Here is a 57,671-nt window from a genome sequence, read left to right on the forward strand (position 1 = left end):
TCATCAAGCACGGGTGAAGCTGCGCAAGGCTACAGAATATCGATTGGATTCAAAAGCCTAAAATGGGATTCCAGCGACTGTGAACCCGCCGCAAAAAGATCCACCAGGGTTGCGCAGTGCCAGTTGTGAAGAAACCTCGACAAAGGGTAGTATTGAGAATAATTACCATTAGCTCATCCAGGCACCGAACCTGATGACGGAGTGCGCTCGCGGCATGCCTCAATCTCCCGATCCTTCCAATGTCGGCTGGCTCTATCAAGAGCATCACGGCTGGGTGCGCGCCTGGCTGCACAAGAAACTGGGCAATAGCAGCGACGCTGCTGAGTTGGCCCATGATGTGTTCGTGCGGCTGTTGAGCAAACCCAAGGCGTTCAACAGCGAAGGCCATGCACGGGCCTATCTGAGTGCGATCTCACGGCATGTCTGCGTAGACTTCTGGCGGCGCCAGCGAGTCGAACGCGCCTGGCTGGAAGTACTGGCCAGTCGGCCCGAGCACTGCATGCCCTCGGAAGAACACCGGGCCATGGTGCTTGAAGCCCTGCAACAGGTGCAGGCCATGCTTGAACGCCTACCGCCCAACGTTGCCGAGGCCTTTATGCTCGCGCAACTGCAAGGCATGAGTTACCAGGCCATTGCCGCACACTTGGGCGTCAGCCCACGGACGGTCACCCATTACATGTCCAAGGCCATGTTTCAGTGCCTGCTGCTGGAAGCAGAACTGGACGAGGCGTTGAGTTGACAGATGCCTGCCCCGACACCTGACCACCAAACCCTGCAAGAGGCCGCCGACTGGTTTGCCCGCCTGAGCAGCGAGCCCCATGACCTCGCGCAACAACACGCCTGGCAACAGTGGCTGGCGCAAAGTGATAGCCATCGCCAGGCCTGGCGTTATGTGGAACGCGTCAGCCAGCGCTTTGCGCCGTTGCAGGGCGATATCGACACCGTCAGCCAAACCTTGCAGGCCCTGCATCACACCCCAAGCTCCCGACGCCAGGTATTGCGCACCTTGTCAGTCATCAGCGGTGGGTTGCTGCTGGGCGGGCTGGCCTGGCGCCACGATGCGCTGACCGAGCAACTGTTGGCCTGGCAGGCGGGTTATCGCACTGGCACCGGGGACATCCTCGAACGCACCCTGGCCGATGGCTCGCGGATCTGGCTCAACAGCGCCACGGCGCTGGACCTTGACCTTGGCCCCTCGCAACGCAGCCTGCGCCTGTACGCAGGTGAAGTGTTGATCGCCACCGGCCCCGACCCTCGCCCATTTGTAGTGCACACCGCCCAAGGCAACCTCACGCCGCTGGGGACTCGATTCAGCGTACGTGAACGGGCTGCACGCACCCAGCTCAATGTCTATGAGGGGGCGGTACAGGTTCGGTGCAGCGCCACCCACCACACCCGCGTGGCCAAGGCCGGCGAGCGCCTGTCCTTCGACCAGCAGAGCGTCAGTGCCTCTGAACCGGCACTGGCCGGACGTGAGGCGTGGAGCAAAGGCGTGTTGTTGGCCGAGGATATGAGCCTTTCCCAGTTTATCGAGGAGCTGGCCGCCTATCGCCGTGGGCATCTGGGGGTCGATCCTGAGGTTGCCCACCTGCGGGTCATGGGCACGTTCCCGCTGCGCGACACCGATCAGGCCCTGGCAATGCTCGCCGGCGTATTACCGATCCGTGTTGAACAGACCTTCCCCGGGTGGACCACGGTGAAACCGCGCTAGGTATTTTTTCGCCGGCCCTTCCTGATTTTCATTCTCATTCGATTTAGCTAGTGACCATGCCTCTCTAAAAGGATCCCCCGATGTCACTACGCGCCCTTGCGCCCTTGCCAGCATTTGCCTACTCGGTGGCAATCGCCCTGACCAGCCTCAGTCCTGCCGCCTGGGCCGAGGCGCAGCATTACCAGATCGCCGCCGGGCCACTGGCCAGCCAAATGAACCAGCTCTCGCTCCAGGCCGGGATTTCTCTTGCAGGCGACGCCGCACTGACCGCAGGTAAAATCAGCCAGGCCATCAACGGCACTTTTTCCGTCGACCAGGCGTTGCAGTTGCTGCTGAGCAATACCGGTTTGATCGCCGTACCCGTAGGTGAAGGGCGTTATCAGTTGCAGGCGGCACCGGCCTCCTCCACCGCCCTGGAGTTGAGTAGCACCACCATTTCCGGCAAGGCGCCGGGGTCCACCAGTGAAGGCAATGGCTCCTATACCGCCTATTCTTCCAGCAGTTCCACCCGGCTCAACCTGACCCAAAAAGAAACCCCGCAATCGGTCACGGTGATCACCCGCCAGCGCCTGGATGACCAGAAACTCAACAACCTCACCGATGTCCTGGAAGCCAGCCCCGGGATTGCCGTGACCCGCGCAGGCCTGGGCACTGAGAATGACAGCTACTGGTCCCGCGGTTTCCAGATCCAGAACTTCGAGATCGACGGCGTCCCCACCTCGACTCGCATGGATAACTACACCCAGAGCACGGCCATGTACGACCGTGTGGAAATCGTGCGCGGTGCCACCGGCCTGATCAGTGGCATGGGCAACCCTTCGGCGACGATCAACCTGATCCGCAAACGCCCCACGGCCGAGGCCCAGGCCAGCATCACTGCCGAAGCCGGTAGTTGGGACCGCTACGGCACCGGCGTTGACGTCTCGGGGCCGTTGACCGAGACCGGTAACATCCGCGGGCGCCTAGTGCTGGACTACAAGACCGAGCAGGCCTGGGTCGATCGCTTCAAGCAGGATTCGCAACTGATCTACGGCATTACCGAGTTCGACCTCAGCGACGCCACTCTGCTGACTGCCGGCTTCAGTTACCAGAAAACGCAAGTGGATGCGCCCCTGCGCGGCGGCTACCAGACGCTGTTCAGCGATGGTCAGAAAACCCACATGAAGCGCTCCCTCAACAGTGCGCCGAACTGGTCGTATAACGACCATGACCAGACCAACTACTTCACCTCCATCGAGCACCAGTTCGATAACGGCTGGAGCGGCAAGATCGAATACGGTCACACCGAGAACAAGTTCGACGAGTTCTTTTCGTTCACCATCGGCAGTCTCGACCAGGCCACCGGTTCCGGGGCCACACTGCTGCCGGTGCGCTGGTCAGGCACGCCGCGCCAGGACAGCCTCGACGCCTACTTCACCGGCCCGTTTTCCGCGTTCGGGCGTGAACATGAGTTGATCACCGGCATCACCGCCACCGATTACGAGGAGCACACGCCCAACTACAACGACTGGCTCTGGGATTATGGCTTCAAGGTGCCGAACTACCAGGCCTGGAACGGCGACGCACCCAAGCCCGCCACCCCGGTGGTCGGTAAAGGCAGCATCCGCGAGAAACAATACGCCGCCTACCTGACGTCGCGCCTGCATGTGACCGACGATTTGAGTGTGATCCTCGGCGGACGACTGACCGACTGGAAGCGCGATACCAACACCCTGCTGTATGGCGCTGGCACCAGTTCGGTCAAGGAACGGGAAACCGGCGTGTTCATCCCGTACACCGGGGTGGTCTATGACCTGGACCACAATTGGTCGCTGTACGCCAGCTACACCAAGATCTTCAACCCACAAGCCTCCTATGTGCGCGACGTCAACCGCGGCGCGCTGCCACCACTGGAAGGCAAGGGTTATGAAGTCGGGATCAAGGGCAGCTTCTACGATGAGCAACTGAACGCCAGCCTGGCCCTGTTCAGGCTTGAGCAGGACAACCTGGCGGTGTGGCAATCCGACACCCAGGCTTATCGCATCGAACAGAGCGCCAAGACCCAAGGCGTCGAACTGGAAATGAACGGCGAACTGGGTGAAGGCTGGCAGGCGTCTGCCGGGTATGCCTACAGCGTCACCACCGATGCCGATGACAAGCGCATCGTCACTGCGCTGCCGCGCCATATGCTCAAGACCTTCACCTCCTACCGCCTGCCAGGCATGCTCGACAAGGTCACCGTCGGCGGTGGCGTGAACTGGCAGACCAAGACCGGCGAGGACTTGCACTACTACCACCAGGGCAGCTACGCCATCGCCAACCTGATGGCCCGCTACGACATCTCGAAAAACCTCAGTGCGACGGTCAACCTCAACAACGTGTTTGACCGCGAGTACTATGCCCGGGTGTATTCGGAAGGGGTCTATGGCGCACCACGAAACTTCATGACCAGCCTCAAGTACAACTTCTGAACCAGGCCTGGCTAGTGGGAAGGAACGTTACCCATCTCGGTCGCCAGATCCAGCCAGGCTCGTGCTGCTGGCGGCAAGTGAGCATTACGCCGCCAGGTCAGGGCTATATGCCAGTCAGTCTGGGGCTCATCCAACGCAATCAACGCAATGCCGGCATGCAGGTGCTTGTAGGCCAGCATGCGCGGCAGGAAGGCAACACCCAGGCCCGCGCCGACCAGGTCGACGATAAAGTCGATCTGGGCGCTGCGCACCGAAACCTTCGGCGAGACGCCCCGGCGCTCGCAGGCGGAAAGAATGATGCGGTTCAGGGCAAACCCGGCCTCGAACAGTATGAAGGGTGAGTCGGACAAGTCGGAAAAATCCACACTCTTGCGTCCCGCCAATGGATGGCTGCTGGGCAGGACAACCATCAACGGCTCGACCCGCACGTCCTGATACTCAAACTCACCCTCCACCGGCACCAGCAGGGCAGCCACGTCCACCTCCCCCGCTTGCAGGCACTCGCCCAGCTTCTTGCTGCCATGCTCGATCAGCTCGATCTCGATCTGCGGGTAACGCTGGCGATACACCGCAAACATCGCGGCAAACAATTCACCACTGCCCACTGGCGGCAAGCCGATGCGCAACACGCCACGCTTGAGCCCCAGTAGGTCATTAATCTCGGCCACCAGGTCGTTGCGTTCGGCGAGCAACACCAAGGCGCGGCGGTAGGCAATCTCACCGGCGGCTGTCAGTTCGCTCTTATGGCCGATACGGCTGAACAACGGCGTGCCCAACTCCTCTTCCAGCGTCTTGACCGCTTTGCTGACACTCGATTGCGTGAGCGAAACCATCTCGGCCGCTTGTGAGAAACTGCCTTGGCGCACCACTTCGACAAAGGCTCGCAGCGTTCGCAGGTTCATGACTATTCCATTTGCGACTTGAATGAAGTTGTAAAAGTTGTTTTTACCATGAAAAGCCTTTGGCTATCCTCCACCCACCGTTTTCTTTATTCCGGGGCCTCACTGTTCATGATCATTTCGTCCGCATCGGATTACCGCGAAGCCGCACGCCGCAAACTGCCGCGCTTCCTGTTCGACTACATTGACGGTGGCGCGTACGCCGAGCACACCCTCAAGGCCAACAGTTCGGACCTGGCAGACATCAGCCTGCGCCAGCGTGTGCTGCGTAACGTCGAGAGCCTGAGCCTGGAAACCACCTTGTTCGACCAACCGCTGGCGATGCCGGTGGTCATGAGCCCGGTGGGCCTGACCGGCATGTTTGCCCGACGCGGGGAAGTCCAGGTGGCCAACGCGGCGACCAATAAAGGCATCCCTTTTTGCCTGTCGACCGTTTCCGTTTGCCCGATCGAGGAAGTGGCGTCGCAGACCGCGCAGTCGATCTGGTTTCAACTCTATGTGTTGAAAGACCGCGGCTTCATGAAAAACGCCCTGGAGCGCGCGCAAGCCGCCGGGGTGAAAACCCTGGTCTTCACCGTCGACATGCCAACCCCCGGCGCCCGCTACCGTGATGCTCACTCCGGGATGTCGGGCCCGTACGCCGCCCAGCGACGCATGTTGCAAGCCGTGACCAAACCGGCCTGGGCGTTTGATGTAGGGCTGATGGGCCGCCCTCATGACTTGGGCAACATCTCCAAATACCTGGGCAAACCGACCCACCTTGAAGATTACATTGGCTGGCTGGCCACCAACTTCGACCCCTCCATCAGCTGGAAAGACCTGGAATGGATCCGTGAGTTCTGGAAGGGCCCAATGATCATCAAGGGCATCCTCGACCCACAGGATGCCAAGGATGCCGTGAGCTTCGGCGCTGACGGCATCGTCGTGTCCAACCACGGCGGCCGCCAACTCGATGGCGTGCTGTCCACCGCCAAGGCGCTGCCTGAGATCGCCCAGGCGGTTGGCAGTGATCTCACGGTGCTGGTGGACTCGGGGGTTCGTTCCGGGTTGGACGTGGTGCGCATGCTCGCCCTCGGCGCCCGTGGGGTGTTACTGGGGCGCGCCCCCGCCTACGCCCTGGCCGCGGATGGGCAGCGTGGCGTGGAAAACCTGCTGGATATCTTTGCCAAGGAAATGCGCGTGGCCATGACCCTGACCGGGGTTACCTCGATTGCGCAGATCGATGAGTCAATCCTGGTGCGCGGGCAGATCTGACCCGCCAGCGTCAGGCTTCGCTGATCTTGCTGACACTGGTGATCTGCCCATTCCAGACCATCTCGTAATGAGAGGCCTGGACAATCGACGACACCGGCCTGGGTGTCAGCAACGCCCAACAGTGGTTGCCCTCTGCACGCACTGACAGATAACGAAGGCCCGGGCAGCCGGCCTTCTTCAGTGCGCTACCCAAACGATGGGAGTCGTTGTAGTCGTCGGGATCGTAGATCGGGTCGCTGATCGGCACCGACGTCGCATCCTTCATCGAATCACCGGCAAAGGTGCACGACAGCCCGCGAAAGACAAAACGCTCATAGTTCAGGCCATGGACCCCGGACCAATACTGGTTCTGGTGATGACGCACCTCTGCCAGTGCCGTTTCTATCGTCGCAGCCAGGTACAGGACGCCAAAATCACCAGCACTGAAACGCGAGCCGGCCGGATTGACGTGGGTGAACGGCGCAATTGCGTAGGAACATCCCACAATCCCGAACGGGATTTCCCTACGGGGTATCAGCTCGATCCGGCCGACCTCATTGCCCAGTCGCGGGTTGGTCAGAGCCTGGATCTGATAGAGCGCCTCAAACTCGTCGGCATCCGCCACATCATCAAACAATGCAATCGGCGGGAATTTTGAATTGACTAGGCGATAGGCCTGCAACTGGCCCCCCGGCAACTCACCCAACTGGTTCAGCGTCACCATTGCGCGCCACGCAGCACATCGATGCGGCGGAAGGTTTCGTACAGCGAAATCATATCGCCCTGAGCCATGATCTCCAGGGGCGAGCGCCCGTTGAAGAAGCTGTTGTCGTTGGCCATTGCGGGGAAGCCATACACGTTCTCGGGGTTATCGAACACCATGCGCAGCGTGGCGTGGATATTGAGCACGAAGCTGATGCGCTGCATCTGATCGAAGTCCAGGCTGACGGACCATGCAACATCACGCTGCCGGGCGCGGGTGTAGGTACTGCGCGAGATACGCAGGATGCGGCAGGCCTGGTCGCTGCTGGCCTGCCATTTCTCAAGGATGCTCACGGCCGCCCGTAGTCCGGCGACACATTGTTCCCGAGTGAAGGGTTGCGCTTGGAGGGCTAGGCTCATGGCTGCCACCTCATAATGAATCTACAGACTCAAATATAGACAAAGAAGATCCATAGATCAAACATAGGCAGAATCAACCGTCAGTCGTTACAACCAAATACTCCAGCGCCACGGTTTTTGTTATTTCGAATCGCACTTTAGCGCTTGATGGGTGAGAATGGTTCCCGTCTACATTTCCCCAGTCTATTTGTATACGAGCCCCCAAGAAATGGAATTCAACACGTCTTCTTCGTCCCGCTGGCTGCTGGCATTGCTCGGTGCAAGCCTGCTTTCACTGTCCGGCTGCCAGAGTCACACGCCCGAACAGGCAGCGGCCTTGGCGGCAGCACAAATGCAGCAAAAGGATGAAAAATTCGTCACCACTTTCCAAATGATACTGCGCAGCTATGCCCTGGCTGCCAATGAGCAAGAGCTGACAGGCGTGATGAATATGATCATGACCGTCGACGCGCAGAACCATGTAGTGGATTGCTCGACCAAACGCGGGACCCTGCTGCCCAACCAAGACCTGAACAACCTGCGCCAGGCCAAGCTGGGCAAACTGGTGACTGAACTGTGTTGGACCACCCTGTTTCCCGAGGTCTCACCCAAGGTCTTCGCCGATGCCAAGGACACTCAGGTGATTGTCGCGCCCATGGTATTCACCCCTCTGCTCGGCATGTCGGAGGAGGAGCAACAAAAGCATACGGCCCGTATCGATTTCTATAAGCAGATCCGCTTCTTCCGTGAGCAACTGTTTGCCGGACATGCCATCGACAGTATCGGCGTAGCCAGCTTCCACTTCATCGCCGATGCACAAGGCAAAGTCAGTGAGTGCATGGTCAACCTGAATCAAAGCCGGTATCGGCTACAAGGCTTCAAGGTGGATAGCGCGCTGCAGCAACGCCTCGTCACGCAGTGCAAACTGCTGGACCTGCGACAGATGCCGGGGTTTTCCAACTACCCCAAGGGTCTGCCCACGGGGTATGTACAGGTGGACTACAGCCCTTGGATGAATGGGCGCACGCAGCCTTGAAGCCAGGGTTGGTACAAGCCTGAGGGTTTACCGCTCCACCGTGGAAAAACATCCGGAAATCCTCACTTGCTTGGGGCTTCCGGGTATTCGCATCGTGGAAGTACCAACCACTAACCGTGAGTTCAACACTGACCAAACAACTCCAACCAACCTATAACATCATCCGATATCCCCCACGACCAATAGTCATAATAATTATAAAAAGCCTTCCACCCTCTCAAAATACCTGTCAACTATGACAGTAGACACAACAAAAAAAGCAAGCTCATAGTTCCACACGGGGGAAACGCACATCTAGAGGATGTCATAAAATGAGAAGCTCAATTATCAGTTTTCTTCTAGCACTTGCAGCCCTGCTTCAAATACAAGCAGTCCATGCTGAGGATATCAACACATGCAAAAATGCCTGGCAAAATAGCCCTGCCTATCAGTCCTGCAGTCAGAGAGACTCTGTGTCCGCAGGAATATCCGGAGTTATTCAAACGGTTCGCCTCAACGCTGAGGGCGCATGCTGGATCACCGCAAGCTGCAAAATGGCCAACGGCGGAGACTTCATTACCTCCTTCACTGGACCAGCCACGATTATAAAAATCATAAACAACTGCAATGGAACGCTAAAAGCATCATCGTGTTAGTTGTGCGGCGGCACGGTATTAACATGCGACATCCATACGGGTGTCGCACACCTGTGCGCGCAACTGAAAAACGTGCATCTTTCCCACCTGACATACTACTTATGCAATGCGTAGAGCAGGGTTTTTTCTTTATTAACTTCAGACTTTTCCCGCCCCCAAGGCATTAACTTTTCAAGTAAGGTCAGGCTGACAGTGCAAAGCTGCTACTTACTTGCCTTGGGTCTCCTTCGTAGTTACGGCAGGCATTGCAAGCGCAATAGCAAGCATTTACTCAACCACATCTTATAAAAAGTTGATTGACGAGGAGAGCATCATGCCGCCGGTACAAGACGAAGGCGATCCCGGTACCCAGCACAGCAATCATTCCCCACCGACACCGCTGATTATTCCCGAGATTCGGCTGCCCTTCTCCGGCCCACCCCCGCGTTCCGACAGTGATCAGTTGCGCGCGCATGCTCTCGCTTGGGCGCAGCAATACGGCTTGATCGGCCGCCGCGGTGCGCATCGGTTGAGTACCACTCCGCTGCTCGAGCTGGGGATGGCGTTGTGCGGGAAGGCTCCCATACACCGAGCCGAGACTCTGGTGTGCTGGTATCTGTGGGCGCTCACTCTCGATGACCGCATTGATGATGGCCCCTGGGCGGAAAACGGTGCGTTGGACCGTTTCATCATCGCGATGCAGGCTTTGACCGAGAGCGGCGGTGCTGATCCATCGGGTGAGATCAGTCGGTTTGATGACCCAATGCTGGTTGTTCTGGTCGATGATCTATGGCCTCGGACCCTGTGCTGGGGAGACGATAGTTGGCGGCATAGGCTCGTGCAGCATTTGCTCCAACATCTGCGTGCGCAGGCGACGTTGGTACGAGTGCGGGAAACCAATTCGGCGCTCACGCTGGCCGAGTATCTGCCGTTACGCAGGGACTCGTTCGGCGCCCTGTTCTTCTTTGACCTCATCGATGCGGCCGAAACTCTCGACCCGTACGAGCATTCAGCGCATGCCCGATGGTGGAACACGCTGCGTGAACACGGCGCCGATATCATGGCGTGGACGAACGATATCCATTCGATTGCCAAAGACGTGGTGTGTGGTGAGCGCTTCAACCTGGTCTCGATACTGGCGCAAAACAATGGCATCGACTGGCCTACCGCGATCGATGCCGCCCATCAGATGGTGAACACGGCTGTCGCGCAGTTCACAGCGGTCACTGCCCAGCGTGCAAATCACCGGCCGTCAGCCGCGACCGACCCAGACCGGCTGCGTCAGGTTATCCGGGCAGCGGGCGACTGGCACCGCAGCGTTTCCCGCTATCACCTGCACACCGCAGGCTCTACGACACAGGACAACCGGCAAGTAGACTTGGAACTTACCCCTCCAACCCTGAAATCCCGGCAGTTCGAAATCGACCCCTACCCTTTGTATGAGCGTTTACGTACCACTCTACCGATCGTTTACGACGAGCCTACAGATGTATGGCTGGTCAGTCGGTATGTGGATGTCAAAGCCGCATTGACCCATCCCGGGGCGAGCAACAATAACTACACTTGGCAGATTGGACCGCTGCTGGGACACACGATTGTTACTATGGATGGCTGTGAACATGCTCAGCACCGAGCATTGCTGAGCCCATCGTTCCGCAGCAAGGCCCTCGCAGCGCTCGAAGCATCCATCACCTCGGTGACCACCGACCTGCTGGCGCACATGCACAGCCGCCCCCAGGTAGACCTCATTGCTGATTTCACCGCAGCGCTGCCGGTTCGGGTGATGGCTCGTGTGCTGGGTCTCCCGGCTGAAACCACCAAAGAGGTGGAGCGACTAAAAAACTGGTGTGCCATCGGCTTCGCTTACATGGGCAACTATCGACAGGATCCGGCACTGTTGACCGGTGGGCTATCCAACCGTGACAGTTTCTACGACTTCATCCAGCCACACATCGACGCACGCCGCGCTGAACCCTCAGACGATTTGATCTCGCAGCTCCTGGCGGCACGGATTGACGGTCAGCCGTTGTCCGAAACGTTCGTGCGGTCCTACTGCGCGATCCTGATGACTGCCGGTAGCGAAACCAGTCACGGCGCCCTGGCGAATCTGATTGTCAATCTGCTGAGCGAGCCTGGCGTCAAAGAGGCGGTGATGGCTAATCCAGACTTGATGGACAATGCGCTCGCCGAAACCCTGCGACGCAACCCTCCCCTGCAACTGGTACTCAGGGAGGCCCGAGAATCACTGGAACTGCCGTCGGGAACGATTCCTGCTGGCGCAACCCTAGCTTGTCTTATCGGTTCGGCCAACCGTGATCCGGACCAATTCAGCGACCCTGACACCTTCAATATGTCGCGTACCGACCACACGACAACTCATTTCGCCTTCGGCGCGGGGCGTCACTTCTGCCTGGGATCGATGCTGGCACAGATGGAGATCACTATCAGCGCTCGCATGCTGCTACAGGCCTTTCCAAACGTGCGCTGGGCTCCGGGGTTCCAGCCCACCGAACGTGGATTCCTCAATCGCTGCCCTGATCGACTGGAGGTCGTACTGTGACCACTACTGACTCCACCGGAGAACCCGGCTATACCAGCAGCTATCTCGCTGATCAGCACGCGGGACAATTGGCACGGCTGCGCACCCTGGAGCGTGTATTTGACCCGTTGAGCCAAGCGGTTTTTGATCAATTGGATCTTGTGGGCAAATCGACCATCCTCGATCTCGGCGCTGGTGCCGGATCGCTCGCCGGCTGGCTGTCCAAGCGATATCCCGACGCGACAGTGGTCGCCACCGACATCGACACTCGATTCCTCACCGATATACACGGCATTCAGGTGATGACCCATGATGCCAAGACTGATGATTTTCCTGCGGCATCCTTTGACGTGGTGCACGTTCGAGCGCTTTTGTGTCACCTCTGCGAACGCGAAGACATACTCACGCGCGCCGTCACCTGGGTCCGCCCGGGTGGCTGGCTGGTAATCGAGGACGTGAGCCTACAACCGAGCTTGAGAACTGAGAACCCGCTGTTCCGCAAGGTAGCCCAAGCCGGAATCACTCTCCTGGAGCGCTCAATTGGGTCCGACATGCTCTGGGCCGATACTCTTCCCAGCCGGTTACACGATCGGGGGCTCTCCAACATTGGGCATCGCACCCTTGAAGGCCGAATCGGCGACAACAGCCCTGCCGACGCCTTCTGGGCTGCGACCACAGCACAGGCCGGGCCAGCGCTGCTGAAACTCGGGCTTCTCACGCAAAGCGACCTTGATGCCATGACCAACCTGCGTGCCGATCCGGGGTTCACTGACACCGCTTTGACATTAGTCAGCGCCTGGGGGCAAGTCCCCTACCTGGATAGAAAAGCGTAGCAGCGAAGAGAATACAGAATGACCAACAATGTAGTGTTAGTTGACGCACAAGATGTACCGATCGGTGTTTGTGACAAACGCGTCGCACACCTGGGAGAAGGACAGCTGCATCGCGCATTTTCCGTGCATCTGATCGACAGCCGCGGGCGCCATCTGCTGCAGCGTCGTGCTGCCGGTAAAATGCTTTGGCCAGGTTTCTGGTCGAATGCTTGCTGCAGTCATCCGGCACCTGGCGAGACTATTATGGATGCCGCGTCTCGTCGTCTGCGTGAAGAGCTGGGAGTTTCTGCCTCCTGCCGCTTCTTATACAGCTTTGAGTACCATGCGCGCTTTGGTTCGATCGGCGCGGAGCACGAACTGTGTCATGTATTGGTTGCTCAATCTGACGCGGTGGTCTCACCCGCTACTGAAGAAGTCAGCGAGATCATGTGGCAGACCCGGGCCGAGATTTCAGTCCAACTTTCAGAGTCTCCCGCGCAATTCACACCCTGGTTTCAAATGGAGTGGCATCACCTTCTATCGGAGCATCCTTCGTTCGATACGCCAACATTGCAGGAGTAAATAAACCACTCCGGTTCTATACGAAGGGCCAAGCCATCCTGTCCGTCAACCATCAGGGCCAAGGCGGCGCGGGCCATGTCCTGACGCTGGCGAACCTCGTCGACCACCGCGCTTCGACAAGCTCGCGAAAAATTATACAGCGATGGTCCCACTGGCTTGTGCCATCCGGTGTTTACGACACTACTTTCGTACAGGACCTAACTTCCCGGCACGCCCTTCAGAGTTGCTCAAAAACAACCACCCTGTTGTATTGATTGTACTGCCTCATGCACAACCTTGAAATTGAGACAGTTCCCATGGATGTCGTGTGTCACGCCCTAGAAAATTCATCTCCTATGTATACCTCTGAACTTAAGCGGGTATCTACCAAAAGGTCAGAGAGCTGATTAATGACATTGCAAAACGCTTTGATATGCCTGGCACTCAATATTTATCATGAAGCACGTGGCGAGTCACTTGAAGGCCAGGTTGCTGTTGCTATGGTCACGATGAACCGGGCCAATTGGCAGACCACTCGTGTTTGCCAAGTGGTGTATGAAAGGAATCAGTTTTCTTGGACCAACCGTGCCAAAAACTATTCACCACAAGAACCCGTCGCGTGGGCAAAGGCCAAACGTATAGCAAACCGAGTCATCAACGGCCATCATGAAGATATTACCCATGGTGCGACACACTTCCACACTCGTGCAGTACGCCCCGCCTGGCGAAACTCATTGAAGAAAACTGCAACGATTGGGCAACATGTTTTTTACGTACAATAGTCAATATCAGATGTCACATGACAGCTTTCTGAAAAACCGCCATAGATATTGATAGCACTCAAATAAAAAATAATCCGACCATAGGATTCAAGCACTATAACGTGACAACCGCCTAAACAAATCTATATCACTTTTCAACCCCAACTTACGGTAGGCTGACTGCTTCTGTGTGCTAACCGTCTTAAGGCTTCGCGAAGACATCTCAGCAATCCGAGTCACAGTAATGCCATTAATGCACAACCGCAGCACTTCCCTTTCTCGCTGGGATAACAAGGGGTGGGCAATTAATGCTTCTTCAGCCTCAACAGGCTCAACCAACACACTGCTCACGTCACTGACTGCACTACTCTCGCAAAGGTAGCGTCGCCCAACGGCCAGCAAACGAATAGCCCGCACGCACACCTCAAGCGGCTCGTACTTGCTAACAATGCCGTGCACACCCAAGTCAAGCAACAGGGCCATTGCCACAGGGCAAGGTGTCGCTATAAAAGCCAGTATTCGCAATTCAGGATGGCGATCCTTCAATGCTTTGATAAAGCACTGGCCATTAATATCCTGAAGAATATACCCCATCAATAAGAGATCAATTTCCCCCTGCTCTACTGCCCACAAGACACTGTCAGCCTGGCTGTACGCTCCGGAAACTACAATTCCTGGCTGTTCGGCCAGGTGCACGCAGAGACCATAACGTACCACCTCCTGCTCATCGAGCACCCCGACCCTGATCAAGCCCGACATCTACCACCTCTTCTTCTAGCAAAAAATCCATATCCTTAACGGGCAAGAATAGGCCGCTCTTCATCATGAAAGAAACGACTCGCCGCTTTTTAAGACAAGTCTCAAAAATAGGCGAAAAACCTGAACCAGAACTCGGAGTATCCGACGTAAAGGACTCAGGCATTGAATTCAATACACACTAAAAACAATACTGAACGCACTGCACTCAGTAACCTATAAGAACTGTCTTGTTGATGAGTCTCATCAAAAAAAAGCAGACATGCCAAACACAAGACACCCCTTACATCAATCACAAAACACTTTAGCCAACACGAAACAAAAAAACCGGCCCACCCGGACCAATAATCATAACGACAACAGCATTCAAGACATGGCTCAAAAAAATAACAAATTGCTAGTCCGTAGGTTTTTGATGAAACATTCACTCAAATTACTTTCCCCAATCGCTCCCATGAACAACCAGGTAATAATTGTCGATGACCATCCTGTCATCCGCATGAGTGTCCGCCTCTTATTGGAGAGTGAAGGCCACGCGGTGGTTGGTGAGTCGGGAAACGGGGCTGATGCGCTGGACCTCATCCAAGCACTGCAACCCGCGATGGTGGTACTCGACATCGGGCTACCGAAAATAGACGGCCTGACAATCATCAGTCGCCTGGTAGCACTGCGTATGCAGGTCAAAGTCATTGTATTGACCGCTCAAGAATCGAACCACATGGAAATACGCTGCATGGAGGCAGGTGCTTATGGTTTCGTCAATAAGTACGACGACCTGTGTGAGTTGATCAGCGCTCTTCAAGCCGTCAAGAGTGGACACCGCTATTTTCCCAGGCAGAAACGTTCTCTCACCGCCCTTGAAATGGGGGCGACTCAAGAGGATCTGCTAAGGACGCTTTCCATCCGGGAGCTGTGCGTATTGCAGTACTTGACTCAGGGGCTGAGCAATAAACAAATTGCCGAACGTATGTCACTGAGCGGCAAAACGATAAGCACCTATAAAACCCGCCTACTGTCCAAGCTCAATGCGAGCACACTGCTGGATCTCTACGAACTGGTAAAACGCAACGATCTGACAACGTTGTAGTGATTTACCCGCAACCGACCAATAGCTTCGCGGATTAGCGGATAAGGGCGCTTTATTTTCATGAAAAAAACCCATCATCTCGATCATGGCGCCCCCCTCAAGGCGATGACCTTCGCAAACAAAACAACCTGCAAAGACATGGCCCTCACAGGTTATGGCGTAAGTACTTCCTTAAGCCGGCAACCCCAAGCGAGGCTGCCGACGTCCAGTTGATATCAACTGACCTTAGGCCACGTAAGCCAACTCTGGCTCCAGGGTCAGACTCAAAACGCCTACCGAGACACTGACACCACCCTCAGTCTCAACAACGGCACCCAGATCCAGCAGGGGGTGCACGTCACTGACCAGAGGCAGCGCCACTTCATTGGTAAACAACTCGCCCGACACGTCCTGCAACAGGTCGGACAACGACAGGGTGAAGGGCGCCAGGTCAACGGCGGTCTCGGCTTGTACTGCCGTCATCAATGTCGACCCATCACTGCCAATGTGCAGGGTGAACGGGGCTGAGTCGTTTACACCATCGGACACTGTGAACACATTGTAGCCTGAGGCTACTGAGCGGTTGACATCAAGACCCACTTCCCACGTACCGTCCGGCTGCACCACACCGCTACCGACCAACACCCGCGCGCCTCCCGTGCTGACAAACAAGAACACCGGCGCATCCGGCTCACCATGGCCACGGAAGATCGGCTGATGCTCGTCAGTAGCACTACCGTCACCAATCACTCCAGTCACCGGACCCGTCTGGTCAATCGCCGACTCAATCACCAATATGGCCGCTTGCGGGGCGTTGCTCACCGTCAATACGAACGGCTCAGACACCACATCATCACCCCTCACGGTGAACACATGCTCGCCTGGTGTGAGGGCTCGCGGGGAGAGCAGGCTCCAGCTACCATCCTCCGCCACCACGGCACTCACCATATACCTGCCGTCTACGTACAACGAGACCGTGGTATTGGGCTCACCGCGACCATTGAGCGTCGGACGCGCGTCATCGGTGATAGCACCGTTGCCAATCAAACCAACGTCGACACCGATATTGTCCACTGCAGACTCGATCACCGGCTTGCCAAGCGTAGCCTCGGCCACGGTCAACACGAACGGTTCCGAGCGCTCGCCGTTATTGTCCACCAGCGTAAACACGTGATCACCTGGCGCCAACCAAACCTGTCCGCTGATGGTCCAACTGCCGTCCGCATCCACCACAGTGCTGGCCAGACGCGTATTGCCCTCAAAGAGGTAAATACGGATCCCCGGCTCGCCCCTGCCGCTGAAGGTCGGGGTGTTGTCATCCGTGCTACCGCCGCTGACGACCGAGCCAGTTTCCCCCACATCGTCGTAAACCGATTCGATCACTGGCTTGCCAGAAGGGGTTTCAGGAACCTCTGGAACTTCAGGAACCTCAGGAACCTCAGGAACCTCAGGAACCTCAGGAACTTCAGAAGTTTCGCTCACGCTTAACGCAAACGGCTCCGAACGCTCGCCGTTATTGTCCATCAGCGTAAACACGTGATCACCTGGCGCCAACCAAACCTGCCCGCTGATGGTCCAACTGCCGTCCGCATCCACCACAGCGCTGGCCAGACGCGTATTGCCCTCAAAGAGGTAAATACGGATCCCCGGCTCGCCCCTGCCGCTGAAGGTTGGGGTGTTGTCGTCCGTGCTACCGCCGCTGACAACCGAACCAGTTTCTCCCACATCGTCGTAAATCGATTCGATCAACGGTTTGTTGGAGGGGATGTCAGGAGCCCCTGTCACGTTCAGTACAAACGGCTCCGAATGCTCACCGCCGTGAGCCCTCACCGTGAACACATGCTGACCCGGCGACAACTCACCTGAATCGATTGTCCAATTGCCATCTGCCCCTACCAGAGTCCTGGAGGCAACTTTGTTGTCCTGGTACAGATAAATGTAGGTGCCTGGCTCACCCTGGCCGGAGAAGGTCGGGGTGCTGTCATCCGTGCTCCCGCCGCTGATGACCGTGCCTGTTTCACCCACATTATCGTACACCGAGGTGACTACGGGCTGGGCAACGTCCGCCGCGGTTACCGTCACATGGAACGGCTCAGAAGCATCGCCTGCTTCATTGACCACGGTAAAAACATGTTCACCTGGCTCAATCGGGGTGTCGAAAAATACCTGCAGGCTCCAACTGCCCGTTTTGTCGACCAACGTCTGTCCCAGTACCTGGCCATTATCGTAGACCGTCACGACTGAGCCTGGCTCACCGCTGCCGCGCAATTGCGGAGTGGGATCGTCCATGCTGCCGCCGTTATCGACAATCTGCGTAGCACCGTGTGTATCCAGCACGGCGGTGATTGACGGTGCCGACAATGAGCCACCGCCCGACCCCGTCGGGTGGTCGTTGTTCAACGTCTCGACCAACACCCCCACTGCTCCCGCCTCAGTGACCCGCTGCGCTGCGCTGCTACTCTTATCATTCGAGTTCATCTGAAATCCTTGATCGCTGGTAATAGGACTTAATTATTCTCCGGCGGTATGCCTCCACCGAGTAGTCGCTCAAAGAGGACGCTTGCAGTCGCACAAGACACCGCCATGAGTCACAACTCTAGAGCGCACTAAACTAGGAACGTTACAGTTCCCCTACGGGAAAGTTTCAGATTAAGAAATAGCTTGTAGGTATCCGGAAAGTACGGGAGGCAAGTTCCGAAACAGGGTGTTGGCGGGCATGATGATTGAATATAATTTGCAGAGAGCCACAAAATTTTATCGTGACCGTAGAAAAACTCGACTAAAAGAGAAGGTAAAAATTAATGAGGGCAGCACACACCTAAGACACTTCCGACACTTCATTCAAATATCTTTAAGGTCCAGGTGCAACTTGAACAGCTCTGTGTCCGTGCGCACATTCAATTTACGCAGTGCAGCCTGTTTCTGTCCGCTGATGGTTTTACGGCTGCGCAAAAACTTGATAGCAATTTGCGAAACCGACATCCCCTCCAGGCAACAGCGCAGCACTTCACGCTCTTTGGGAGATAGCGCAGGATAGCTGACTAGCGGATCGCCGTTATCCATGACCTCCTCCGCGCCTGACGCAGCTGCCGACATCTTGGGTATCGAGTCCAGCTCTGCCGCCATACTGGGCGATAGGTACAAACGATCCAATGCAACGGTTCTGACTGCAAACAGCAATTCATCAGTTTCCTGGGACTTGCCAAAAAAACCGTTAGCACCCGCTCGAATGGCCATATTGACCGTAGCCGGACGCTCCACTGAAGAGAAAACCAGGATGCGCAACTGTGGGTAATGGCTACGCAGTAGCTGAATCAGCCGCAAGCCATCAAGCTCCCCATCACTCAGTTGGTAGTCGAGAATCAGCAGATCGACAGCCGTACTACGTAGCGCCTCAAGTAAAGCAGGGCTCCCCGAATACACACCGACCACCTTTAAATCCGACTCTGTGGAGAGTCGGACTTTCAGTGCCTCCCTGATCAACGCGTGATCATCGAGCAAAGCAATCTGCAGAGGCGAAACAATCGACCACTTCATCTTCAGGACTCCATAACTCTGACAGCCGACTAGGAACAATCCTACAATTTTGTCTTGTAAGCAGCACGGTATCCTAAATGTGAAATGAAAGAAAACAACAAACAGTTTTAGCTATCCCCCCCATTAGGACAAATGAGTCGACTTGACATAACCGGCGATGACAATCCTATTTTTTTCATAACGTTACCAAGAAACTTGCGCTCGTAAACGAGCGCTTGACCCGTGCTCGGCATCGTCATCCACCGCTCAACTCAAAACGCACATTCCTGGCTTCCTCCTCCCAGCTTTTGGGACAAGTCTCGTTCACACCCGCCCACTCAATGATCAGAATTATCCCAATCGCCGGGAGACGCGTCATCACTCATCAGCATGCCGCTTCATCCAGGTGTCTCCCTACACAACCATCCCGATAAGTTCGCCACCAGGCGAGCCCAGCCCAGGACCGAATCTGATGGCTATTCACAGCGCGCCCGTTGACCAAGACGTGGACGTACAGGCGATGCCTGCGCCTCAAACACAGATCCAGGACACTCTCCTGCAGAGCGTGTCCTGGATCTGTGATCACTACAACCTGGGTAAATCACCGCAGGCCCTGACTGCCGGGCTTCCTAAAGTCGGCCTGCTGACGCCCTCACTGGCAATGCGCAGCCTGACCAATGCCGGACTGACCGCCGGGATGATCGAGCGTCCTGTCCGGGCCCTGCCCAAGCAATTGATGCCGATCATTATGCTGCGCAAGGATCGCGGTGGCTGCATTCTGCTTGGATATCGCCTGGACACCGAAGCCGAAGACAAACGCGCCTGCCGTTACCAAGTGATCCTGCCGGAGATCAGCCTTGACCCGGTAGAAATCGATCAGGCCACGATGGACGGGATGTACACCGGCTTCGCCATTCTCATGAAGCCTCAAGCCAAGATCGATGCACGTGCCGGCGACGAGACACCGCAAGCCGCAGGCCATTGGCTGTTCTCCACACTATGGCGTTATCGGCGCTATTACCGCAGCGCTGCAATCGGTGCCGTGCTGATTAACGTACTGGCCCTGGCCAGCATTTTTTTTACCATGAACGTTTACGACCGTGTTGTGCCCAACCAGGCATTTATCACGCTCTGGTCGCTGGCGATTGGTGTGGTCGTGGCCATGGTGTTTGAGGCCATTGCCCGTTACGTACGGGCTCACTTGCTTGACCTGGCGGGAAAAAAAGCTGACTTGGTGCTGGGCACGATGTTGTTTCGCCAAGCCTTGTCGATCCAGATGGAGCACAAGCCCGCCTCTTCCGGCTCGTTTGCCAACCAGTTGCGTGAGTTCGAGTCCGTTCGCGACTTCGCCACCTCCGCCACCCTGGCCACTATTTCCGACCTGCCCTTTGTGCTGTTGTTCGTTGGGGTGATTTTTGCCGTGGGCGGCCCGCTAGGATGGGTACCCCTGCTGTTGATTCCATTGATTCTGATTATCAGCGTGGCAATCCAGTGGCCGCTGGCGCGCACCATGAAGGAAAACCTGCGCGAGTCTTCCCTCAAGCAAGGGGTGTTGATCGAGTCCGTGGAGGGCCTGGAAACGCTCAAGGCCATTGGTGGTGAAGCCTATATGCAGCGCCGCTGGGAGACATTCAGCGCCCTGGCGGCCAACACCTCCATGAAGTCTCGCGAACTGTCCAGCATGGCTTCCGGCAGTGTGGCCTTTCTCCAGCAGATCCAGACCGTAGCACTGATCGTCATCGGCGTTTACCTGATTGACGCCGGCGACCTGACCATGGGCGCACTGATCGCGACCGTGATGCTTGCCGGTCGCGCGACCGCCCCCCTTAGTCAGGTCGTCGGCCTGGCGTTGCGCTTCCAACAAGCCAAGGCGGCCATGAGCTCGCTCAGCGGCCTGATGGCCATGCCCGTGGACCGCGATGTCACTCGCGAATACATGGCCAAACCCGTCATCAGCGGCCAGATCAGCCTCAAAAATGTCGGTTTCTCGTATCCGGCCCCACCGATGCAGCCCAATCCTGCGGTGCTGCAAGGCATCAACCTGTCGATCGCCCCCGGTGAACGCGTAGCAATCCTGGGACGCATCGGCAGCGGTAAATCGACCCTGCTGCGCGTCATGGCGCGCCTTTACTTGCCGGTTAACGGTCAAATATTTGCCGATGGCCTGGATGTCAATCAGATCGACCCTGCCGACTGGCGCAAAGCGGTTGGTTATGTCGGCCAGGATGCGCGCCTGTTCTACGGCACCCTGCGAGAAAACGTCATGATCGGTCGCCCGGAAGCCACTGCCGAGGAGTTCCTGCGGGTCATTCGCCTGACAGGGCTGGACCATATTGCGGCGCGCCATCCCAAGGGCATCAATCTGCCTATTGGCGAGATGGGGGAAGGTTTGTCAGGCGGCCAACGCCAGTTGGTTTCTCTGGCGCGCAGCCTGCTGGCACGCCCCAGCCTGCTGTTGCTGGATGAACCCACCAGTGCAATGGACGGCCAGACCGAGGTGCAGTTTCTTGAACACCTCAAGCGCGCTACCGAGGGCCAGACCCTGGTAGTGGTAACCCATCGCCCCTCTCTGCTCGCGCTGGTGGAGCGAATCATTATTGTCGACGACGGCAAGGTCAGCGCCGACGGGCCCAAAGACAAAATCCTCGAAGCCTTGAATGGCAACGCCGCCAAGGCCCCGGCAAAGACTGGCGCGCCAGTCAAACCGTCCGCCAACGTAAACGTCGGCCCCGCGCGCCCGGTGCCTCCTCAACGCGTCGCAGTACCCGACTCCAGCAGCGGGAACGACGCCCCGGCAACGCCTGCCATAACCCCGGAACAACCTGCGGTGACTGCATAATGTTCAAGAAACTATTTGGCCGAGGCGAAGCCGCCAGCCCCCTGATGCCTGGCGATGCCGCCTTTATGAATGATGTCCAGGAGTCACTCCTGGCGCAAACCACCCCAGGCTCGCGTTTGATTCTCCAGCTCATTGCCGCCGTATTGATCGGCGGCCTGGTCTGGGCCTACTTCGCTCGGGTCGAAGAGATCACCCTCGGGGAGGCAAAAATCATTTCCAAGAGCCGCGAGCAGATCATTCAAAGCCTGGAGGGCGGGATTCTGGCCGAAATGAATGTGCGCGAAGGCGACATCGTGGAAAAGGACCAGATCCTGCTCAAGATCGATCCGACCCGGGCCCAGGCCAGCTATCGCGAATCCTTGTCCAAGGTCATCGGCCTGAAGGCAAGCATTACCCGTCTACGGGCAGAGGCTTACCAGCAGCCGCTGGAGTTCGACGAACTGGTCATGACCGACCCGGCAGTCGTTCAACAGGAACAACAGGCCTACAAGGCTCGCAAAAATGCGCTGGACGAAAGCATCAATGGACTGCAGCGCAGCTACGCGTTGTCGGCCCGCGAGATTCAACTGGCCGAGCCTCTGGCCGCCAAGGGCTTGATGTCCGAAGTCGAAATCCTGCGCATGCGCCGTTCGGCCAACGAAATCAAATCGCAGATTGTCGAGCGTATCAACCGTTACCAGGCCGAAGCCAACTCGGAGCTGGCCAAGTTCGAACTGGAGTTGTCGCAGACCAGCGAGAACCTGGTGGGACGCGCAGACGTGGTCGAACGTACCACCATCAACGCACCGGTGCGCGGCACGGTGAAGAATGTAAGGGTCAACACCCGCGGCGGGGTTATCCAGCCCGGCGAACCTATTCTGGAAATTGTCCCTCTGGAGGATCAATTGCTGGTCGAGGGCAAAATTCGCCCCGCCGATGTGGCTTTTCTTCGGCCCGGCTTGCCCGCGACAGTAAAAATCACGGCCTATGACTACGCCATTTACGGTGGCCTCAAGGGGCATGTCGAGCACATCAGTCCCGACACCCTGAAAGACGATCAGAAAGCCGCGGCCGGCCGGCCCGACGACACTTACTACCGAGTTCTGGTCCTGACAGAAAGCAGCAACCTGGAGGCGGGTGGCCGATCCTTGCCGATCATTCCCGGGATGGTGGCCTCGGTGGAAGTGCGCACCGGCGAGAAAACCATTCTCGACTACCTGCTCAAGCCCGTGCTCAAGGCACGTGAAGCCTTTCGAGAGCGCTAATGACTCTCTCAACGAACCGCAAATTCCGCCTGACCCCGGCCGCCTGGCTAGTTTCCTGCTGCCTGTTCGGCGGCCTCGGCACGCCATTGGCCCTCGCCGAGGGTCTGCCGATTTTTACCCCGGTTGCACCACAAAAACCGGTTGCGGCAACAACAACTAAACCAGCGAGCACTCCAGTGGCGACACCGCGAGGCAGCGACTTGATTTCATTCCAGCCGCCTGCGCGCGCCGTCGCGAGCGCAGCACCTGAATTCAAACCGGTTGCAACGCCCGTAAGCCCGGCACGCCCACCCACCGTAACGGTTCCCGTAACGCGCAAAAACAACGACTTGCTCACCTTTGAGCCGACCTCGGCGAGTACTGTCGCTCGCCCGACAGCCCCGGTGCGCGTCGCCCCGCCTCCCACGGCCAGCGCAGCAACACCTGTCGAGAGCGCCGCGCCCCCGAGCTTCGCCCCAACGTCGAGGGCGGTCCGTGAGGCGCAACAGCAAGTCCACAGTGTCTCAGCCCTGTCCCTGGCTGCATTGCCACCGCGACTGGCGGCACGCCGTGGGGAAGGCAGCACCCTCCACGGGCCCAGCGAAACCGAGCTGCGCCACGTATTCAATCGCGCCGTGGAGGCAGCCATCGACCGTGCCCCGGCCATTTTCCGGGCCAAAGCCGAGCAGCAAGCCGCCGAGGACGACATCGCCGAAGCCGAAGGGCAACGCTGGCCGCAAGTCGACATCGGTACACAAACCTCACCCGTCAATTTCGGTAAAGGCTCCGATGTCGACTCAGGCAGCGGCGGCGTCAACCTGGCCGTCACCACCCCAGTGTACGATTGGGGCCGTATCCGTAACTCGATCGACAGTCGTAAACACCTGTCGCAGGCGGCCAACGAAAACTTTGAAGTAGAAAAGGAAACCCTGGGCTACGAAGTGGTCACGACGATGATCGAACTGGGTAAACAGCGCATCATTGTCGACCTGAGCCAACAGTTCGCTGACCGCATGAGTGAATTGGTCAAGATGCTCGCCGGTATCGTCGCCGTCGATAAAGGACGCGCCAGTGAATTGACTCAGGCCAAGGCCCGCCTGCTCCAGGCCCAAGCGCTGCGTGACGCGGCCAATGCAAAGGCCCGTGACGCCGAAATCACGCTGCACAAATTGGTCGGTGAACGCCCGGTGCCTATTCCGCGCACGCCAGAATGGAACATTCGCCTGGCCAACCTCGACCTGCTGCTTAACGATGCCAAGGAGCACCCGACCATCCGCAAGGCCACCGCCGAAACGGAGTCCGCCGAGCTGCAAGCCAAGGCAGTGCGGGCAGGCGGCCTGCCACAATTGAATTGGGTCATCAGCAAAAGCACTGCCGAAGACTCACTCGGTCGTGAACAGCCATGGCAAACCAACTTCTCCATGACTTGGGGTGCCTTTCGCGGTGGCTCCACCCGCGCCGCCGAACGCGCAGCCCTGCAACGCGCCGATGCCAGTCGCTATGAAACCGATCAACAGCGTCGCGACCTGGAGTTCCGTATCCGCACCGCCGATCACGACGCACGCACCATGCTGGAGCGATCAGAGCTTTACCGCGAGCTGGCGAAAGAGTCGGGGCGTATTCGCGAAGACTTTTTCCTGCAATGGCACCATTTGGGCAAGCGAACATTGCTCGATGTGTTGAGCTCCGAAAACGAGCACTATGGCAATCAGGTCAGCGAAATCAACAACCGCTTCGACGGCTACCAGGCCATTGTGCGCCAGTACGCAGGCGCCGGTACGTTGGCCCGTTGGTTGCGTACCGGCAGTTGAGCACCCGCTGAAAAACCATCTTGTCCGGCGCCCCCACCCACGGGCGCCATGGCCACCGCGACAACAGCAATTAACTCCGGGACAAGAACCCACAAGGTTGCTAGATTCAACCCCGTGGTCTCCTTGGCACCTTTCTTTCAGGTCTGTCCTTATCGGCCCCAATCGTCAGCACTGTCATTGGAGCGCAATACTTTGAAAAACCCTGTTTGCTCATTCGCCCGTTTGCTGGGGCTGGTGCTGTTGCTGTCAGCGCCGAACCTGCTGGCGCAAACACCCAAGCCGGTTGAGTTGCTGGTCAGTGCCCCGATTACTGCCCCGCCTGTCACGTTCGATGTACAAACCCGAGCGTGGCTCGCCACACAGCCCCAAGTGAACGTGGCCATCTGGACCGGTGCATTGCCACCCTTGCACATGGGGTTCGAGCAAGACCAGTTCGAAGGCGTCGCAGCGGATTACCTGGGGGTGATCCGTGAGACCACCGGCGTGCGCATGAACATCTGGCGTTTCGCAACCCGTGCCAAGGCCAGGGAAGCGCTGGAGCAAGGCCAGGTTGATATGCTTGCACTGCATGATGTAAGCGAAGGCCAGGACGGGGCCATTACGCAGTCCCGCCCCTACTTGCTGAACCGCAAAGTCATTGTCCGCCGTATTGGCGAGACCCTGTTGCCCTCCAGGGATTTGCGCGATCAGCGCCTGGCTTACGTCGGTGACGACAGTGTCGGTGCCTTTCTGCACAAGCAATACCCGCACGCCACCCTGATCCAGCACACCAACGATTTAAACAGCCTGACCTCGCTGGTCTTTGACCAGGCCGATGCCCTCTGGACAGATGCCATCACCGCCGAATTCCTGATCCGACTGCTGTACAGCAACGACGTTTATATCGCGGACGATGCACTCCACACCTCCGCCGACATCAACTTCGCCGTCAGTGACCGCAAGCCGCAGTTATTAGCGGCGGTCAACAGCACCCTGGATGCGATTCCGCCCATCGACATGATGCGAATCACTACGCGCTGGGGCCTGAGTAATAATTTTGTGGTCGAACAACCCCCCTTGAACCTGGACGCAGACGAGACCGCCTGGCTGGCGGCCCATCGCAAGATCAAGGTCCTCGTCGCGGGATCCTATGCACCGCTGACATTTTTCGATGACCATGACCGCCTTCAGGGCCTGAGTGCCGACCTACTGAAAATCATTCGGCAACGTACGGGCCTGGAGCTTGAAATCATTCGCAGCAACAGTGTTCCCGACATGCTCAAGCAACTCCAGGAGAAGCAGGCAGATGTCATCCTGGCCTTGAGTATCGGCGACCTGCGCCTGTCGGCGGAACAATACACACGGCCGTACCTCATCAGCCCGTTTGTCGTTGTGACGCGACGCTCAGAGGCAACGATCCAGCGCCTTGAACTCCTTAACGGAAAACGCCTGGCCATCCCGGTCGGTAATCCACTGTCCCAGTGGCTATCGCGCAACTACCCCGAGATCATCCAGGTTCCGGTTGCAACCGCGGTGCGGGGTATTGAAATGCTCTCCGACAATGAAGTGGATGCCAGCGTGCATACCCGATTTGGCGCCGACTATTTCATCAAGCACCATTTCCGGCAGGACCTGAAGATTGCAGCAGTCATCGGCCCCAACCCCGGGCGTATCGCCATGGCAGTGGCCAGCGACGACATGCCGCTCAAAAATATTATCAACCAGGTGCTGCTGGGCATTCCCCCCGAAGAACTCAAGACCCTGAGCGATCGCTGGCGCAATCATGCAGCCCCCGCGGTTTCGAGCTCCTGGAGCACCTATAAGGACAGCGTCTATACCGTCATTGCTGTAGCCCTTGCCTTCATCCTGGCGTTTCTGATCTGGAACTATTACCTGCAAATCCAGATCAAGAAACGGCGCAGTGCCGAGCGCGCCCTCAGTGACCAGTTGGCCTTCAGCAAAACCCTGATCGATGGCTCGCCCATCGCCCTGTATGTGCGTGACAAGGCTGGCCGGCTGGCGCACTGCAATCGGGCCTACCTGGAGTTTCTACACACCACCCAGGAAGAGGTCATCGGCAAGACATTGCTCGATGCCGGCGTCATCTCGCCACAACTGAGCCGCCAGTACCAACAGATCTACCAGCAGACCGAGCACCATGGAGAAGCGACCTTCGCCGACCTGGAGATCGAAGTGCAAGGCCGCCAGCACCAGATCTATCACTGGACCCTGCCTTTCCAGGACAGCAGGGGCGAGTTTTCCGGGGTGATCGGTGGCTGGCTGGACATCAGCGAGCGCGAACAGCTGATGGAGCAACTGCAGCAAGCCAAGGAGGCCGCCGACGAAGCCAACGACTCCAAATCCATTTTCCTGGCGAGCATGAGCCATGAGATCCGCACCCCGATCAGCGCACTGATCGGCCTGATCGAGATGCTCCGGGTACGTGGCGGCAGTCCCCAACAGATTGATGAAAACCTGACGGTGGCACACCAGTCCGCACAGTCTTTACTGTCCTTGATCGGCGATATCCTTGACCTCTCGAAGATCGAGGCCGGGGCCATGGTTCCGTTGCTGCGCCCGACTCATCTTGGCGAGCTGCTCAAGTCCATTTACAAGCTGTTCGAGATCAATGCGCAAAACAAACACCTGAAGTTCGATCTGCGGGTCGAAGCCCATGACCTGCAAGTACTTATCGACGCGCTGATGCTTAACCAGATCGTCGCGAACCTGATCAGCAACGCCATCAAATTCACTCAGCAAGGCTTTGTCGAATTGGTCTTGACGCAACTGCCCGATGACCCCGACACAGGCTTTGGCTGCTTCTTGATTGAAGTTCGCGATTCTGGGTGCGGCTTGAATGAACAACAGAAAAAAGCCGTCTTCGAGCCGTTCGTCCAGGTAGCGCCCAACGCCAGCGTCGGACGCAGCACGGGCTTGGGCTTGAGCATCTGCACCCGCCTGGCAACGCTGATCGATGCACAACTGAGTGTCGACAGCCAGCCCGCCAAAGGCTCGTGCTTCCAACTGCGGTTCAGTGCCGAACGGACCTCCCAGGCCCCGGCCCTCGTACCGGCCCTGGCGCCGAGTCACACCGGCCACAGCCTGAACATTCTGGTGGTCGAGGACCACGCGCCCAACCGCCTGTTGCTCTGTCAGCAAATCGAATACCTGGGCCACCGGGCTGTCGCCTGTGATAACGGAGAAATCGCATTGGCCGAGTGGAAACACGCCGCTCCGCCCTTCGACCTGACCATCACCGATTGCAACATGCCAGGCATGGATGGCTATGAGTTGACCCGGCAAATGCGCAACATCGAACACTCCCGCGCCCTGGGTGCTCACCCGATATTAGGCCTCACCGCCCACGCCCAGTCGCAGATCATCCAGGACTGCCTCGATGCCGGTATGACCCAGTGCCTGTTCAAGCCCCTGGGCATCGAAGCCCTGGCCCAACATATCGGCACCGTCTCGGCGCAGGTCGAACGCAGGGCAAAGGCTACCAGCACCACGGGTGGCGAACTGGGTAAGCTCAAGGTACTGGCACCCGAGGCTTATGGTGCCCTGGTCGATGAGTTCATCAAGACCAACCGCGAGGACAGCGCCCTGCTGGAGAAGCTGCTGCTCGACAACAACCTGGAGAAAATGCCCAGCCTGGCACACAAGATCAAGGGCGGCGCGCAAATGGCCGGTGCACAGGAAATCATCGAGGCTTGTGGACAGTTGGAGATATTGGCGATCCAAGGCGATGCCACCGCCTGTGCCGAGAAAGTTAAAACGCTCTTGAGCCGCCTACTGTCACTGGAGCACCAACTGTTGGACCGCCTGTAAGGCTAGTTAAGCGAACGTAATGCTCAAAGCAGGGAAGCCCCCCTGTGGGAGCCTATAGGGCTGTTCAAATCCCGGGCAAAAAAAACCGTCGCACCCGCGGTCCAGGTACGACGGAAAAGCCGAGAAGCACTGCTTCTCGAGAGGGGATCGATACATCAGGGTTGGGGGCGATCAAGCTCCACACGAATAGCTACGCGGCGGTTCGGCGCATAACAATTGATCTGTTCGAGCCGTGGCCCGTAGCACGTATGCACCACCGGCTCACGGCTGCCTGCACTCTGTGTGCTGAGGATCGATTCGCCAATACCACCGTCCACCAGCATCTGAAGCACGGTGTTGGCCCGTCGTTCACCCAACAGCTGGTTATCGGAAGCGCTGCCAAACGGATCGGTATGCCCTGTGACCTGAACGTGCTTGATCTGCGCTTCATCACTGCGTAATTCGTCGAGCAACTGACTGATAGCGGAACGCCCGGCGGTACTGATATCGCGATAGTCCGACTTGCCAGAAGCAAACAGCACATCACTGGCCAAGGTGTAGTGCTTGAAGCGCTCATCGTCCTTCAAGTACTCGTAGTAACGGCACGTCTCGACACCCGTGGCACGGGACAACGCATGCATCTGCAAGCGAGTGCCCTGCAATTGGCGCTCAGCGGGTTCACGCTCGACCGGCATCGGGAACGTATTACCGTCCTCGCGTACTTTCAGGTAATAGGTGCGCCCGCCTTCCAGTTTGGTCTGATACAAGTCAGTGCTCTTGCCGGTGTAGGTGGGCGCATCGTTCAGATAAGCGCCCAATGTGTGGCTGCCAGGGGCGAGGCAGAAACTGGTGAACCCGCCGGGCAGCAGGCCCGTATGGAATTCCCGGTCAATGTAGACATGGGCTGCGCCTTTGCGCTGCACGCCCTCTTGGGGGCGGTAATACACCACCTGCGCCTGGTCCACGGCTACGGGTGGCAGCCCGACATACGCCGCATAGAATACCCGCCCCGCCACCTGCCCAGCCTTGGGTTCCTGCGCCGTTGCGGGGTAGCTGGCCAGCAGGCTTGCAGCGGCCAGCAGCACCGCTCGATTCGTGTTTCGCATGAGAGTCATCTTGGTTCCATCGCCAGCGTCGACCATCGCAGGTACCTGGAGAAACAAACGGAATGGAGCTGGCGCTCATGGCCAACCTTCGAGCCAGAATTATCCGAAAGGCCGCCTTGTGCCGATATAAGAACCGTCTCAGAAATCCTCCCGATGGCAGCACCCGCACTCGACAAGCACTTTTCAACAAGCAAAAAAAACCCGGTGCAATCCTTGCACCGGGTAAACCGCAGAGCAGACAAGGCTCTGCGTAGAGTGGCTGTTAGCGCTGGGTGTCGACCCGCACCACAACGCGACGATCTGCTGCATGGCAAGCGATCTTCTCGGCGCGAGAGCCGTAGCAGCTACTGGTCACAGGCTCATCGGCACCGGCACTGCTGGCACTGACCGCCGAAGCTGGCAGGCCGCCTTCGAGCAGCACGCGCCGCACGGTTTGTGCACGCTTGAGGCCCAGCAAGTGGTTGCTGGCCGCCGAACCGATCGGGTCGGTGTGACCCACGACTTCGACACGGTCCAGGTTGGCGTTTTCCTGCTTGAGGCGGGTGACCAACTGACGGATCGCTTCGCGGCCCTGGAAGGTAATGTCCTGGTAGCCCGACTTGCCGAAAGCAAACAGCACGTCACCGGACAAGGCATAGTCCTTGAACTGTGGCGCCGCCATCGGCTGGTAATCACAGGCCTGCACGGTCGAGGCACGGGACAGTGCCTGGACCTGCTGACGCATGCCGGCCAGCTCACGCTCGGCCTCCACGCGAGCTACCGCTTGAGGGGCGCCATAACCGTCTTCGCGAACCCGCAGGAAGTAAGTCTTGCCGCCATCCAGGGCGGCCGAGAACACATCGGTGGTTTTGCCCTTGTACTGCGGCGCGTCTTTCACATAAGCCCCGAGGCTGTGAGTGCCCGGCGCGACGCAAAAAGCGCTGTAGCCGCCCGGCAACAGGCCCGCATGAAACTCGCGGTCCACGTACACGTGGGCAGCGCCCTGCTGGGAGCCCATGCCATTGGCACGGTAATACACCACTTGCACCTGACGCTCGGCGACCGGGGCCACTGGCGCGTACTGCAGGCCGAAGACCTTGTTCGACACACTGCCGGGCTTGAACTCCTCGGCCGTGGCGAACTGGGCGCCGGCCAAGGCCAGGCTCAGTACGGCAACGTTAAAGACAGTAATACGTTTAAACATGATCATGACTCCACTATGGACACCCGCAGGTACCCGTAGCTATTGAATGGGTTGAGGCTGGACGGACCAACCTTTTGGTACCGCAAGCCGTGCGCAGGCAAAAACCTGCGCACGGTGTTCGCGCTTACACCAGGTTGGTAGTCACCCCGTCCTGCACCAGCAGTTGGGCATCGAGTGAGGAGTGTTGGAAGACGTTGTATGTCACACCCTCGACCGTGACCTGCCCCATGCCCGCCCAGTCACCCGGATCGGTGCCGTCGGCCAACAAGTCATCCAGGTTGACGACGTCGCCGGCGTTGCCTTTGATCATCATCTGGACGGCATCGTCTGCGGTGAATAGCGAGGCTTCGCCCTGCTCCAGAACATCGCCCAGGGAGAGGTTCAGGGTGTTGTTGCCGGTGCCGGTGATGTCGATGATTTCAATCGATTCAAGTTTTCCCGCGATAGCTCCGAGATCAAGAACCTGGTTAGCCCCTATCAAGGCCAGGCTATCGATACCTCCGCCACCATTGACGATGCTATTGGCATTATTGAGTAAGCCAACGTTATCTATATAGAAAACATTATTCCCTTCACCACCAAAGTACTCTACGCCGCTTTGAGTAATCCCTTGAGCCGCCTCTGGCGCCACCGGAAGTGCGCCGGGGGTGTATTCATTGCGCCCCAACTGAATGTTATCAATCCAAAACGCGCCGTCGCTTGCTCCCGTCGCCTGCAAACTGACAGATGAGAAGGATGACCCATAAGGTAGCTCGGCAGTGATACTAGTAAGCAAACCGGCGCTCCCTGGGACTAAACTCTCCCGATAAACTTCAACGCCATTCTGATCATAGAAAATCGCCGTAATCCCTTCGCTGTTGTTGAAGTCCCCCACATCCATAGATATGAAAGTGTACTCCTGCGCCGCCCCACTCAACTCCAACTGAACTTGCGATCCAGTGTTGAGCAACAGCGCCATGCTGGTCGATGGCAAAGCCCAATTTGGTTGACCTACACTAAAACCAAGTCTACCATAACTAAAGTCTGCACCTACAGCAAGAACTCGCAAATCAAAGTTATCAAGTGCTATAACTTGCCCCAGAGTAAATATGCTGGCTGGTTGAGTGTTGAAACTTTCAGAGAACAACATTGAATCACTTTTGATGAATTCTCTATAAGAAGAGATATTCCCAGCCTGATCAGCCAATGCGACACTGATGTTATCAGCGTTACCATTACTATCAGACGACCATGGCAAGTCCGCTGTTCCTGCGTCAATGTCTGCTTGCGTTAACGGGTATTCAACCACCACCCCATCGATCAGCAAATGCAGTTTGTCACCGACCTCCAGCCCGACCCCATCGAAGTCAACTTGGATAGTCGTACCATCCCAGCTAACCGAGGTCGGTGTATTGACTGTGGTATCAAGCGTCACCGCCTGGCTTACGGTATTGGCATTACCCGCCGCATCGATTACACGGGTTTGAATAGTCCAATCACCGGTGTATGCACTCGAATCAAGGAAACTCCAGGTTCCATCAGCATTCAGCAAGACATCAAGCCAGGTAGCACCGCCATCAGTGGAAATCTGCACTTTCTCACCTGCTGCCAACGCCGCAGTCAACGATCCCTGAATCAAACGCCCGGCACTGCCGTCGTTGGTCACGAAGTCACCGCTGTCGGCACCGCTGTCCTTACCCATGCTCTCGACAACTGCCGAAGCAATTGGAACCTCAGTATCGATAATGATGGTCCACGAAGCAGACGGTGCACTCTCGTTACCCGCCGGGTCCACCGCAATCACATCGAACTGATTGGTCGAACCATTATTCAGTGGTGGGTTCGGTGTAAAGCTCCAACTGCCATCGGCACCAACAAGTTCACGACCGATTTCAACACCATTGTTGCGGATAATGACCGTATCGCCCGCTACACCACTGCCCACCAGGGTCGGCGTGGTGTCGTCTGTGGTGGCACCATCAACCAATGGGTCCTGAATCGAACCGACGTCATCACGGATTTCGTCAATGGTCGGAGCCGCCGAAGGCGTCAGGTCGATTTCCAGATTGAAATCAGCGGTTGGGGCGCTTTCGCCGCCGCCCAACGTCACCACGGTTGCGGTAAAGGCATAACTACCTTCTGGCAACGCTGGGGCCACGGTGTACTCCCAACGACCCAGCCCATTGACCGGAACACCGGCCTGCAGCAATACGCCGTCCAGGTAGATGTTGACGGTTGAGCCCGGTGTCGCCTGACCATTCAGGGTCGGTGTTGCATCATCGGTCACGCTGCCACTGGCCAACGGGTCCTGAATCGAACCGACGTTATCCTGTGCCTGCTCGATGCTGATAGCCACGGCACTGGTGTCGACCGTGAAGTCGACAGGCGTGCTCTCTGGGCTGCGATTGCCTGCGGCATCCACCACGATGGAGCTGAAGCTGTGTAGCCCGTCAACCAACGCCGGGGCCGGAGTGAAGCTCCAGTTGCCCGCGCCGTCTACCGGTACGCGACCGATCTCGACACCGTTGTCGAAGATGATCAGGGTCGTGTTTGGCTCAGCGGTGCCGCTGAAGGTCGGGGTGTTGTCATCGGTGGTATCGCCGCTGGCGATCGGGCCGACAATTGCACCCACGTTGTCTTCCAGCTCACTGGCATCCGCCGCGACTGGTGCCGTGGTGTCCACCGTGATCGGGTAGTCGCCGGTCGGCGCGCTTTCGTTGCCGGCCGCGTTGGTCGCGGTGGCGCTGAGGTTGTTCAAGCCCTGCGCCAATGCCGGGTTCGGGGTGATGCTCCAGTTGCCCAATGCATCGGCGACAACGGAACCGACGGCGACGCCGTTGGCGAACAGGGTGACCGTGGAGAACGGCTCAGCGGTACCGCTGACTTCTGGCTCGGTATCGTTGGTGCTTTGGCCCGGCATGATGTTGCCGACGTTATCGGCGACGTCATCCAGTACGCCGGTAATGCTTGGCGCTGGCGGTGTACCACCGGCAATCAGTTCGAAGTCGACACTGTTGGACGGATCGCTGGTGTTGCCGGCGGCATCTTCAGCCTTGGCGCTCAGGTCATGCGGACCGTTGGCCAGCGGTGGTACAGGAGTGTAGGTCCAGCGACCATCGGGACCCGCTGGGGCACGGCCGATTTCCACGCCATTGTCGTAGATGATAACGGTGGTGCCTGGCTCGGCGGTACCGCTGATGTCCGGTTGGGCATCGTCGGTGATATCGCCTGGGTTGATGTTGCCGGTGGAAGTACCCTGGTCGTCGAACACAGCGTCGATGGTCGGCGCAATCGGCGCCGTGGTATCGACGATGATGATGTAAGGATCGGATGGTTCGCTTTCGTTGCCGGCAGGATCGGTAACGATGACGGTGATCGGGTGTGGGCCGTCGATCAGCGCAGGGTCAGGAGTGAACTCCCAGCGACCGTCTTCGCCAACGACGACTTTGCCGATCTCCACGCCATCGTCGATGATGGTCACGGTGTCGCCTGGCTCCAGGCCGCCGCCGCCGAAGGTCGGGGTACCGTCATCGGTGGTACCGCCATTGCCGATATCGCCGATGATCGGGCCAACGTTGTCGATGGCGTCTTCAATGCCACCGGTACCCGCACCTGGTTTGCCGGGTGCTGTGGTGTCGACGATCACGATGTACGGATCAGACGGCTCGCTTTCGTTGCCGGCAGGATCGGTGACAATCACGGTGATCGGGTGTGGGCCTTCAATCAGCGCAGGGTCCGGAGTGAACTCCCAGCGACCGTCTTCGCCAACGACGACTTTGCCGATTTCCACGCCATCGTCGATGATGGTCACGGTGTCGCCTGGCTCCAGGCCACCGCCGCCGAAGGTCGGGGTGCCATCGTCCGTCACGCCGCCATTGCCGATATCGCCAATGATCGGGCCAACGTTGTCGATGGCCTCTTCGATGCCACCGGTACCGGCACCTGGTTTGCCAGGTGCTGTGGTGTCGACGATCACGATGTACGGATCAGACGGCTCGCTTTCGTTGCCGGCAGGATCGGTGACAATCACGGTGATCGGGTGTGGGCCTTCAATCAGCGCAGGGTCCGGAGTGAACTCCCAGCGGCCGTCTTCGCCAACGACGACTTTGCCGATTTCCACGCCATCGTCGATGATGGTCACGGTGTCGCCTGGCTCCAGGCCACCGCCGCCGAAGGTCGGGGTGCCATCGTCCGTCACGCCGCCATTACCGATATCGCCAATGATCGGGCCAACGTTGTCGATGGCCTCTTCGATGCCACCGGTACCGGCACCTGGTTTGCCAGGTGCAGTGGTGTCGATGGTCACGATGTAGGGATCTGACGGCAGGCCAGCATTGCCCGCAGCGTCAATGGCAACGGTGGTGAAGCTGTATTCGCCGTCCGCCAGGGCTGGCGATGGCGTGAAGGTCCAGGTGCCGTCTGGCTCAACAAGGGTTTCGCCAATTTTTTCGCCATTGGCGAAAACTTCCAGAGTCGATCCGGCCTCGGCCGTACCGCTGAGCGTCGGGGTATTGTCGTCAGTCAGGCCATTTGGCGAAATCACGCCGGTCTGATTACCGAAATCGTCGGTGATCGCATCGATGGCAGATTTGCCCGGTGCCGTGATGTCGATGATGAAGTCGAATTCATCGGACGGATTGCTGACATTGCCATCCTTGTCTTTCTCGACAACGATGATCGAGTGTTCGCCTTCTGGCAGCGGTTTATCCGGGGTGAATTCCCACTTGCCGTCTTCGCCGACGATCACTTCACCGATCGGTGTGCCATTGTCTTCGATAATGATCGTGTTGCCTGGGGTGCCGCCGCCGGTAAAGGTCGGGGTCCGGTCATCGGTGGAGTCGCCCTTCTCGATCGGGCCTTGTACTGCACCAACGTTGTCGCTGGCACCGCCAATGGAAGGCGTACCTGGAATGTTTGCTCCCGGGTCAACATCGTTGTGTTTTTTATCGTCGTCGCGAGTCAGCTGATAGGCCGCGCCCAACAGACCGAGAGCGCCCAAGCCCAGCAGCGCTGGCCAGAGCCAGCCAATACCCGTGCCGGCAACCAGACCGTTACCAAAACCAACCAGTTCTTCGGAACCCAGTACTTGGGGTGAAGAGACGCCATCGGCAAGGAATGCCGCCGCGTGATCGTCTTCCGCGTCGGAGGAAATGTACTCGTAGTAGGCGCCGTCTTCAGCCACACCGACCAATTGACCGTGGCTTTCGTAGAAGCCCTCAATGATCAGTTGTGGCTGGTCGGGATCAGTCCCTTCAGTGGCTACATGCAGGTCATTGCCCACACGCTTGATGGTCAGGTTCTCGGGAGCCACTGGTTTATCAGTGCCTTCGGCGAGGATGTATTTACCATCCTTGACCGCCTTGATGCGAACCGGGTCGCCTTGTTTGGTGGTGCGAAGCTCCACCGATTCGGTAATCGTTTTGCCGTCCACTACGGCGACGTTCACTGCGTTTGTGTTCACTGTGATGCCTTCATTCGTCAGATTGGTCACCGCGCCGGAGAGCCGGCACGTCCTAATTATCCAAGGCCCGTTTACTTGAAAGTACGGAACCCGGGGATAGGCTGAATGTTGAACTTCAGTGACCACTGTCGATATGAGATATGTCCCAAAACCCAGAATAATCCTACGAGCATAAAAGTAATTGCCGCACTCAAATACACCCACCCTTCATCAGCGAAAGTCTTAGTTCGACACTAACGCTTGCCCCCACATTGATCGCGGAACAATACCCCCGACTATCCGAATTTGAGACAAGTCCTACATTTGCGGTACGTGGTTCTGAGTGAGCCTAAAAAGGTAACGCTCGCCTCAAGTAACGCGTCCAGCCCCTCGTCCCGGTAAACCTATCGCGCGGATGGCCGCTTTCTTATAAACAGCCAGGAACTCCCAATGAAGGTCCCCTTTCGACTTAACGTATTCACCCCTCGACAGTTGGCGTGCATATTCGCCACCAGCGCATTGTCATTCTCGGCCCAGGCTGCGGAGCTAACCCGAGACAATGGCGCTGCAGTCGGAGATAACCAGAATTCACAAACCGCCGGGGCCAATGGCCCGGTGTTGCTGCAAGACGTGCACCTGATCCAGAAGCTTCAACGCTTCGATCGCGAACGCATCCCCGAGCGCGTAGTACATGCCCGTGGCACCGGTGCCCACGGGGTGTTTACCGCCACCGACAGCCTCGGATTACTCACCGAGGCCAAGCTGTTTACCACAGGTACAGTCACGCCGGTATTCGTGCGGTTCTCATCCGTGGTCCACGGGAACCATTCCCCGGAAACCCTGCGTGACCCTCGCGGTTTTGCCACCAAGTTCTACACTGCCGACGGTAACTGGGATTTGGTCGGCAATAATTTCCCGACTTTTTTCATCCGCGATGCGATCAAGTTTCCCGACATGGTCCATGCGTTCAAACCCGACCCGCGCACCAACCTTGACGATGACTCCCGTCGTTTCGACTTCTTCTCCCATGTACCTGAAGCCACCCGGACATTGACCGAACTGTATTCCAACGCCGGCATCCCGGCCAGTTACCGGGAAATGAATGGTAATGGCGTGCATGCCTACAAGTTCGTCAATAACAAGGATGAAGTGCACTACGTCAAGTTCCACTGGAAGAGCCTGCAGGGCACCCGCAATTTCTCGCCCAAAGATGTCGCTCGGGTGCAAGGGGCCGACTACAGCCATATGACCCAGGACTTGGTCAGCCATATCAGCAAGGGCGACTTCCCAAAGTGGGATTTGTATATTCAGGTACTCAAGCCGCAAGAACTGGGTAACTTCGACTTTGATCCCCTTGACGCCACCAAGGTCTGGCCGGACGTAGCCCTTCGCAAAGTGGGGCAAATGGTCCTGAACCGCAACCCTGCCAACGTGTTCCAGGAAACCGAGCAGGTCGCGATGGCCCCCTCCAATCTGATTCCGGGCATCGAGCCATCGGAAGATCGCCTTCTACAGGGCCGGCTGTTTTCCTACGCCGATGCCCAGATGTATCGCCTGGGTGCCAATGCACTGTTATTGCCAATCAACACTCCGAAAAATGTCATCAACAACGGCAACCAAGACGGTGCGATGAACGTAGCCAGCACCACGACAGGTATCAACTACCAACCAAGTCGATTGCTGGCGCGTGAAGAGTCTACCCCGGCTCGTTACAGCATGCTGCCTCTGTCGGGCAGCACTCAGCAGGTCAAAATCCAGCGAGAGCAAAACTTCAAGCAAGCTGGCGAGCTGTATCGCTCATTCAGCCACAAAGAGCGTCAGGACCTGATCGAAAGCTTCGGCAGTTCACTGGCCAGTGCCGACGACAAAAGTAAGCACCATATTCTGTCGTTCCTGTACAAGGCAGACCCGGAGTACGGCACTGGCGTCACGAAGGTCGTGAGCGGCGATCTGTTTCGTGTTCAGTCACTGGCCTCGAAATTGACCGATTGAATAACTGTTCCGCTGCCCGTAACGGGCAGCGATGACAGCATCGAATAAGGTAATCGCTGTGCCCAATAAACAACTGAGAATACTCGTCGCAGACTCCAGTTTGCCGAGACTGATCCAGGTTGAGAAGTGCTTGAACCTGCTTGGTTATTACAGGGTTCTCGCCTTGCAAAGCTCCGAAGACCTTCGGCTAATGAGCCATAGCCTCATCGACTATTTTGATGCCGTGATTGCAAATAAGGCGCTGGCATCGAATATTAAAACCACCTCTGCGCCACAGCACCAACTCCCCCCCTGCAAAAAACCTACGCTGTTGTATGACGGTCTGAGTTTCCCCCCAGACATTGAGCGTATAGAACAATTCATGGCTGAAATCGATCCACCCTCTCCGTGGGCGTGCTTGAAAGATCTGCCGTGGGTAAAAGGCCCGCACAAGGTAACAGGCAAATGACCTCCGGCAGACCGTGTCATGAATAAGTACTCCTGCCTGTCATTTATCAGCGTATGTGCTTTGAGTCTTGCTGGATGTACCCAGTCAACGACACATCCCGATCTCATAGAAGCACGTGAGCTTTTTACACAACTACAGAACAAACCCGAGTCGTTCACCGTCGCCGTCAGCGAGGTCAAGGCAGCCTTTGCAGTTCTTATCCAAGCCGACTTGTTATCCAATACCGATATCGACTCACCTGATGTCAGCCGGTTATCACAACTGGCCATACACAAAATAGCGCTTGCCGAGCAGGTAATAGCAGCGCGTAACCCTGAGTACCTCACTCAATGGAAGCAACAGCAACCAACAAAGAAAATACTGATGCAAAAAAAGCTCGCAGGCGAGCTTTTTAGAGAGTTGACTAACCACTCAAGTCAATAGAAGTACTTTCAGCAAGCCTTACCCAGGCATTGTCATAGCTCAATAAAAACGTTTTGCAGAAAAATAACTTTTATTCCAATAGCTATTACTCAATGAGTCGATACGAACGCTTTTGCCTTTTCTAGGCGAATGAATAAATCGATCACCACCGATATAAATCCCCACGTGCCTCATTCGGCTACCGCCATTATGCTGAAAGAAAATAGCATCCCCGGACTTCAAATCATCACGAAAAATCGTTGTCGCCGTAGAATTGAGCATCGAGGATGTTGTTCGGGGGATGTTAATACCCACCTCACTGCGGAACAGATAAAAAAGTAATCCGCTACAGTCAAACCCCTTACTCTCTGAAGTACCACCCCACTGATAAGGCGTTCCAATTAACTCATGAGCACGCCTTACAATATTTTCTATGTAACCTGAAGAATCACTATCAACACCGTGAGTATGACTACCGCCAGCGGATTCAATAGAGCGACTTTGTTTTGTGGAGGCGAACAGATAATCCGAAAACAAATAGCTGAGAACTATGACAACAGTAAACTTTGACACTTTACACACCGTAAAAATTGAGCACGTATTGGCTGGGGGGTGCAATAGTATTTAAGAGTTAGAAACCATCAAATAAGATTTGTCTCAGTCATACATAAGGACAGATCTTAGTCGACGAACGGGGTTCCACTTTATTTTCAGGGGCGCATCTGGCCACACTGTGCATTGGGAACAGAAGGCACCAAATTTCAGGCAAAAAAAAACCCGGAAATCCTCACTTGCGTGGGCCTTCCGGATTTTCTAAACCGCCAAAAATGGTGGGTCGTGTGGGATTCGAACCTACGACCAATTGGTTAAAAGCCAACTGCTCTACCAACTGAGCTAACGACCCGCTGTGTGGTGGCGCGTATAATACTGATTTCTAAGGATTATTCAACACCTTATTTTAAATAAATCAGAAATAACGCGTTGGGTCAGTAATTCCGGCCGCTTGGAAGCCTTCTGCACGCAGGCGGCAGCTGTCACATTTCCTACAAGCACGACCGTCATTGTCTGCCTGGTAGCAGGAAACAGTCAGCGAGTAATCGACACCAAGCCTTACACCAGCCTTGACGATATCGGCCTTGCTCAGGTTTTGCAGCGGTGCCTGGATACGGAAGCCGTGCCCTTCTACGCCGGCCTTGGTCGCCAGGTTGGCCATGCGCTCAAACGACTCGACGAACTCTGGGCGACAGTCCGGGTAGCCGGAGTAGTCCACGGCGTTGACACCGATAAAGATGTCGCGGGCGTTGAGCACCTCTGCCCAGCCCAGAGCCAGCGAGAGGAACACGGTGTTACGGGCCGGCACATAAGTGACCGGGATGCCCTCAGTCGGCGCCTCAGGCACGTCGATGGAGCTATCGGTCAAGGCCGAGCCGCCAATGCCATTGAGGTTCAGGCCAATCACCTTGTGCTCCACCACGCCGAGGTCGCGGGCAACACGGGCGGCCGCGTCCAGCTCGGCATGGGAGCGCTGGCCGTAATCGAAGCTCATGGTGTAGCAGCTGTAACCCTCGGCGCGGGCCATAGCGACCACGGTGGCGGAGTCGAGGCCGCCAGACAGGAGGATTACGGCACGTTTTTGATCAGTGGTTTGTTCAGTCATTTCAGCGTCCTGGCTCGTCGTTCCAAAGGTATTTATGCAGCTGCAATTGCAGGCGCACCGGCAGGTTGTCGGCGACCACCCAATCAGCGAGGTCGCGAGCGTTCAAGTCATGGTGGCTGGGGGAAAACAGCACCTCGCCGGCGCGCCGATCCAGGCCGTACTGGATCAGCTTGGAGTTGGCCCAGTCATAGTCGTCCCGCGAACAGATGACGAACTTGACCTGGTCGTTGGCGGTGAGCAGCTCGATATTTTCATAGCGATTGCGATGCGCTTCCTTGGAGTCCGGGGTCTTCAGGTCAACCACTCGGCTGACGCGAGGGTCGACCGCTGAAATGTCCAGGGCACCACTGGTTTCCAGCGACACCTCGTAACCGGCATCACACAGCTGCTTGAGCAAAGGAATGGCATTGGGCTGGGCCAGGGGCTCGCCGCCCGTCACACAGACGTAGCGCGGCCGAAAGCCTGCAACCTGCGCCAGGATGTCGTCGAGGGTGCGGATGGTGCCGCCACTGAAGGCGTAGGCGCTGTCACAGTACTGGCAGCGCAACGGGCAGCCGGTGAGGCGCACAAATACTGTGGGCAGGCCGGCAGTGCGCGTTTCACCCTGTAGCGAGTAAAAAACTTCGGTGATGCGTAATGTGTCTTGCATAGTCGCCACGGGCGTAACAGCTAAACAGGCTGTCCGCCTCCGTCAGGCACTTCATGGGATCCCGGCAAAGCGTGAACCCCAAGAAGCGTATTTCATAAAAGGGCGTGGATTCTAACGAAAAAACCCGCGACAGGCGCGGGTTTCTTCCAAGCGGGGCAGCAGTGCTTACAAACGCTGCAAATCGCGCTGGGCCAACTGGGCGGCAGATGTACCCGGATATTGGGCCACGACCTGCTGCAGAATGCCTTTGACCTTGTCGGTATGACCCAGGCGGCGCTCTACATCAGCCAGTTTATACAGCGAATCAGGCACTTTGGCATGCTTGGGGTAAAGTTGGCTGACCTTGGCAAATGCCTGGCCTGCACCTTGCACATCACCCTTGGCCAGGTTGACCTCACCCAGCCAGTACTGGGCATTCCCAGCGTACTGGCTGTTTGGATAACGACCCAGGAAAGCGGTGAACGCCTTGCTGGCCTTGTCGAAATCCTTGGCCTTGATCAGGTCGAAGGCTGCATCGTAATACAGCTTTTCCTTCGCCGGATCACCCGGTTCGCTGCTGGCTGCCGGAGCAGCGGCTGCACCACCGGCGGCGCTTGCAGCGCCACCGGTAGAAGAATTATCAGGAGTAGCGGCAGGTGTAACACCGGCTCCTATACGTCGGTCAAGATCCTGGTAACGTTCCAGGCCTTCTTGCTTGAGCTGACGCACCTCATTCTGCAGAACTTCAATGGTGCCTTGTTGCTGCGCCAATTGATCCTGCATGCGTTGCAGTTGGTTGAACAGTTCGCCCTGTGCCGAAGGAGCGGCCGTGGCCGCTCCTCCCGCATAGGCGCCGTTCGTGCCATAACCTGCAGGTGGATAGCTGCTCCCACTATTGTTATAGCCAGAGTTGCTATCTTCCACGGGAACCGCAGCCCACACCGCAAGCGGTGCGAGGCTGAGAGCCAATACGGTTACAACACGACGGCACGTTCGCATGACGAATTACTTACGCAGTTCGACGCGACGGTTTTGAGCCCAGGATTGCTCGTCGTTGCCGGTAGCAACTGGACGCTCTTCACCGTAGGAAACCAGTTCCAGCTGAGCTGGGGAAACACCTTGCAGTACCAGGTAGCGCTGAACGGCTTTCGCACGACGCTCGCCCAGTGCCATGTTGTACTCACGAGTACCACGTTCGTCGGTGTTGCCTTCCAGTACAACGCGAGCGCCGTTACCTTTCAGGTCTTTCGCGTGAACGTCCAGAGCGCGCATGGCTTCTGGCTTCAGGTCCGAACTGTCGTATTCGAAGTAGAAAGTGGTGATCGCGCGCAGAGCAGCTTCTTCGCTCAGGGAGCCGTCAACTGCACCAGTGTTGGCGCCGTAACCAGCGTTTGGATCAACAGCTGCGCCTTCACCGGCATTGTCGCCGCCTTTAGACGAGCAACCAACGGCTACGGACAGAGCCAGAGCCAGAGCAGCAAACTTACCAAACTTCAGCATTTCCATCGTGAAACTCCTAATGAACCCCAGTGTGTTAAGTACTTCTTTTTGTAGCGCCGCGTCAGTTCAGGTAAGGGGACCAGGACGGTTCTCTGACTTCGCCTTGTGCGGTAGGAAGCGGGAGCCTTACGCGTCCATTAATGGACACGAGCATCAAGACTCCCCGGCCCTGCTGGCGGGTGGCGTAGATTACCATGGTGCCGTTGGGCGCAACAGTAGGCGACTCATCAAGAGTGCTATCTGTGAGGATTTTTACGCTTCCGCGCTGCAAATCCTGGGCCGCCACCTTGAAATTAGTGAAACCATCCTGACGATGGATCATTACCAGGGTCTTTTCATCGGCCGAAAGCTTCGGATTGGCGTTGTAGTTGCCAATAAAGGTCACACGTTCCGCACCACCACCGCCAACACTGCTCTTATAGATCTGCGGTTTGCCGCCACGGTCTGACGTGAAGTAGATGGTCGAACCATCCTTGCCCCAGAACGGTTCGGTGTTGATGCCAGGGCCGGAAGTGACACGGGTGATCTGGCGCGAACCGAGGTTCATCACGTAGATATCCGGGTTACCGTCCTTGGACAGTACAAATGCCAGGCGATTGCCATCCGGCGACCAGGCTGGCGCGCCGTTCAGGCCTTCGAAGTTGGTGATCTGCTCACGGCGACCGGTGTCGATGTGCTGAACGAAGATGCGCGGGCGCTTCTGTTCAAACGACACGTAGGCGATACGCTTGCCATCGGGCGCAAAACGCGGCGACAGGATCGGCTCGCGCGACTGCAACAGGGTCACCGCACGAGCACCGTCGTAGTCCGAACGTTGCAGGGTGTAGCGCGTGTTGTTCACCGAGAACCGCTCAGCCGTCACGTACAACATGCGGGTAGAGAACGCACCTTTGATACCCACCAGTTTTTCGAACGACTGGTCGGCGATGTAGTGCGCCATGTCTCGCAGTTGGTCGACGCTGCCCGACACGCTGCCGGTCAGCACTTGCTGCTCGGTGGCCACGTTGAACAAGGCGTATTGCACCTGCAGGCGACCGCCCGCTGGCACGATGCTGCCTACCATCAGGTACTGGGCGCCGAGGGCTTTCCAGTCACGGTAGATCACTTCGCTGCCGGTGGTCGGCTGGCTGATCATGTTCTGTTTCGGGATTGGCGCGTAGTAACCCGAGTTGCGCAGGTCATTACCAATGATTTCCGCCATATCGTCCGGCAGCACGCTACCGCCCTGCCAGCCAAACGGTACTACTGCAATCGGGGTGGCCCGATCGCTACCGCTGGTTACCAGGATGTTCTTTTCATCCGCCGCCGCTATGCCTGCCATACAGCAAATAACGACAAGCATTCCTCGAAGAAGGTTTCTCACAAGGCTAGATCCTCAGGTGTGAATGTCATCTTGAATGAACGATAGGGAGCGAAGTCGCTTGGTTTCATTCCCTGCATCTCGGTTAACCGGCCAATATTCTTGACCGCTGCAACCGCTGAACTGTCGAACGAAGCGTCGCCACTGGCCTTGGCCACGCTGACCGACGTCACCGTACCGTCCGGCAACATGCCGATCTGCAACACGACTGTCATGCCTTTGCGTGCCGAAGGTGGACGAGTCCAGCCTTCTGCTGCGCGCGCGCGAATCAGATCATCGAAACTGCCCGCGACTTCGTCACCACGTTCATCGGCCAGGGCCTGCTGACGTTGCGGCGTGTCGGAAAGCAAATCTGCCAGGGCCTGGGCCTTTTTCTCTTCGGCGGATTTGCGCGCTGCTTCCTGGGCCTTTTTCTTCGAGGCATCGGCAGCAGCTTTCTTCTTCGCGTCATCGGCGACTTTTTTCTTCGCCTCGTCTGCTTCGGATTTTTTCTTGGCGTCTTCGGCGGCTTTCTTCTTCGCGTCTTCGACTATCTTTTTCTTGGCTTCTTCAGCGGCCTTTTTCTTGGCCTCTTCTTCAGCAGCTTTCTTGGCTTCTTCTTCAGACTTCTTCTTGGCTATATCAGCCAATTGTTTCTCTTCGGCTTTTTTCGCCTCGGCAGCTTTCTCGGCTTTCTTGGCTTCATCAGCCTTTTTCGCCTCGTCAGCCTTCTTGGTTTCGTCAGCCTTTTTCGATTCCTCGGCCTTTTGAGCCGCCTCTTCTTTCTTTTGTTCCGCAGCAGCCTTCACCGCTTCCTGCTCGACCTTCTTCTGTTCCATCTGCTCGACTTCAGTCTGGCGCGCAGCCGACTTCTGGGCCTCACCCGCAATCTTCTGATTGGTCTGGGTGGTGGCCTGACTCTTCGATTTCAGCTGATACAGGGTCGCCTGCACGATCGGCTTGGCTGGCGGTAGTTCCGGGGTCATGGCAAAGCTGACAAACAGCATGCCAAACACCAGAACGTGCAGGGCAATTGCCCAGACGCTAGGCCAGAAGTAGCTTTCCGAGGCGGACGGCTCTCGCTGTTGCTGCATCAGGGCGCCTCGGTAATCAAGCCAACATTACCGACCCCGGCCTTCTGCAGCCCGCCCATGGCACCCATGACGGATCCGTAATCGACAACCTTGTCGCCACGAATGAACACCTGGGTGTGCTTGCCGCCTTCGTTGCCGGCGCGGATGATCTTGGTCACGGCGTCAGTCATCTGCGGCAAGGTCATGGCCTTGTCCTGTTGCTTCTGGGTGTCGACTTCGCTGCCAAGGTTCCAGTAGTAGGTCTTGTCAGCCTTGATCGAAATGGTCAGGACCTGGGTGTTGTTGTCCTGCGGCAAGGCTTCGCTGGAAACCTTGGGCAGATCAACCTTCACACCCTGATTGAGCATCGGCGCGGTCACCATGAAAATCACCAGCAGCACCAACATCACGTCGATGTAAGGCACTACGTTCATCTCGGCGACCGGCTTGCGCTTTTTGCGCGCTCGAGCGATTAAAGCCATTGGGAATTACCTGCTTATTCTTCGCTGGTGTGCACTTTACGGTGCAGGATCGCCTGGAACTCATCGGCGAAGGTGTAGTAACGGCCGATCAAGGTCTCACTGGTTGCAGCGAAACGGTTGTAGGCGATTACTGCGGGGATTGCAGCGAACAGGCCGATGGCAGTGGCGATCAGCGCTTCGGCGATACCCGGGGCCACAGTGGCCAGGGTCGCTTGCTGGGCAGTTGCCAGGCCACGGAAGGAGTTCATGATGCCCCAGACGGTACCGAACAGGCCGATATACGGGCTGACCGAACCGACGGTGGCGAGGAACGGCAGGCTCTGTTCGAGCTTTTCTTCCTCACGGGAGATCGCTACGCGCATCGCACGGGCCACACCTTCCATGACCGCTTCCGGGTCAACGCCGGACTGCTGGCGCAGGCGGGAGAACTCCTTGAAGCCGGCGCGGAAGATCTGCTCGACGCCCGAATCCGGGTCCGGGTTGCTGCCTGCCTGGCGATACAGCTTGGACAGGTCGATACCCGACCAGAAGCGCTCCTCGAAGCTCTCCAGGGCACGTCGACCGGCGCGCAGCAGGTTGCTGCGCTGAAAAATCATGACCCATGAGGTAACCGATGCGGCTACCAGGGTCAGCATCACCAGTTGAACCACGACACTGGCATTGCTGACCAGGCTCCACATGGAGGAATGGTCGACGACGGTAGGTTCCACGCTAAATCTCCTGCTCTGATTGTTTACCGGCGCCGCTCACGTCGGCAAAGGCCGCACGTAAAGCTTCGGGAATGGCCCGGGGTTTCAAACTATTGGTGCGCACACACGCCACCAGGAACTGCCCCTCACAGAGCAGCGTTGCATCCGTTGCCCGCCTGACCTGCTGTTTAAAGCGCAGGCTGACACGGTTCAATTCGATTACTTCTGCGCTGACCAGCAATTCATCGTCCAGTCGCGCCGGCGCGTGGTAACGGGCCTCGCTGGAATGCACGACAAATAACAGGTCCTCCCCTGCAAGCTGGGATTGGGCAAAGCCCAGCTCCCGCAGCCGCTCGGTTCGAGCCCGCTCCATGAATTTCAGGTAGTTGACGTAATACACGATGCCGCCCGCATCGGTGTCCTCGTAATAAACGCGACAGCGATGTGCGAACGACTGATCCCCGTTTTGCGCGCGCATACTCTAGTGCTTACTCCTCAGGTTGCCAATCCGGCCAGGCAACTGTTTTTCATTCTCTGCAACATTTCTAACGAAAGAATGACGACGCCAGCCACTAGGACAGCACAAACGTCGAATAAATCGACTTGCCATGCCTTTTTAATCGTCCACTGCATCGAGGAATTCGTCTACCACAGGCATCTCCCCCAATCGTGACGGAATGTTTAACCCGAAGTGCAAATACGCATGGCGCGTGACCACACGGCCCCTCGGTGTACGCATGATGTAACCCTGTTGAATCAGGTACGGTTCCAGCACATCCTCGATGGTGTGGCGCTCTTCACTGATGGCAGCAGCCAGGCTGTCCACGCCCACCGGCCCACCATCGAACTTCTCGATCATGGTCAGCAGCAGGCGCCGGTCTTGATGGTCGAAACCATGTTCATCGACATCCAGCAGGTTCAGTGCCAGGTCGGCCACGGCCTTGGTGATATGGCCCTTGGCGCGTACTTGCGCAAAGTCGCGCACCCGCCGCAGCAAGCGGTTGGCAATACGTGGCGTGCCACGAGCCCGGCGGGCAATCTCATAGGCACCTTCCGGGTCCAGCGGCAAACCGAGAATCCCGGCCGAACGGCTGACAATCGTCGCCAGATCCACAGTGCTGTAGAACTCTAGACGTTGAACAATGCCGAAACGGTCTCGCAACGGGTTAGTCAGCATCCCGGCGCGCGTAGTAGCGCCCACCAGGGTGAAGGGTGGCAGGTCGAGCTTGATCGAGCGCGCCGCTGGCCCTTCGCCGATCATGATGTCCAGTTGGAAGTCTTCCATGGCCGGGTACAGCACTTCTTCGACGATGGGCGATAACCGGTGGATTTCGTCGATGAACAACACATCATGAGGTTCAAGATTGGTCAGCAGTGCCGCCAAATCCCCCGGGCGCTCCAATACAGGACCGGATGTGGACTTGATCGACACCCCCATTTCCTGGGCAATGATCATGGCCAGGGTGGTCTTGCCCAGGCCCGGCGGCCCAAAGATCAGCGTGTGATCCAGGGACTCGCTGCGCCCGCGTGCGGCCTGGATGAACAACTCCATCTGCTCGCGCACGGTCGGCTGGCCAATATAGTCGGCAAGGCTGACGGGGCGGATGGCCCGGTCCTGGACTTCTTCACGGTCACGAGGGCCGGTGGCCGCAATCAGACGATCAGCTTCAATCACTTAAATCATTCCCTTCAGGGCTCGGCGGATCATGTCTTCGGCACTCAGGTTCTTGTCCTTGATGGCTGACACTGCCTTGCTGGCTTCCTGGGGCTTGTAGCCCAGGGAGATCAGCGCATTGACGGCGTCGCTTTCAGCACTGGCAACCTGGGCCGCCGGCATATCCGGCTGGTTTGGCACCAGCGCAAACATGCTCGGCACCACTTCCCAGGCTTTGAAGCGGTCCTTGAGTTCCACCAGCAGGCGTTCGGCGGTTTTCTTGCCCACACCCGGCACCTTGGTCAATGCGGAGGTGTCCTGGGCGGAAACGGCACGTACCAACTCGTCCACTTCCAGGCTCGACATCAATGCCAGGGCCAATTTAGGGCCGACGCCATTCAGGCGGATCAGCTCGCGGAAGAAGTCGCGATCGCGCTTGCCGATAAAACCATAGAGTAGTTGCGCGTCTTCGCGCACCACCAGATGGGTGTGCAAGGTTATCGGCTCACCGACCGACGGTAGGCGGTACAGGGTGGTCATGGGCACTTCCAGCTCATACCCCAGCCCATTTACATCCAGAATCAGGTGCGGCGGCTGTTTCTCAGCCAGGGTGCCGCGCAAGCGTCCAATCACGGTTCAGATCCTTAAAGCTTGAGGTCAGATCGAGGCCTGACCGGAAATAACGATTGCGCTGATGCTATCAGAGACGCAGGCGCCCGCCACGACTGCGTGCCGTGCCAAGGCCATGGGGCAGCAGGCTGGAACGAGTGTGCGCATGGCAAATGGCGATGGCCAGGGCGTCAGAGGCGTCGATCTGTGGCTTTGAGGTGAGCTTGAGCATATGCATGACCATCATCTGCACCTGCTCCTTATTGGCCGCACCGGTGCCGACCACGGCCTGCTTGACCTGGGTTGCGGTGTATTCGGCTATTTCCATGCCCTCCTCCGCGCCGGCAACAATTGCAGCGCCTCGGGCCTGGCCCAGCTTCAGGGCCGAGTCGGCGTTTTTGGCCATGAAGACCTTTTCAATGCCCATGGTCACCGGCCCGTAGGTCTGGATCACTTCACGCACGCCGCGATAGACGATCTGCAAGCGCTCGGCCAACTCGCCGGCGCCGGTACGGATACACCCCGAGGCGACGTAGATGCAGCCACGCGGAGTGTGCTGCACCACGCCAAAGCCGGTGATGCGCGAACCGGGGTCGATACCTAGGATTAAAGTCATAACGCCTGCAGGTTTATGGGTACATATAGATCCAATGTGGGAGCGGGCTTGCCCGCGATAGCGGTGTTTCAGTCAGAAATTCTGTATCTGATAAACCGCTATCGCAGGCAAGCCAGCTCCCACATTAGATTTTCATCGCGCTTAAGTTAGCTGTTCGGCGACGGATTCCGGGATGTCGGCGTTGGAGTAGACGTTCTGTACATCATCCAGGTCTTCAAGCATATCCAGCATCTTCAGCACTTTCTGTGCACCATCCAGGTCCAGCTCGGCGCTGGTGGTCGGCAGCATGACGATTTCCGCGTCGGTGCCTTTGAAGCCTGCGGCTTCCAAGGCATTACGCACCGCATAGAAACCAGCGAACGAGGTGAATACGTCGATGGAACCGTCTTCGTTGGTCACCACGTCGTCGGCATCCGCCTCCATCGCGGCTTCCATCAGCGCGTCTTCATCCGTACCCGGCGCAAAGGTAATCTGCCCCTTGCGCTCGAACAGATAGGCTACCGAACCATCCGTACCCAGGTTGCCGCCACACTTGCTGAACGCATGGCGCACAGCCGCCGCGGTGCGGTTGCGGTTGTCGGTCATGCACTCGACCATCACCGCGACGCCGCCCGGGCCGTAGCCTTCGTAGGTCAGCTCGACCATGTCATCGGTATCGGCCGCACCGGCACCACGGGCCACGGCGCGATCGATGATGTCGCGGCTCATGTTGGCGCCCAGGGCCTTGTCCAGCGCCAGGCGCAGGCGTGGGTTGGAGCCTGGATCACCGCCGCCCTGGCGGGCAGCGACGGTCAGTTCGCGAATCCACTTGGTGAAGATCTTGCCTTTCTTGGCATCCTGACGCTCTTTGCGGTGCTTGATGTTCGCCCACTTGGAATGGCCAGCCATAACACAACTCCGAAATTCTCTAGAAACCTTTCAATCCCGCCCCAGGCGGGATTTCCCTCTTTTAAACGCAAAGGCGCATCCGAAGATGCGCCTTTTTGACTGCGTACAACCTTATCGCGCTTTCACGCCGCAGCCTTACTCAGCCTTCGGCGCCTCGCGCAGACGGATGTGCAGCTCGCGCAGTGCCTTGGCATCCACCACACCTGGAGCCTGGGTCATGACGTCCGCAGCACTCTGGGTTTTCGGGAAGGCAATCACTTCACGGATCGACTGCGCGCCGGTCATCAGCATCACCAGGCGGTCAAGGCCGAAGGCCAGGCCACCGTGGGGTGGAGCGCCATATTTCAGGGCATCGAGCAGGAAGCCGAATTTCTCTTCCTGTTCCGCTTCGTTGATACCCAGCAGGCGGAAGACCGACTGTTGCATTTCTTTGCGGTGGATACGGATCGAACCGCCACCCAGCTCAGTGCCGTTGAGCACCATGTCGTAGGCACGGGACAGAGCGCCAGCCGGGTTGGCTTCCAGCTCTTGCGGCGTGCACTTGGGCGCGGTGAACGGGTGGTGCAAGGCGCTGAAGCTACCGTCGTCGTTCTCTTCGAACATCGGGAAGTCGACGACCCACATCGGCGCCCACTCACACGTCAGCAGTTTCAAGTCGTGACCGAGCTTGATGCGCAATGCGCCCAAGGCCTCACTGACGATCTTGGCCTTGTCGGCACCGAAGAACACGATATCGCCGTCAACTGCACCCACGCGATCGAGGATCACATTGAGCTTGTCCTCAGGGATGTTCTTGACGATCGGCGATTGCAGACCATCAACGCCATTCGCGCGCTCGTTGACCTTGATGTAAGCCAGGCCCTTGGCGCCGTAGATGCCGACGAACTTGGTGTAGTCGTCGATCTGCTTGCGCGGCATGCTCGCCCCGCCTGGCACACGCAGTGCGGCGATGCGGCATTTCGGGTCGTTGGCCGGGCCGCTGAACACCTTGAAGTCGACTTCCGTGAGCTGGTCGGCAACGTCGACCAGTTCCAGCGGGTTACGCAGGTCTGGCTTGTCGGAACCGTAGCGGCGCATGGCCTCTTCGAAGGTCATGTGCGGGAACTCGCCGAATTCCAGGCCCAGCACTTCCTTGAACAGGTTGCGGATCATTTCTTCGGTCAGGCCCATGATCTCTTTTTCATCGAGGAAGCTGGTCTCGATGTCGATCTGGGTGAATTCCGGCTGGCGGTCGGCGCGCAGGTCTTCGTCACGGAAGCACTTGGCGATCTGATAGTAACGGTCAAAACCGGCGACCATCAGCAGTTGCTTGAACAGCTGCGGCGATTGCGGCAGGGCAAAGAAGCTACCGGCGTGGGTACGGCTTGGCACCAGGTAGTCACGCGCGCCTTCTGGCGTAGCACGGGTCAGGATCGGCGTTTCTACGTCGAGGAAGCCGTTCTCGTCGAGGAAACGACGGATGCTGGTGGTCATGCGCGAACGCAGACGCAGCTTCTCGGCCATTTCCGGGCGACGCAGGTCGAGGAAGCGATAACGCAGGCGGGTTTCTTCGCCAACGTCGGAGAACTCGTTGAGTGGGAACGGCGGGGTTTCCGACTCGTTCAGCACTTCCAGCTCGTAGCCCAGGACTTCGATCATGCCCGACGCCATGTTGGCGTTGGTGGCACCGGCCGGACGCAGGCGAACCTTACCGGTGATTTTCACCACGTACTCGCTGCGCACGCGATCGGCGGCGGCGAAGCTCTCGGCACGATCCGGGTCGAATACCACTTGGGCCAGACCGTCACGATCACGGATATCGAGGAAAATCACCCCGCCATGGTCGCGACGACGGTGAACCCATCCGCAAAGGGTAATTTCCTGACCTTCCAGGGTCTCGTTCAGTTGGCCGCAATAGTGGCTGCGCATCATGGTAGTGGTTTCACTTCTCGTAATTCGAAATTCGGTGGAGTGCCTGCTCGATCACCGCACCTTGTAAGTCAGGCCACGGATAATGCAGGAGCTCGCGCGTAGAGTTCAACTCAGTCTGCTTTGTCGCCGCCGGCCAGGTTCTTCTTCGAGCCGGTCTTGAAGTCGGTCTCGTACCAGCCGCTACCGCTCAGGCGAAAGCCTGGCATGGACAACATCTTTTTCAGCTCGGGTGCCCGGCAAGCAGGGCAATCGACCAACGGCGCGTCGCTGATCTTTTGAATGGCTTCCAACTGATGACCACAGGAAGCGCATTGATAATCGTACATGGGCATGGGATGTCTCGGCGATCACGTCACTGCTGCGCTGCGCCCCGTACCAGCCGGTATGCGCAGCAAAGGGCGAGATTATATCCGTTAAATCGAGGCTGTGCAGCCGTGGCAACGTACAGCGCACTCTATAGAGACACCCGCGCCCCTCCAACCCAGGGCGCCCCGGCTACACAAGGCCGGCCTGATGTGCCGTTGCCGCCTGCCCTTTCAACGCATGAACCACGCACACCACCCTGACCAGGCCGCTGAAATTCTTCACCCCGCCATAACGCAAATGCACTTCGCGATCCACGTAAGACAACAGCGCACTGACCGAACACGTATTGATCCTGGCTATTTCACCCAGAATGTTCCAATAGACTTCTTCAAGCCGCAGGCATGTCGAAAAACCATTCAACCGGACCGAACGCGACAATGGCCGCGCCAACGCCATATCGAATCCTTTGACGAAGGGATCGATCTTTATCTTGTAGAAGCCGGAAGTTTCCAGCGCACCTTTACCCATACTACGCGACATACACTTGACACTCCCTTGCCAAACGGCTCTTGAACAAACGGCTGTTATTGGCCGTTGAGCCTATAAAACAGCAAGCAGGCAAGTGCAGCCAGAAGACAGAGAGTCACTGTTCGTAGGACAAGCCAACGTATGTAACCGGAAGGAATCAGGTGAAGCCAGTGACGCCTGCCTGGCGCCACTGGCTCGCGACATTTACTTGCTTTCGAGCAGTGAGCGCAGCATCCACGCAGTTTTTTCGTGAATCTGCATGCGCTGGGTCAGCAAGTCCGCCGTCGGCTCATCACTGACTTTATCGAGCAACGGGAAGATTCCGCGTGCCGTGCGGGTAACAGCTTCCTGCCCATCGACAAGTTGCTTGATCATGTTTTCAGCACTGGGTACGCCTTCCTCTTCCTTGATAGAAGACAGACGGGCATAGATAGAGTAGGCACCCGGGGCAGGAAAACCCAGGGCTCGAATACGTTCGGCAATGGAGTCAACTGCCAGCGCCAGTTCGTTATATTGCTCTTCAAACATCAAGTGCAATGTACGAAACTGCGGCCCCGTGACGTTCCAATGAAAGTTATGGGTTTTCAGATAAAGTACATAGGTATCTGAAAGCAGCCGTGAAAGTCCGTCAACAATGGATTTACGATCTTCTTCGCTGATACCGATATCGATTGCCATGTTTATTCCCTTCAATTGATGAAAATTCATTGATCAGGTGCTTACCCACTCTAGCAAGAGTGCTCGCCTTGCGCAGCCCTGGCGCCACAGGCGGCCTGCGGCAAATCGCCCCCTGGCAGCGCGCGCGACAAGGCCTGGCGCGGCGAAAAACAGCCGCACCTGTCTAGGACAAGGGTTTAGCGCAGAAATGCCATGATCTTCGCAACGCCTTGAAACGCTTGATTTGAGAAGGCACAGGCTTTGCTGTTAAATAGGCAGCGTGTCGCCACCGCTATTTCCTGCGGCAAGCGGCATAGGCTGAATACCCGCGCACGTGCCCAACGCCTCCCATTGTTCAGAAGCGAACCGTGCCAGTCAGCTCTTCCTTGTGATCCGTCTTAACGTGAGTTAATCAAAATGTTGAAAATCGTCCACCTGCTAACGGGCGCTGCAGCGTTGCTGCTGTCCTTTATCCCGAGCCTGCAACCAGAAAGCCTGCCGTACCTGCAACAACACGACGCGCTGTACCTGGCTCTGTTCGGCCTTCTCAACCTGACGCTGGCGCCAGTCATTCCCTACTGGAACAAAGGCACACGCCATCAACTGCAAAACCTGGTCAGCGCATTGCTGGTGCTGACTGTCGTCGTACAAACCCTCACCCTCCTGGCCCCCATGCCTGAAGTCGGCGGCCATCCGGCCATCCTGCTCAGCCTGGTGATTGCCCTGGTCGCTATTGTTCTTCACCTGGCTATCAGCTTCTACCGTTCGTCTACTCCGGCCACCTCGCAAAACTACGACATGACCAACCGGGATACCGGGACCGTCAAGTGGTTCAATACCTCCAAAGGCTTCGGCTTTATTTCCCGGGACTCGGGCGACGATATCTTCGTCCACTTCCGGGCCATTCGCGGCGAAGGCCATCGCGTCCTGGTAGAAGGCCAGCGCGTGGAATTCTCCGTCATGAACCGTGACAAAGGCCTGCAAGCTGAAGACGTGATCGCGGCCCTGCCGCGTCGCTGACCCCAGACCAGGTACAAAAAAAACCGCGATGCAGTTGATACTGCATCGCGGTTTTTTATTGCCCGGCGCTTTACAGCACACTCAATAATGAGGCGGTGGTGCTTCTTCCTCGGAGGATTCGAACTGCCCACCCATCTCTTCCTGACGCTTGAGCAAGGCCGTCATCTGCAACTGCAGGCGCTCTACCGCCCGCTGCTGGGCGACCAGAATGTCATTCAATGTCTCGATGGTGTCGTCCTGGAAAGCCAGGCGGCTCTCAAGGTCCGTCACACGATCTTGCAAGTCCATGGTTCAGTCCTGGGTAAAAATGAAGTCGGGCGGCAACAGTTCACGCAGGCGGGTACGAATCACCGCTACCTGATCGTCGGTATAAGGCAACGCCGGGTGCTTGCCCCAGACAGGGGCAGGCCAGGCCACATCGTCGCGCTTGCGCACAATCACGTGCACGTGCAACTGGCTGACTACGTTGCCCAGGGCGCCAATGTTCATTTTATCGGCGCCGAACCCGTCATTGAGCAACTGCGCCAATGTGGTGGTTTCGCGCCACAACCGGGACTGGTCATCCGCATCAAGCTGGAACACTTCGCTGATGCCGGCAATGCGCGGCACCAGGATAAGCCAGGGGTAGTTAGAGTCGTTGGACAGCAGCAGCCGGCACAGGGGGAAGTCCCCGATAGGCAAAGTGTCGTTTTGCAGACGTGGATCCAAGGCGAACACCGCAGTCACTCCGTTCGGCTAGTCAGTTTCAGGCGCCCAGCATACCTGCGAATGGCGGCTGCTTCACGGGGCAATCGGCGCGACACCGACAGGCCATCACACCGCCGGGCGCCGACGCACCAAAATGGGTCTTTTATGCCCCACATCGGACAAGGGCTATCCGCCGATTACTCACACCGAAGGGTGAACCGGTAACATTTCTGACAGGAACACACTTTTACTCGTTCGAAATCCCGCACAACCCGGGCCATGAATTCCAAAAAAAACTACGGAAAAGCCCCGTGGTTATGCGGTTTTCACAGACCCACCACATTTTTCACGAAAAAATGACATTCGCCTGGCAGTTTGTGCACGCTTGTTGCATTCACTCCCATAACGTCGACAACGACACCTGCCAGGAAGGCAGTGTTTCACGATAAAAAGAACAGTGAATCAATACAAAAAAAGGAAGTTTTAAAACTTTGAACAGGGGTACTTTCCACCCTTGCCCAGGGTATTAAAAACAGTATTGAAGTTGTCAGTCTGGTGACAAACAGACTGTAGATTTGCGACACGGATCTAGCAATTTACGACAGCCTCGTAAAGAAGCTGAAAGGATAGATGTGCACGTATCGCCAATTATTGCCAGCGTGCTATAAGTTTGCGCTGTCACAAAAAAGAAAGAGCCTCCCAGACAAAAATACAGGTGGGACGGCAGTACTCTTCCTAAAACCAAAGGAGCAAATCACGATGCGCGTGATGAAGTGGAGCATGATCGCCCTCGCTGTTTCAGCAGGCACCTCGCAGTTCGCAATGGCGTCCTCTCAGGACGAGTCCAAGGGACTTATCGAAGACAGCACTTTCGGCGTCAACACTCGCGCCCTGTACTTCAGCCGGGACTTCCGCAACGAGCCACTGGACGGCTACGAGACCGTCAACGGCAAACGTAAAAGTCGCGCCGAAGAAACCGGCCTGGGCTTCAACGCCCTGTTTGAGTCGGGCTACACCCAGGGCACCGTTGGTGTTGGTTTTGACGTGATCGGCCTGCTGGGCGTCAAGCTCGACAGTGGCAAAGGCCGTGCGGGGACCGGCCTGTTTCCTCAGGGTTCGGATGGTCGCTCCCAGGACCAGTACTCCAAGGGCGGCGGTGCCATCAAGTTCCGTATCTCCGATACCGTCTTGAAAGTCGGCGATCAATACACCACTGCGCCTGTATTCGCTTCCGATGACAGCCGCCTGCTGCCTGAACTACCACAAGGCATCTCGCTGACCAGCAACGAGATCAAGGGCCTGAAACTAGAAGGCGGTCACTTCACGTCGAGCGTTTCACAAAGCCAGACTTACCATGACAGCCTGGGCCTGACGAAAACCGACTTTGCCGGTGGCGTCTACTCCTTCACCCCAGAGCTGACCGCTAGCCTCTACTACGCAAAAACAGAAGACTTCTTCCGTAAGATCTACAACAACATCAACTGGACCCACGCCTTGAGCGAGGATCAATCCTTTGCTCTCGACTTCAACATCTACGACACCAAGAGCGATGGCGAAGGCAAGCAACGTGCCTACAAGGACGGCAGCACCAAGCTCGACAACCGCGCCTTCAGCTTGCAGGGTGCCTACACTATCGGTGCACACACCTTCACCCTGGCCGCACAAAAGGTTACCGGTGACGGTGATTATGGCTACGGCGTAGACGGCGGCGGCACAGTATTCCTGGCCAACTCCATCGCCCGTTCCGACTTCAACGCCGAAGGCGAGAAGTCGTACCAGGCGCGTTATGACATCAACATGGCCACCTTCGGCATTCCAGGCCTGAGCTTCATGGCTCGTTATGTCACCGGTAGCGGCGCCAATACCGCCACCACCAACAACGGTAAAGAATGGGAACGCGACCTGGAAGCCAAGTACGTCATCCAGGAAGGTCCGGCCAAAGACTTGAGCCTGCGCTTGCGTCAAGCCACCTACCGTTCCGGTGATGGTGTGTACTACGGCTCGCCGTCGATCGATGAGCTGCGTCTGATCGCGCAATACCCGCTGAACATCTTGTAATCCGCCGTTAGATTGCAACGATGATCCAGGGCTTCGGCCCTTATATGAAAAAGCCGCTCACTGTTAACCAGTGCGCGGCTTTTTTATTACGCTTTTATTACTGCA

General features: G+C 57.3%; 48 protein-coding genes and 1 tRNA gene. 19 read left to right on the top strand and 30 right to left on the bottom strand.

Annotated elements, in window-relative coordinates; all coding sequences use genetic code 11:
- The first annotated feature begins 214 nt into the window (after positions 1-214).
- From KL786_RS07820 to KL786_RS07830, 3 genes are all read left to right on the top strand, one after another.
- Complete coding sequence (locus KL786_RS07820; RefSeq protein ID WP_215517236.1) at positions 215-739, top strand: sigma-70 family RNA polymerase sigma factor; 525 nt, start codon at positions 215-217, stop codon at positions 737-739.
- 3 nt (positions 740-742) lie between these two features.
- Positions 743-1,711, top strand: a complete 969-nt coding sequence (locus tag KL786_RS07825) for a FecR domain-containing protein (protein ID WP_215517237.1) — start codon at positions 743-745, stop codon at positions 1,709-1,711.
- 80 nt (positions 1,712-1,791) lie between these two features.
- Complete coding sequence (locus KL786_RS07830) at positions 1,792-4,161, top strand: TonB-dependent siderophore receptor (RefSeq protein WP_215517238.1); 2,370 nt, start codon at positions 1,792-1,794, stop codon at positions 4,159-4,161.
- 11 nt (positions 4,162-4,172) lie between these two features.
- Here KL786_RS07830 and KL786_RS07835 read toward each other — a convergent pair whose 3' ends face one another.
- Positions 4,173-5,063 carry a LysR family transcriptional regulator gene (locus KL786_RS07835; protein WP_215517239.1) on the bottom strand — a complete coding sequence of 297 codons (891 nt, stop codon included), beginning with the start codon at positions 5,061-5,063 and terminating at the stop codon, positions 4,173-4,175.
- Between the two features lie 108 nt (positions 5,064-5,171).
- Between KL786_RS07835 and lldD the strand changes: the two genes are divergently transcribed.
- Positions 5,172-6,314: an FMN-dependent L-lactate dehydrogenase LldD gene (gene lldD, locus KL786_RS07840; RefSeq protein WP_215517240.1), complete on the top strand. Its 1,143-nt coding sequence runs from the start codon at positions 5,172-5,174 to the stop codon at positions 6,312-6,314.
- A 10-nt stretch (positions 6,315-6,324) separates the two neighbouring features.
- Here lldD and KL786_RS07845 read toward each other — a convergent pair whose 3' ends face one another.
- Positions 6,325-7,017, bottom strand: a complete 693-nt coding sequence (locus tag KL786_RS07845; protein ID WP_032862509.1) for an RES family NAD+ phosphorylase — start codon at positions 7,015-7,017, stop codon at positions 6,325-6,327.
- Complete coding sequence (locus KL786_RS07850; protein ID WP_215517241.1) at positions 7,011-7,415, bottom strand: antitoxin Xre-like helix-turn-helix domain-containing protein; 405 nt, start codon at positions 7,413-7,415, stop codon at positions 7,011-7,013. Before KL786_RS07850 ends, KL786_RS07845 begins: the two co-directional genes overlap by 7 nt.
- Positions 7,416-7,623: 208 nt before the next feature.
- Between KL786_RS07850 and KL786_RS07855 the strand changes: the two genes are divergently transcribed.
- The 5 genes from KL786_RS07855 (at position 7,624) to KL786_RS07875 (ending at position 13,738) form a co-directional block, all read left to right on the top strand.
- Complete coding sequence (locus tag KL786_RS07855; protein WP_215517242.1) at positions 7,624-8,430, top strand: hypothetical protein; 807 nt, start codon at positions 7,624-7,626, stop codon at positions 8,428-8,430.
- Positions 8,431-9,378: 948 nt separating this feature from the next.
- Positions 9,379-11,604, top strand: a complete 2,226-nt coding sequence (locus KL786_RS07860) for a cytochrome P450 (protein ID WP_215517243.1) — start codon at positions 9,379-9,381, stop codon at positions 11,602-11,604.
- A complete protein-coding gene (locus KL786_RS07865; RefSeq protein ID WP_215517244.1) occupies positions 11,601-12,416 on the top strand; it encodes a class I SAM-dependent methyltransferase in 816 nt (271 codons plus the stop codon). The genes KL786_RS07860 and KL786_RS07865 overlap by 4 nt, the downstream gene beginning before the upstream one ends.
- 18 nt (positions 12,417-12,434) lie before the next feature.
- Positions 12,435-12,977: an isopentenyl-diphosphate Delta-isomerase gene (gene idi / locus KL786_RS07870; protein WP_215517245.1), complete on the top strand. Its 543-nt coding sequence runs from the start codon at positions 12,435-12,437 to the stop codon at positions 12,975-12,977.
- A gap of 389 nt (positions 12,978-13,366) precedes the next feature.
- Positions 13,367-13,738 (top strand): cell wall hydrolase, encoded by a 372-nt coding sequence (locus KL786_RS07875; protein ID WP_252193638.1) that lies wholly within the window; start codon positions 13,367-13,369, stop codon positions 13,736-13,738.
- Between the two features lie 87 nt (positions 13,739-13,825).
- Here the strand turns inward: KL786_RS07875 and KL786_RS07880 are convergent, their stop codons facing one another.
- On the bottom strand, positions 13,826-14,476 hold the full coding sequence (locus tag KL786_RS07880; protein ID WP_215517246.1) for a LuxR C-terminal-related transcriptional regulator: 651 nt from the start codon (positions 14,474-14,476) through the stop codon (positions 13,826-13,828).
- A 451-nt stretch (positions 14,477-14,927) separates the two neighbouring features.
- Here KL786_RS07880 and KL786_RS07885 point away from each other — a divergent pair, with 451 nt between their 5' ends.
- A complete protein-coding gene (locus KL786_RS07885) occupies positions 14,928-15,560 on the top strand; it encodes a response regulator (protein WP_215517280.1) in 633 nt (210 codons plus the stop codon).
- A gap of 225 nt (positions 15,561-15,785) precedes the next feature.
- On the opposite strand, the gene KL786_RS07890 is transcribed toward KL786_RS07885, so the two are convergent.
- Both KL786_RS07890 and KL786_RS07895 read right to left on the bottom strand, forming a co-directional pair.
- On the bottom strand, positions 15,786-18,017 hold the full coding sequence (locus KL786_RS07890) for an Ig-like domain-containing protein (protein ID WP_215517247.1): 2,232 nt from the start codon (positions 18,015-18,017) through the stop codon (positions 15,786-15,788).
- A gap of 363 nt (positions 18,018-18,380) precedes the next feature.
- Positions 18,381-19,076: a response regulator transcription factor gene (locus KL786_RS07895; RefSeq protein WP_215517248.1), complete on the bottom strand. Its 696-nt coding sequence runs from the start codon at positions 19,074-19,076 to the stop codon at positions 18,381-18,383.
- Positions 19,077-19,527: 451 nt separating this feature from the next.
- Between KL786_RS07895 and KL786_RS07900 the strand changes: the two genes are divergently transcribed.
- The 4 genes from KL786_RS07900 (at position 19,528) to KL786_RS07915 (ending at position 28,735) form a co-directional block, all read left to right on the top strand.
- Positions 19,528-21,894, top strand: coding sequence for a type I secretion system permease/ATPase (locus KL786_RS07900; protein ID WP_252193639.1), 2,367 nt, complete (start codon positions 19,528-19,530; stop codon positions 21,892-21,894).
- Positions 21,894-23,138: an HlyD family type I secretion periplasmic adaptor subunit gene (locus KL786_RS07905; RefSeq protein WP_215517249.1), complete on the top strand. Its 1,245-nt coding sequence runs from the start codon at positions 21,894-21,896 to the stop codon at positions 23,136-23,138. Before KL786_RS07900 ends, KL786_RS07905 begins: the two co-directional genes overlap by 1 nt.
- Positions 23,138-24,928 carry a TolC family protein gene (locus KL786_RS07910; RefSeq protein WP_215517250.1) on the top strand — a complete coding sequence of 597 codons (1,791 nt, stop codon included), beginning with the start codon at positions 23,138-23,140 and terminating at the stop codon, positions 24,926-24,928. Before KL786_RS07905 ends, KL786_RS07910 begins: the two co-directional genes overlap by 1 nt.
- Positions 24,929-25,120: 192 nt before the next feature.
- Entirely contained in the window at positions 25,121-28,735 is a 3,615-nt protein-coding gene (locus tag KL786_RS07915; protein ID WP_215517251.1) for a transporter substrate-binding domain-containing protein, read from the top strand.
- 155 nt (positions 28,736-28,890) lie between these two features.
- On the opposite strand, the gene KL786_RS07920 is transcribed toward KL786_RS07915, so the two are convergent.
- The 3 genes from KL786_RS07920 to KL786_RS07930 all read right to left on the bottom strand — a co-directional run bounded on the left by KL786_RS07920 (position 28,891) and on the right by KL786_RS07930 (position 36,443).
- A complete protein-coding gene (locus KL786_RS07920; protein ID WP_215517252.1) occupies positions 28,891-29,820 on the bottom strand; it encodes an OmpA family protein in 930 nt (309 codons plus the stop codon).
- Positions 29,821-30,082: 262 nt separating this feature from the next.
- The gene (locus KL786_RS07925) at positions 30,083-31,003 is read right to left on the bottom strand and encodes an OmpA family protein (protein ID WP_215517253.1); all 921 of its coding nucleotides are present in this window, start codon (positions 31,001-31,003) and stop codon (positions 30,083-30,085) included.
- A 124-nt stretch (positions 31,004-31,127) separates the two neighbouring features.
- The gene (locus KL786_RS07930) at positions 31,128-36,443 is read right to left on the bottom strand and encodes an Ig-like domain-containing protein (RefSeq protein ID WP_215517254.1); all 5,316 of its coding nucleotides are present in this window, start codon (positions 36,441-36,443) and stop codon (positions 31,128-31,130) included.
- A 429-nt stretch (positions 36,444-36,872) separates the two neighbouring features.
- Between KL786_RS07930 and KL786_RS07935 the strand changes: the two genes are divergently transcribed.
- The 3 genes from KL786_RS07935 (at position 36,873) to KL786_RS07945 (ending at position 39,285) form a co-directional block, all read left to right on the top strand.
- On the top strand, positions 36,873-38,414 hold the full coding sequence (locus KL786_RS07935) for a catalase (RefSeq protein WP_215517255.1): 1,542 nt from the start codon (positions 36,873-36,875) through the stop codon (positions 38,412-38,414).
- Between the two features lie 130 nt (positions 38,415-38,544).
- A complete protein-coding gene (locus KL786_RS07940; protein ID WP_215517256.1) occupies positions 38,545-38,862 on the top strand; it encodes a hypothetical protein in 318 nt (105 codons plus the stop codon).
- Positions 38,863-38,880: 18 nt separating this feature from the next.
- Positions 38,881-39,285: a hypothetical protein gene (locus KL786_RS07945; protein ID WP_215517257.1), complete on the top strand. Its 405-nt coding sequence runs from the start codon at positions 38,881-38,883 to the stop codon at positions 39,283-39,285.
- A 39-nt stretch (positions 39,286-39,324) separates the two neighbouring features.
- Here KL786_RS07945 and KL786_RS07950 read toward each other — a convergent pair whose 3' ends face one another.
- From KL786_RS07950 to KL786_RS08040, 19 genes are all read right to left on the bottom strand, one after another.
- Complete coding sequence (locus KL786_RS07950) at positions 39,325-39,699, bottom strand: C40 family peptidase (protein ID WP_458730143.1); 375 nt, start codon at positions 39,697-39,699, stop codon at positions 39,325-39,327.
- 393 nt (positions 39,700-40,092) lie between these two features.
- Positions 40,093-40,168 (bottom strand) — tRNA-Lys (locus tag KL786_RS07955).
- A gap of 63 nt (positions 40,169-40,231) precedes the next feature.
- The gene (queC, locus tag KL786_RS07960) at positions 40,232-40,921 is read right to left on the bottom strand and encodes a 7-cyano-7-deazaguanine synthase QueC (protein ID WP_215517259.1); all 690 of its coding nucleotides are present in this window, start codon (positions 40,919-40,921) and stop codon (positions 40,232-40,234) included.
- Position 40,922: 1 nt separating this feature from the next.
- Positions 40,923-41,570: a 7-carboxy-7-deazaguanine synthase QueE gene (queE, locus tag KL786_RS07965; RefSeq protein WP_215517260.1), complete on the bottom strand. Its 648-nt coding sequence runs from the start codon at positions 41,568-41,570 to the stop codon at positions 40,923-40,925.
- A gap of 165 nt (positions 41,571-41,735) precedes the next feature.
- Positions 41,736-42,548, bottom strand: a complete 813-nt coding sequence (ybgF, locus tag KL786_RS07970) for a tol-pal system protein YbgF (protein ID WP_215517261.1) — start codon at positions 42,546-42,548, stop codon at positions 41,736-41,738.
- A 6-nt stretch (positions 42,549-42,554) separates the two neighbouring features.
- Positions 42,555-43,055, bottom strand: coding sequence for a peptidoglycan-associated lipoprotein Pal (pal, locus tag KL786_RS07975; RefSeq protein WP_029300299.1), 501 nt, complete (start codon positions 43,053-43,055; stop codon positions 42,555-42,557).
- Between the two features lie 55 nt (positions 43,056-43,110).
- Positions 43,111-44,391 (bottom strand): Tol-Pal system beta propeller repeat protein TolB, encoded by a 1,281-nt coding sequence (tolB, locus tag KL786_RS07980; RefSeq protein WP_174553290.1) that lies wholly within the window; start codon positions 44,389-44,391, stop codon positions 43,111-43,113.
- Between the two features lie 17 nt (positions 44,392-44,408).
- A complete protein-coding gene (gene tolA / locus KL786_RS07985) occupies positions 44,409-45,482 on the bottom strand; it encodes a cell envelope integrity protein TolA (protein WP_215517262.1) in 1,074 nt (357 codons plus the stop codon).
- Positions 45,482-45,934 carry a protein TolR gene (gene tolR, locus KL786_RS07990; RefSeq protein ID WP_161635741.1) on the bottom strand — a complete coding sequence of 151 codons (453 nt, stop codon included), beginning with the start codon at positions 45,932-45,934 and terminating at the stop codon, positions 45,482-45,484. Before tolR ends, tolA begins: the two co-directional genes overlap by 1 nt.
- A 23-nt stretch (positions 45,935-45,957) precedes the next feature.
- Positions 45,958-46,653, bottom strand: a complete 696-nt coding sequence (tolQ, locus tag KL786_RS07995) for a protein TolQ (RefSeq protein WP_029300305.1) — start codon at positions 46,651-46,653, stop codon at positions 45,958-45,960.
- 1 nt (position 46,654) lies between these two features.
- Complete coding sequence (gene ybgC / locus KL786_RS08000; RefSeq protein WP_215517263.1) at positions 46,655-47,110, bottom strand: tol-pal system-associated acyl-CoA thioesterase; 456 nt, start codon at positions 47,108-47,110, stop codon at positions 46,655-46,657.
- A 138-nt stretch (positions 47,111-47,248) separates the two neighbouring features.
- Positions 47,249-48,307 carry a Holliday junction branch migration DNA helicase RuvB gene (ruvB, locus tag KL786_RS08005; protein WP_032862495.1) on the bottom strand — a complete coding sequence of 353 codons (1,059 nt, stop codon included), beginning with the start codon at positions 48,305-48,307 and terminating at the stop codon, positions 47,249-47,251.
- Positions 48,308-48,919, bottom strand: a complete 612-nt coding sequence (gene ruvA, locus KL786_RS08010) for a Holliday junction branch migration protein RuvA (RefSeq protein ID WP_003193868.1) — start codon at positions 48,917-48,919, stop codon at positions 48,308-48,310.
- Between the two features lie 67 nt (positions 48,920-48,986).
- A complete protein-coding gene (ruvC, locus tag KL786_RS08015) occupies positions 48,987-49,511 on the bottom strand; it encodes a crossover junction endodeoxyribonuclease RuvC (RefSeq protein ID WP_032862494.1) in 525 nt (174 codons plus the stop codon).
- Positions 49,512-49,652: 141 nt separating this feature from the next.
- Positions 49,653-50,399 carry a YebC/PmpR family DNA-binding transcriptional regulator gene (locus KL786_RS08020; protein WP_169873465.1) on the bottom strand — a complete coding sequence of 249 codons (747 nt, stop codon included), beginning with the start codon at positions 50,397-50,399 and terminating at the stop codon, positions 49,653-49,655.
- 135 nt (positions 50,400-50,534) lie between these two features.
- On the bottom strand, positions 50,535-52,310 hold the full coding sequence (gene aspS / locus KL786_RS08025; protein ID WP_032862492.1) for an aspartate--tRNA ligase: 1,776 nt from the start codon (positions 52,308-52,310) through the stop codon (positions 50,535-50,537).
- 110 nt (positions 52,311-52,420) lie between these two features.
- Positions 52,421-52,642 (bottom strand): FmdB family zinc ribbon protein, encoded by a 222-nt coding sequence (locus tag KL786_RS08030; protein WP_032862490.1) that lies wholly within the window; start codon positions 52,640-52,642, stop codon positions 52,421-52,423.
- A 163-nt stretch (positions 52,643-52,805) separates the two neighbouring features.
- Positions 52,806-53,156 (bottom strand): ribbon-helix-helix domain-containing protein, encoded by a 351-nt coding sequence (locus KL786_RS08035; RefSeq protein ID WP_032862489.1) that lies wholly within the window; start codon positions 53,154-53,156, stop codon positions 52,806-52,808.
- A 192-nt stretch (positions 53,157-53,348) separates the two neighbouring features.
- A complete protein-coding gene (locus KL786_RS08040) occupies positions 53,349-53,822 on the bottom strand; it encodes a Dps family protein (protein WP_215517264.1) in 474 nt (157 codons plus the stop codon).
- 396 nt (positions 53,823-54,218) lie between these two features.
- Here KL786_RS08040 and KL786_RS29855 point away from each other — a divergent pair, with 396 nt between their 5' ends.
- Positions 54,219-54,821: a cold-shock protein gene (locus tag KL786_RS29855; RefSeq protein WP_215517265.1), complete on the top strand. Its 603-nt coding sequence runs from the start codon at positions 54,219-54,221 to the stop codon at positions 54,819-54,821.
- Between the two features lie 81 nt (positions 54,822-54,902).
- On the opposite strand, the gene KL786_RS08050 is transcribed toward KL786_RS29855, so the two are convergent.
- Both KL786_RS08050 and KL786_RS08055 read right to left on the bottom strand, forming a co-directional pair.
- Positions 54,903-55,109 carry a SlyX family protein gene (locus KL786_RS08050; protein WP_010169958.1) on the bottom strand — a complete coding sequence of 69 codons (207 nt, stop codon included), beginning with the start codon at positions 55,107-55,109 and terminating at the stop codon, positions 54,903-54,905.
- A gap of 3 nt (positions 55,110-55,112) precedes the next feature.
- Positions 55,113-55,538, bottom strand: a complete 426-nt coding sequence (locus KL786_RS08055; protein ID WP_215517266.1) for an HIT domain-containing protein — start codon at positions 55,536-55,538, stop codon at positions 55,113-55,115.
- Positions 55,539-56,267: 729 nt separating this feature from the next.
- Here KL786_RS08055 and KL786_RS08060 point away from each other — a divergent pair.
- On the top strand, positions 56,268-57,566 hold the full coding sequence (locus tag KL786_RS08060) for an OprD family porin (protein WP_090291835.1): 1,299 nt from the start codon (positions 56,268-56,270) through the stop codon (positions 57,564-57,566).
- Positions 57,567-57,671: the final 105 nt, after the last annotated feature.

It is taken from the genome of Pseudomonas sp. TAE6080, from assembly GCF_018732265.1.
In the GTDB taxonomy this organism is placed as follows: Bacteria; Pseudomonadota; Gammaproteobacteria; order Pseudomonadales; family Pseudomonadaceae; genus Aquipseudomonas; species Aquipseudomonas brenneri.

Bases quoted from the DNA above. Each gene is read 5' to 3' on its own strand.
- KL786_RS07925 (WP_215517253.1), bottom strand. From the start codon at position 31,003: ATGTTTAAACGTATTACTGTCTTTAACGTTGCCGTACTGAGCCTGGCC.
- ybgF (WP_215517261.1), bottom strand. From the start codon at position 42,548: ATGCGAACGTGCCGTCGTGTTGTAACCGTATTGGCTCTCAGCCTCGCA.
- queC (WP_215517259.1), bottom strand. From the start codon at position 40,921: ATGACTGAACAAACCACTGATCAAAAACGTGCCGTAATCCTCCTGTCT.
- KL786_RS07920 (WP_215517252.1), bottom strand. From the start codon at position 29,820: ATGCGAAACACGAATCGAGCGGTGCTGCTGGCCGCTGCAAGCCTGCTG.
- KL786_RS08050 (WP_010169958.1), bottom strand. From the start codon at position 55,109: ATGGACTTGCAAGATCGTGTGACGGACCTTGAGAGCCGCCTGGCTTTC.
- KL786_RS07905 (WP_215517249.1), top strand. From the start codon at position 21,894: ATGTTCAAGAAACTATTTGGCCGAGGCGAAGCCGCCAGCCCCCTGATG.
- lldD (WP_215517240.1), top strand. From the start codon at position 5,172: ATGATCATTTCGTCCGCATCGGATTACCGCGAAGCCGCACGCCGCAAA.
- KL786_RS08035 (WP_032862489.1), bottom strand. From the start codon at position 53,156: ATGTCGCGTAGTATGGGTAAAGGTGCGCTGGAAACTTCCGGCTTCTAC.
- KL786_RS08030 (WP_032862490.1), bottom strand. From the start codon at position 52,642: ATGCCCATGTACGATTATCAATGCGCTTCCTGTGGTCATCAGTTGGAA.
- KL786_RS07850 (WP_215517241.1), bottom strand. From the start codon at position 7,415: ATGAGCCTAGCCCTCCAAGCGCAACCCTTCACTCGGGAACAATGTGTC.
- tolA (WP_215517262.1), bottom strand. From the start codon at position 45,482: ATGCAGCAACAGCGAGAGCCGTCCGCCTCGGAAAGCTACTTCTGGCCT.
- KL786_RS08040 (WP_215517264.1), bottom strand. From the start codon at position 53,822: ATGGCAATCGATATCGGTATCAGCGAAGAAGATCGTAAATCCATTGTT.
- KL786_RS07910 (WP_215517250.1), top strand. From the start codon at position 23,138: ATGACTCTCTCAACGAACCGCAAATTCCGCCTGACCCCGGCCGCCTGG.
- KL786_RS07835 (WP_215517239.1), bottom strand. From the start codon at position 5,063: ATGAACCTGCGAACGCTGCGAGCCTTTGTCGAAGTGGTGCGCCAAGGC.
- KL786_RS29855 (WP_215517265.1), top strand. From the start codon at position 54,219: ATGTTGAAAATCGTCCACCTGCTAACGGGCGCTGCAGCGTTGCTGCTG.
- KL786_RS07895 (WP_215517248.1), bottom strand. From the start codon at position 19,076: ATGAAGTGGTCGATTGTTTCGCCTCTGCAGATTGCTTTGCTCGATGAT.
- queE (WP_215517260.1), bottom strand. From the start codon at position 41,570: ATGCAAGACACATTACGCATCACCGAAGTTTTTTACTCGCTACAGGGT.
- KL786_RS07825 (WP_215517237.1), top strand. From the start codon at position 743: ATGCCTGCCCCGACACCTGACCACCAAACCCTGCAAGAGGCCGCCGAC.
- KL786_RS07860 (WP_215517243.1), top strand. From the start codon at position 9,379: ATGCCGCCGGTACAAGACGAAGGCGATCCCGGTACCCAGCACAGCAAT.
- idi (WP_215517245.1), top strand. From the start codon at position 12,435: ATGACCAACAATGTAGTGTTAGTTGACGCACAAGATGTACCGATCGGT.
- KL786_RS07820 (WP_215517236.1), top strand. From the start codon at position 215: ATGCCTCAATCTCCCGATCCTTCCAATGTCGGCTGGCTCTATCAAGAG.
- ruvC (WP_032862494.1), bottom strand. From the start codon at position 49,511: ATGACTTTAATCCTAGGTATCGACCCCGGTTCGCGCATCACCGGCTTT.
- KL786_RS07845 (WP_032862509.1), bottom strand. From the start codon at position 7,017: ATGGTGACGCTGAACCAGTTGGGTGAGTTGCCGGGGGGCCAGTTGCAG.
- KL786_RS07945 (WP_215517257.1), top strand. From the start codon at position 38,881: ATGAATAAGTACTCCTGCCTGTCATTTATCAGCGTATGTGCTTTGAGT.
- aspS (WP_032862492.1), bottom strand. From the start codon at position 52,310: ATGATGCGCAGCCACTATTGCGGCCAACTGAACGAGACCCTGGAAGGT.
- KL786_RS07900 (WP_252193639.1), top strand. From the start codon at position 19,528: ATGGCTATTCACAGCGCGCCCGTTGACCAAGACGTGGACGTACAGGCG.
- KL786_RS07875 (WP_252193638.1), top strand. From the start codon at position 13,367: ATGACATTGCAAAACGCTTTGATATGCCTGGCACTCAATATTTATCAT.
- ybgC (WP_215517263.1), bottom strand. From the start codon at position 47,110: ATGCGCGCGCAAAACGGGGATCAGTCGTTCGCACATCGCTGTCGCGTT.
- KL786_RS07890 (WP_215517247.1), bottom strand. From the start codon at position 18,017: ATGAACTCGAATGATAAGAGTAGCAGCGCAGCGCAGCGGGTCACTGAG.
- KL786_RS07935 (WP_215517255.1), top strand. From the start codon at position 36,873: ATGAAGGTCCCCTTTCGACTTAACGTATTCACCCCTCGACAGTTGGCG.
- KL786_RS07855 (WP_215517242.1), top strand. From the start codon at position 7,624: ATGGAATTCAACACGTCTTCTTCGTCCCGCTGGCTGCTGGCATTGCTC.
- tolB (WP_174553290.1), bottom strand. From the start codon at position 44,391: ATGCTTGTCGTTATTTGCTGTATGGCAGGCATAGCGGCGGCGGATGAA.
- KL786_RS08060 (WP_090291835.1), top strand. From the start codon at position 56,268: ATGCGCGTGATGAAGTGGAGCATGATCGCCCTCGCTGTTTCAGCAGGC.
- pal (WP_029300299.1), bottom strand. From the start codon at position 43,055: ATGGAAATGCTGAAGTTTGGTAAGTTTGCTGCTCTGGCTCTGGCTCTG.
- KL786_RS07880 (WP_215517246.1), bottom strand. From the start codon at position 14,476: ATGTCGGGCTTGATCAGGGTCGGGGTGCTCGATGAGCAGGAGGTGGTA.
- KL786_RS07885 (WP_215517280.1), top strand. From the start codon at position 14,928: ATGAACAACCAGGTAATAATTGTCGATGACCATCCTGTCATCCGCATG.
- KL786_RS08020 (WP_169873465.1), bottom strand. From the start codon at position 50,399: ATGGCTGGCCATTCCAAGTGGGCGAACATCAAGCACCGCAAAGAGCGT.
- KL786_RS07830 (WP_215517238.1), top strand. From the start codon at position 1,792: ATGTCACTACGCGCCCTTGCGCCCTTGCCAGCATTTGCCTACTCGGTG.